51 protein-coding genes and 3 pseudogenes (1 of these 54 only partly in view) are annotated in these 55542 nt (G+C 72.2%); 23 read left to right on the top strand and 31 right to left on the bottom strand.

Going from position 1 to position 55542, the window contains the following annotated elements; genetic code table 11:
- The 10 genes and pseudogenes from IEZ04_RS21015 to uvrC form a co-directional block, all read right to left on the bottom strand.
- Positions 1 to 226, bottom strand: a pseudogene (locus tag IEZ04_RS21015) (glucose-6-phosphate isomerase); the annotation flags it as partial.
- Between the two features lie 141 nt (positions 227 to 367).
- Positions 368 to 703 (bottom strand): RNA polymerase-binding protein RbpA, encoded by a 336-nt coding sequence (locus IEZ04_RS21010; protein ID WP_003957010.1) that lies wholly within the window; start codon positions 701 to 703, stop codon positions 368 to 370.
- Positions 704 to 934: 231 nt separating this feature from the next.
- Positions 935 to 1165 carry a preprotein translocase subunit SecG gene (gene secG / locus IEZ04_RS21005; RefSeq protein WP_189218465.1) on the bottom strand — a complete coding sequence of 77 codons (231 nt, stop codon included), beginning with the start codon at positions 1163 to 1165 and terminating at the stop codon, positions 935 to 937.
- A gap of 127 nt (positions 1166 to 1292) precedes the next feature.
- Complete coding sequence (gene tpiA / locus IEZ04_RS21000) at positions 1293 to 2048, bottom strand: triose-phosphate isomerase (RefSeq protein ID WP_373296340.1); 756 nt, start codon at positions 2046 to 2048, stop codon at positions 1293 to 1295.
- A 39-nt stretch (positions 2049 to 2087) separates the two neighbouring features.
- The gene (locus IEZ04_RS20995) at positions 2088 to 3299 is read right to left on the bottom strand and encodes a phosphoglycerate kinase (protein WP_189218463.1); all 1212 of its coding nucleotides are present in this window, start codon (positions 3297 to 3299) and stop codon (positions 2088 to 2090) included.
- A 210-nt stretch (positions 3300 to 3509) separates the two neighbouring features.
- A complete protein-coding gene (gap, locus tag IEZ04_RS20990; protein ID WP_189218462.1) occupies positions 3510 to 4514 on the bottom strand; it encodes a type I glyceraldehyde-3-phosphate dehydrogenase in 1005 nt (334 codons plus the stop codon).
- 246 nt (positions 4515 to 4760) lie between these two features.
- On the bottom strand, positions 4761 to 5750 hold the full coding sequence (gene whiA, locus IEZ04_RS20985; RefSeq protein WP_189218461.1) for a DNA-binding protein WhiA: 990 nt from the start codon (positions 5748 to 5750) through the stop codon (positions 4761 to 4763).
- Positions 5741 to 6835: a gluconeogenesis factor YvcK family protein gene (locus IEZ04_RS20980; protein WP_189218460.1), complete on the bottom strand. Its 1095-nt coding sequence runs from the start codon at positions 6833 to 6835 to the stop codon at positions 5741 to 5743. Before IEZ04_RS20980 ends, whiA begins: the two co-directional genes overlap by 10 nt.
- Positions 6832 to 7848 carry an RNase adapter RapZ gene (gene rapZ, locus IEZ04_RS20975; RefSeq protein WP_189218459.1) on the bottom strand — a complete coding sequence of 339 codons (1017 nt, stop codon included), beginning with the start codon at positions 7846 to 7848 and terminating at the stop codon, positions 6832 to 6834. Before rapZ ends, IEZ04_RS20980 begins: the two co-directional genes overlap by 4 nt.
- A 362-nt stretch (positions 7849 to 8210) precedes the next feature.
- A pseudogene (uvrC, locus tag IEZ04_RS20970) lies at positions 8211 to 10262 on the bottom strand (excinuclease ABC subunit UvrC); the annotation flags it as partial.
- A gap of 474 nt (positions 10263 to 10736) precedes the next feature.
- On the opposite strand from uvrC, the gene IEZ04_RS20965 reads away from it, so the two are divergent.
- The 3 genes from IEZ04_RS20965 (at position 10737) to IEZ04_RS20955 (ending at position 13900) form a co-directional block, all read left to right on the top strand.
- Positions 10737 to 11702, top strand: a complete 966-nt coding sequence (locus tag IEZ04_RS20965; protein ID WP_189218458.1) for a hypothetical protein — start codon at positions 10737 to 10739, stop codon at positions 11700 to 11702.
- A 105-nt stretch (positions 11703 to 11807) separates the two neighbouring features.
- Positions 11808 to 12968, top strand: a complete 1161-nt coding sequence (locus tag IEZ04_RS20960) for a LacI family DNA-binding transcriptional regulator (RefSeq protein ID WP_189218457.1) — start codon at positions 11808 to 11810, stop codon at positions 12966 to 12968.
- Complete coding sequence (locus tag IEZ04_RS20955; protein ID WP_189218456.1) at positions 12965 to 13900, top strand: carbohydrate kinase family protein; 936 nt, start codon at positions 12965 to 12967, stop codon at positions 13898 to 13900. Before IEZ04_RS20960 ends, IEZ04_RS20955 begins: the two co-directional genes overlap by 4 nt.
- A gap of 296 nt (positions 13901 to 14196) precedes the next feature.
- Here IEZ04_RS20955 and uvrA read toward each other — a convergent pair whose 3' ends face one another.
- On the bottom strand, positions 14197 to 17205 hold the full coding sequence (gene uvrA / locus IEZ04_RS20950) for an excinuclease ABC subunit UvrA (protein WP_189218455.1): 3009 nt from the start codon (positions 17203 to 17205) through the stop codon (positions 14197 to 14199).
- 234 nt (positions 17206 to 17439) lie between these two features.
- Between uvrA and IEZ04_RS20945 the strand changes: the two genes are divergently transcribed.
- The 5 genes from IEZ04_RS20945 to IEZ04_RS20925 all read left to right on the top strand — a co-directional run bounded on the left by IEZ04_RS20945 (position 17440) and on the right by IEZ04_RS20925 (position 21600).
- Positions 17440 to 18132 (top strand): maleylpyruvate isomerase family mycothiol-dependent enzyme, encoded by a 693-nt coding sequence (locus IEZ04_RS20945; RefSeq protein WP_189218454.1) that lies wholly within the window; start codon positions 17440 to 17442, stop codon positions 18130 to 18132.
- A gap of 80 nt (positions 18133 to 18212) precedes the next feature.
- Positions 18213 to 18869 (top strand): MBL fold metallo-hydrolase, encoded by a 657-nt coding sequence (locus tag IEZ04_RS20940; RefSeq protein WP_189218453.1) that lies wholly within the window; start codon positions 18213 to 18215, stop codon positions 18867 to 18869.
- A gap of 192 nt (positions 18870 to 19061) precedes the next feature.
- Positions 19062 to 19949, top strand: coding sequence for an ABC transporter substrate-binding protein (locus IEZ04_RS20935; protein ID WP_189218452.1), 888 nt, complete (start codon positions 19062 to 19064; stop codon positions 19947 to 19949).
- On the top strand, positions 19946 to 20836 hold the full coding sequence (locus IEZ04_RS20930; RefSeq protein WP_189218451.1) for an amino acid ABC transporter permease: 891 nt from the start codon (positions 19946 to 19948) through the stop codon (positions 20834 to 20836). The genes IEZ04_RS20935 and IEZ04_RS20930 overlap by 4 nt, the downstream gene beginning before the upstream one ends.
- Before the next feature lie 29 nt (positions 20837 to 20865).
- Positions 20866 to 21600, top strand: a complete 735-nt coding sequence (locus IEZ04_RS20925; RefSeq protein ID WP_189218484.1) for an amino acid ABC transporter ATP-binding protein — start codon at positions 20866 to 20868, stop codon at positions 21598 to 21600.
- Positions 21601 to 21644: 44 nt separating this feature from the next.
- Here IEZ04_RS20925 and aroQ read toward each other — a convergent pair whose 3' ends face one another.
- Positions 21645 to 22118 (bottom strand): type II 3-dehydroquinate dehydratase, encoded by a 474-nt coding sequence (gene aroQ, locus IEZ04_RS20920; protein ID WP_189218450.1) that lies wholly within the window; start codon positions 22116 to 22118, stop codon positions 21645 to 21647.
- Between the two features lie 167 nt (positions 22119 to 22285).
- Between aroQ and IEZ04_RS20915 the strand changes: the two genes are divergently transcribed.
- Positions 22286 to 23560: an MFS transporter gene (locus tag IEZ04_RS20915; protein WP_189218483.1), complete on the top strand. Its 1275-nt coding sequence runs from the start codon at positions 22286 to 22288 to the stop codon at positions 23558 to 23560.
- A gap of 54 nt (positions 23561 to 23614) precedes the next feature.
- Here IEZ04_RS20915 and IEZ04_RS20910 read toward each other — a convergent pair whose 3' ends face one another.
- From IEZ04_RS20910 to IEZ04_RS20890, 5 genes are all read right to left on the bottom strand, one after another.
- Positions 23615 to 24715 carry a calcium:cation antiporter gene (locus IEZ04_RS20910; protein WP_189218449.1) on the bottom strand — a complete coding sequence of 367 codons (1101 nt, stop codon included), beginning with the start codon at positions 24713 to 24715 and terminating at the stop codon, positions 23615 to 23617.
- 151 nt (positions 24716 to 24866) lie between these two features.
- On the bottom strand, positions 24867 to 25868 hold the full coding sequence (locus tag IEZ04_RS20905; RefSeq protein WP_189218448.1) for a TerC/Alx family metal homeostasis membrane protein: 1002 nt from the start codon (positions 25866 to 25868) through the stop codon (positions 24867 to 24869).
- Positions 25869 to 26258: 390 nt separating this feature from the next.
- Complete coding sequence (locus IEZ04_RS20900; RefSeq protein WP_189218447.1) at positions 26259 to 26837, bottom strand: TerD family protein; 579 nt, start codon at positions 26835 to 26837, stop codon at positions 26259 to 26261.
- A 166-nt stretch (positions 26838 to 27003) separates the two neighbouring features.
- Complete coding sequence (gene uvrB / locus IEZ04_RS20895; RefSeq protein ID WP_189218446.1) at positions 27004 to 29139, bottom strand: excinuclease ABC subunit UvrB; 2136 nt, start codon at positions 29137 to 29139, stop codon at positions 27004 to 27006.
- A gap of 40 nt (positions 29140 to 29179) precedes the next feature.
- Positions 29180 to 30055: an MHYT domain-containing protein gene (locus tag IEZ04_RS20890; protein WP_189218445.1), complete on the bottom strand. Its 876-nt coding sequence runs from the start codon at positions 30053 to 30055 to the stop codon at positions 29180 to 29182.
- 281 nt (positions 30056 to 30336) lie between these two features.
- Here IEZ04_RS20890 and IEZ04_RS20885 point away from each other — a divergent pair, with 281 nt between their 5' ends.
- The 4 genes from IEZ04_RS20885 to IEZ04_RS20870 are packed head-to-tail and all read left to right on the top strand — an operon-like array spanning position 30337 to position 33705.
- Positions 30337 to 31215, top strand: a complete 879-nt coding sequence (locus tag IEZ04_RS20885; protein WP_189218444.1) for a glycerophosphodiester phosphodiesterase — start codon at positions 30337 to 30339, stop codon at positions 31213 to 31215.
- Between the two features lie 37 nt (positions 31216 to 31252).
- Positions 31253 to 31807, top strand: a complete 555-nt coding sequence (locus tag IEZ04_RS20880) for a methylated-DNA--[protein]-cysteine S-methyltransferase (RefSeq protein ID WP_189218443.1) — start codon at positions 31253 to 31255, stop codon at positions 31805 to 31807.
- 60 nt (positions 31808 to 31867) lie between these two features.
- On the top strand, positions 31868 to 32776 hold the full coding sequence (locus IEZ04_RS20875) for a pseudouridine-5'-phosphate glycosidase (protein ID WP_189218442.1): 909 nt from the start codon (positions 31868 to 31870) through the stop codon (positions 32774 to 32776).
- A complete protein-coding gene (locus IEZ04_RS20870; protein ID WP_189218441.1) occupies positions 32773 to 33705 on the top strand; it encodes a carbohydrate kinase family protein in 933 nt (310 codons plus the stop codon). The genes IEZ04_RS20875 and IEZ04_RS20870 overlap by 4 nt, the downstream gene beginning before the upstream one ends.
- A gap of 88 nt (positions 33706 to 33793) precedes the next feature.
- Here the strand turns inward: IEZ04_RS20870 and IEZ04_RS20865 are convergent, their stop codons facing one another.
- From IEZ04_RS20865 to IEZ04_RS20855, 3 genes are all read right to left on the bottom strand, one after another.
- Positions 33794 to 34600, bottom strand: a complete 807-nt coding sequence (locus IEZ04_RS20865) for a class I SAM-dependent methyltransferase (protein WP_189218440.1) — start codon at positions 34598 to 34600, stop codon at positions 33794 to 33796.
- 116 nt (positions 34601 to 34716) lie between these two features.
- Positions 34717 to 35145, bottom strand: a complete 429-nt coding sequence (locus tag IEZ04_RS20860) for a CBS domain-containing protein (RefSeq protein WP_189218439.1) — start codon at positions 35143 to 35145, stop codon at positions 34717 to 34719.
- A gap of 112 nt (positions 35146 to 35257) precedes the next feature.
- The gene (locus tag IEZ04_RS20855) at positions 35258 to 35941 is read right to left on the bottom strand and encodes a nucleoside/nucleotide kinase family protein (RefSeq protein WP_189218438.1); all 684 of its coding nucleotides are present in this window, start codon (positions 35939 to 35941) and stop codon (positions 35258 to 35260) included.
- Between the two features lie 70 nt (positions 35942 to 36011).
- On the opposite strand from IEZ04_RS20855, the gene IEZ04_RS20850 reads away from it, so the two are divergent.
- Both IEZ04_RS20850 and IEZ04_RS20845 read left to right on the top strand, forming a co-directional pair.
- The gene (locus IEZ04_RS20850) at positions 36012 to 36695 is read left to right on the top strand and encodes a DUF2293 domain-containing protein (protein ID WP_189218437.1); all 684 of its coding nucleotides are present in this window, start codon (positions 36012 to 36014) and stop codon (positions 36693 to 36695) included.
- Positions 36696 to 36809: 114 nt separating this feature from the next.
- Positions 36810 to 37289 carry an anthrone oxygenase family protein gene (locus IEZ04_RS20845; RefSeq protein WP_189218436.1) on the top strand — a complete coding sequence of 160 codons (480 nt, stop codon included), beginning with the start codon at positions 36810 to 36812 and terminating at the stop codon, positions 37287 to 37289.
- Between the two features lie 77 nt (positions 37290 to 37366).
- Here the strand turns inward: IEZ04_RS20845 and IEZ04_RS20840 are convergent, their stop codons facing one another.
- From IEZ04_RS20840 to IEZ04_RS20830, 3 genes are all read right to left on the bottom strand, one after another.
- On the bottom strand, positions 37367 to 38170 hold the full coding sequence (locus IEZ04_RS20840) for an SAM-dependent methyltransferase (protein WP_189218435.1): 804 nt from the start codon (positions 38168 to 38170) through the stop codon (positions 37367 to 37369).
- Between the two features lie 139 nt (positions 38171 to 38309).
- Positions 38310 to 38579 carry a DUF397 domain-containing protein gene (locus IEZ04_RS20835; protein WP_189218434.1) on the bottom strand — a complete coding sequence of 90 codons (270 nt, stop codon included), beginning with the start codon at positions 38577 to 38579 and terminating at the stop codon, positions 38310 to 38312.
- A complete protein-coding gene (locus IEZ04_RS20830) occupies positions 38579 to 39439 on the bottom strand; it encodes a Sco1979 family transcriptional regulator (protein WP_189218433.1) in 861 nt (286 codons plus the stop codon). The genes IEZ04_RS20835 and IEZ04_RS20830 overlap by 1 nt, the downstream gene beginning before the upstream one ends.
- A 378-nt stretch (positions 39440 to 39817) precedes the next feature.
- Here IEZ04_RS20830 and IEZ04_RS20825 point away from each other — a divergent pair, with 378 nt between their 5' ends.
- From IEZ04_RS20825 to IEZ04_RS20815, 3 genes are all read left to right on the top strand, one after another.
- Positions 39818 to 40507 (top strand): ATP-binding protein, encoded by a 690-nt coding sequence (locus IEZ04_RS20825; RefSeq protein WP_373296338.1) that lies wholly within the window; start codon positions 39818 to 39820, stop codon positions 40505 to 40507.
- Complete coding sequence (locus tag IEZ04_RS20820; protein ID WP_229821143.1) at positions 40504 to 40959, top strand: hypothetical protein; 456 nt, start codon at positions 40504 to 40506, stop codon at positions 40957 to 40959. Before IEZ04_RS20825 ends, IEZ04_RS20820 begins: the two co-directional genes overlap by 4 nt.
- A gap of 208 nt (positions 40960 to 41167) precedes the next feature.
- On the top strand, positions 41168 to 43336 hold the full coding sequence (locus IEZ04_RS20815; RefSeq protein WP_189218431.1) for an ABC transporter ATP-binding protein: 2169 nt from the start codon (positions 41168 to 41170) through the stop codon (positions 43334 to 43336).
- 24 nt (positions 43337 to 43360) lie between these two features.
- On the opposite strand, the gene IEZ04_RS20810 is transcribed toward IEZ04_RS20815, so the two are convergent.
- The 4 genes from IEZ04_RS20810 to IEZ04_RS20795 form a co-directional block, all read right to left on the bottom strand.
- Positions 43361 to 43534, bottom strand: a complete 174-nt coding sequence (locus tag IEZ04_RS20810) for a DUF8839 family protein (protein ID WP_189218430.1) — start codon at positions 43532 to 43534, stop codon at positions 43361 to 43363.
- A gap of 134 nt (positions 43535 to 43668) precedes the next feature.
- Positions 43669 to 44361 carry a DUF899 domain-containing protein gene (locus tag IEZ04_RS20805; protein WP_189218429.1) on the bottom strand — a complete coding sequence of 231 codons (693 nt, stop codon included), beginning with the start codon at positions 44359 to 44361 and terminating at the stop codon, positions 43669 to 43671.
- A gap of 167 nt (positions 44362 to 44528) precedes the next feature.
- The gene (locus IEZ04_RS20800) at positions 44529 to 45938 is read right to left on the bottom strand and encodes an amidohydrolase (protein WP_189218428.1); all 1410 of its coding nucleotides are present in this window, start codon (positions 45936 to 45938) and stop codon (positions 44529 to 44531) included.
- A 99-nt stretch (positions 45939 to 46037) separates the two neighbouring features.
- Positions 46038 to 48017, bottom strand: coding sequence for an FUSC family protein (locus tag IEZ04_RS20795; protein WP_189218427.1), 1980 nt, complete (start codon positions 48015 to 48017; stop codon positions 46038 to 46040).
- Positions 48018 to 48301: 284 nt separating this feature from the next.
- Here IEZ04_RS20795 and IEZ04_RS20790 point away from each other — a divergent pair, with 284 nt between their 5' ends.
- Both IEZ04_RS20790 and IEZ04_RS20785 read left to right on the top strand, forming a co-directional pair.
- A complete protein-coding gene (locus IEZ04_RS20790; protein WP_189218426.1) occupies positions 48302 to 49273 on the top strand; it encodes an expansin EXLX1 family cellulose-binding protein in 972 nt (323 codons plus the stop codon).
- Positions 49274 to 49387: 114 nt separating this feature from the next.
- Entirely contained in the window at positions 49388 to 49906 is a 519-nt protein-coding gene (locus IEZ04_RS20785) for an SMI1/KNR4 family protein (protein WP_189218425.1), read from the top strand.
- Between the two features lie 119 nt (positions 49907 to 50025).
- Here IEZ04_RS20785 and IEZ04_RS20780 read toward each other — a convergent pair whose 3' ends face one another.
- Both IEZ04_RS20780 and IEZ04_RS20775 read right to left on the bottom strand, forming a co-directional pair.
- Positions 50026 to 50706 (bottom strand): aspartate/glutamate racemase family protein, encoded by a 681-nt coding sequence (locus tag IEZ04_RS20780; protein ID WP_189218481.1) that lies wholly within the window; start codon positions 50704 to 50706, stop codon positions 50026 to 50028.
- A gap of 53 nt (positions 50707 to 50759) precedes the next feature.
- On the bottom strand, positions 50760 to 52226 hold the full coding sequence (locus IEZ04_RS20775) for an NCS1 family nucleobase:cation symporter-1 (protein WP_189218424.1): 1467 nt from the start codon (positions 52224 to 52226) through the stop codon (positions 50760 to 50762).
- Positions 52227 to 52483: 257 nt separating this feature from the next.
- Between IEZ04_RS20775 and IEZ04_RS20770 the strand changes: the two genes are divergently transcribed.
- The gene (locus IEZ04_RS20770; RefSeq protein ID WP_189218423.1) at positions 52484 to 53140 is read left to right on the top strand and encodes a GntR family transcriptional regulator; all 657 of its coding nucleotides are present in this window, start codon (positions 52484 to 52486) and stop codon (positions 53138 to 53140) included.
- On the opposite strand, the gene IEZ04_RS20765 is transcribed toward IEZ04_RS20770, so the two are convergent.
- Positions 53110 to 53634, bottom strand: a complete 525-nt coding sequence (locus tag IEZ04_RS20765) for a hypothetical protein (protein ID WP_189218422.1) — start codon at positions 53632 to 53634, stop codon at positions 53110 to 53112. The two genes, IEZ04_RS20770 and IEZ04_RS20765, sit on opposite strands and share 31 nt — an antisense overlap.
- Before the next feature lie 183 nt (positions 53635 to 53817).
- Between IEZ04_RS20765 and IEZ04_RS20760 the strand changes: the two genes are divergently transcribed.
- Positions 53818 to 54219, top strand: coding sequence for a RidA family protein (locus IEZ04_RS20760; RefSeq protein WP_189218421.1), 402 nt, complete (start codon positions 53818 to 53820; stop codon positions 54217 to 54219).
- Positions 54220 to 54358: 139 nt separating this feature from the next.
- Here the strand turns inward: IEZ04_RS20760 and IEZ04_RS20755 are convergent.
- A pseudogene (locus tag IEZ04_RS20755) lies at positions 54359 to 55099 on the bottom strand (uracil-DNA glycosylase); the annotation flags it as partial.
- 93 nt (positions 55100 to 55192) lie between these two features.
- Here IEZ04_RS20755 and IEZ04_RS20750 point away from each other — a divergent pair.
- Positions 55193 to 55542 carry the 5' portion of an RNA-binding S4 domain-containing protein gene (locus tag IEZ04_RS20750; protein WP_189218419.1) on the top strand. 109 nt of this gene lie beyond the right edge of the window, so only the first 350 of its 459 coding nucleotides appear in the window; the start codon lies at positions 55193 to 55195; its stop codon lies off the right edge, out of view.

Genomic DNA, 55542 nt, shown 5'->3' with positions numbered 1-55542 from the left:
CCGTCGCCGCCGCCAGTTCCCGCAGCAGCGCCAGCGTCTCGTCGGTGACCAGATGCTTGGAGTAGTCCAGGTGCAGATCACCGACCCGCAGCGTGTATCCGGTACCGCGTCCGGGGTCGGCCGCGAACAGGTCGCGCAGCTGGACCTCGCCCAGCTCCTCCCGGTGCTTGGCGAGCGCCGCCCACTCGGGCGTCTGGTGCAACCCGGCACGGCTTCCTGCGTTCATATCCGGTCTTCCGCCTTCTTTCGTTCCGTCCTGCGTGCGTATCCCGACGATACGTCCGCCGTCGGCGCCGCTCGCGCTGCGGCACGGACAGTACGAAGAACGCGGCCGGGCACCGTTCCATGCCCGGCCGGATCACAACTTCTAGATCTCGCCCCTCAGTTTGGCGAGCGCCTCGGCGAGGATCGCCTCGCCGTCCGCGTCGCTGCGTCGCTCCCGCACGTACGCGAGGTGCGTCTTGTACGGTTCGGTGCGCGGCGGGTCCGGAGGATTGTCCCGGTCCTGCCCCGCCGGAAAGCCGCAGCGCGGGCAGTCCCAGGTATCGGGAACCTGCGCGTCGCTGGCGAAACTCGGCTGGGTCTCGTGCCCGTTGGAGCACCAGAAGGAGATGCGCAGCCGGGGAGCGGACTCGCCGCGCTCGGCTTCGCCCATCGGCCCCGCCCCGACCCGGCTTCCTCGGATCGCGTTGCCACTTGCCACGGTCGTAACTCCCTGCGTGATGGTGCCGCGAAGCGAGTCGGCGTGACGCTTCGCCGCGAGCGCCTCAGTCTACGTAAGGCCCAACGCGCGTCCAGTGATTGGAGTTACACCCCGCCTGCCAGACGCAAGCCCCATGATAGGCCGCGCCGTTGGGCGCGTACCGACCATGGGGCTTTACGTGCGGAATGCTGCGTCTGTGACGTACTGATGTACTGGCGTGCCGCGTTTCGGTCAGTTGTTGACCTTCATCAGCAGGGCGAGAACGATAATGCACGCGAACCACAGCAGACCGACCACCACGGTGATCCGGTCGAGGTTCCGCTCGGCGACCGAGGAGCCTCCGACGGACGACTGCATGCCGCCGCCGAACATGTCGGAGAGGCCGCCGCCCTTCCCCTTGTGCATCAGCACCAGCAGCATCAGCAACAGGCTGAAGACGATCAGGGCGATCGAGAACCCCATAACCACGGCTGGACCAACTTCCTCGGACTGTTAGGGACGACGGGGGCCGGGTGACTCGCCACCGGGCCCCCGCAAGGGTACGACGAATCGCCTCTAGCGCATACTCACTGGTCGCGTGACCGTGGCATCACTGATCGCGGAAGCGCACGATCCTGACGAACTCGTCGGCGTCCAGCGAGGCGCCGCCGACCAGGGCGCCGTCGATGTCGGGCTGCGCCATGATCTCGGCGACGTTCCCGGACTTCACGGAGCCGCCGTACTGGATGCGGATCTTGTCGGCCACGTCCTGCGAGTACAGCTCGGCGAGCTTGCCGCGGATGGCCCCGCAGACCTCCTGGGCGTCCTCGGCGCCGCAGACCTTGCCGGTGCCGATCGCCCAGACGGGCTCGTACGCGATCACGACGGTCTCGGCCTGCTCGGCCGGGACGTCCTTCAGGCCGCCCTCGACCTGGGCGAGCGTGTGCGTGACGTGGTTGCCTGCGTCACGGACCTCCAGCTCCTCGCCGACGCACAGGATCGGGGTGAGGCCGTGCTTGTAGGCGGCCTTGACCTTGGCGTTGCAGATCTCGTCGGTCTCGGCGTGGTACTGCCGGCGCTCGGAGTGCCCGACCGCCACGTACGTGCACTTCAGCTTGGCGAGCATCGAGCCGGAGATCTCGCCGGTGTAGGCGCCGGAGTCGTGGGCCGAGAGGTCCTGGGCGCCGTACTTGATCTTCAGTTTGTCGCCGTCGACCAGGGTCTGCACCGAGCGCAGATCGGTGAACGGCGGCAGGACGGCGACCTCGGTGGCCTCGTAGTCCTTGTCCGCGAGGGCGAAGGCGAGCTTCTGGACGTGGGCGATGGCCTCGAGGTGGTTGAGGTTCATCTTCCAGTTGCCCGCCATGATCGGCGTGCGGCCCTGTTCGGGAGTGGTCATCGAGGGTCAGTCCTCCAGTGCGGCGAGGCCGGGGAGCGTCTTGCCCTCGAGGTATTCGAGGGAGGCGCCGCCGCCGGTCGAGATGTGGCCGAACGCGTTCTCGTCGAAGCCCAGGATGCGCACGGCCGCGGCGGAGTCTCCGCCGCCGACGACCGAGAAGGCCGGGGAGTCGACGAGGGCCTGGGCGACCGCCCGGGTGCCCTCGGCGTAGTCGGGGTGCTCGAAGACGCCCATGGGGCCGTTCCAGAAGACGGTGGCCGCGTCGGCGATCCTCGAGGCGTACAGCTTGCGGGTCTCGGGGCCGATGTCCAGGCCCATCTGGTCGGCGGGGATGGCGTCCGCGGCGACGGTGCGGGGGTCCGAGGGGGCCTTGGTCTTCAGGTCCGGGAACTCGGCGGAGGTCACCACGTCGACGGGGAGGACCAGCTCGACGCCGTTCTTCTCCGCCCGCTCGATGTACTCCCGGACGGCCGGGAGCTGGTCCTGCTGGAGGAGGGAGGCGCCGACCTCGTGGCCCTTGGCCGCGAGGAAGGTGAAGACCATGCCGCCGCCGACGAGGATGCGGTCCGCCTTGCCGAGCAGCTGGTCGATGACGGCCAGCTTGTCGGAGACCTTGGAACCGCCGAGGACCACGGCGTAGGGCCGCTCGACGTCCTCGGTGAGCTTCTTCAGCACGCCGACCTCGGTGGTGATGAGGTACCCGGCGTAGTGCGGCAGCCGGGCCGGGAGGTCGAACACCGAGGCGTGCTTGCGGTGCACGGCGCCGAAGCCGTCGCCCACGTACACGTCGGCGAGGGCGGCGAGCCGCTCCGCGAAGGCGGCGCGCTCGGCGTCCTCCTTGGCGGTCTCGCCGGCGTTGAAGCGCAGGTTCTCGATGACCGCGACCTGTCCGTCGGTCAGAGAGGCGACGGTGGACGTGGCGGACTCGCCGACGGTGTCGGTCGCGAACGCGACGTCGGTGCCGAGCAGTTCGCCGAGCCGCGCGGCGGCCGGGGCGAGCGAGAAGGCCGGGTCCGGGGCGCCCTTGGGGCGGCCCAGGTGGGAGGCGACGACCACGCGCGCGCCCGCCTCGGCCAGCGCCTTGACGGTGGGCACGACCGCGCGGATGCGGCCGTCGTCGGTGATGGTGGTGCCGTCGAGCGGCACGTTGAGGTCGGCGCGGACGAAGACCCGCTTGCCCGCCACTCCGTCGGCGAGGAGTTCGTCGATCGTCTTCATAGGGGTTCTCCTGGAAGGGCTCTGAGTATGTCCGCGGACACCGGGACCGTCGGGACCATCACATGGACATCGCACACGGGGAACGACGACGGCGACCGACCGGGTACGCGGGGCTGCGGCGGTGGGCCGCACGCCAGGCGGCGCAGGGCCCGGGGGCGCTTCTCACGCCACCCGAGCCCTGCGCTCACCTCGAGGTGCCTGCCTGGCTGCTCAGAGCTGGCCGCCGACGAAGACCGTGAGGTCGACGAGGCGGTTGGAGTAGCCCCACTCGTTGTCGTACCAGCCGACGATCTTGACCTGCTTGCCCTGGGTCATCGTCAGGGACGAGTCGAAGGTGCAGGAGGCCGGCCAGTTGACGATGTCCGAGGAGACGATCGGGTCCTCGGTGTACTCGAGGATGCCCTTGAGCTGCCCCTCGGCGGCCTTCTGGAACGCGGCGTTGATCTCGTCCTTGGTGACCTCGCGGTCGAGCTCGACGACGAGGTCGGTGACCGAGCCGGTCGGGACCGGGACGCGCATCGCGATGCCGTCCAGCTTGCCCTCGAGCTGCGGGAGGACCAGGGCGGTGGCCTTGGCGGCACCGGTGGTCGTCGGAATGATGTTCTCGGCGGCGGCACGGGCGCGGCGCAGGTCCTTGTGCGGGAAGTCAAGGATGCGCTGGTCGTTCGTGTACGCGTGCACCGTGGTCATCATGCCCTTGACGATGCCGAAGTTCTCGTCGAGGACCTTCGCCATCGGCGCCACACAGTTGGTGGTGCAGGAGGCGTTGGAGATGACGTGGTGGTTGGCCGCGTCGTACTTGTCCTGGTTGACGCCCATCACGATGGTGATGTCCTCGTCCTTGGCCGGAGCCGAGATGAGGACCTTCTTGGCGCCGCCCGCGATGTGCTTCTCGGCGTCGGCCTTCTTGGTGAAGATGCCGGTGGACTCGATCACGATGTCGACGCCCAGCTCGCCCCACGGGATGTCGGCGGGGTTGCGCTCGGACAGCACCTTGATGGTGTGGCCGTCGACGGTGATGGTGTCCTCGGTGTGCGACACCTCGGCCTTGAGGCGGCCCAGGATGGTGTCGTACTTCAGCAGGTGCGCCGTGGTCGCGGTGTCACCCAGGTCGTTGACAGCCACGACCTCGATGTCCGCACCCTGCTCCAGCAGCGCGCGGAAGTAGTTACGCCCGATGCGGCCGAAGCCGTTGATGCCTACGCGGATCGTCACGAACCGATCTCCTCGTTGGTACGCCGACCGTCGATGCCGGCGAGCTGTATGGGATGTCCCCGACCGCATACGACCCTACCTCCCTGGGCCCCCGGTGGTGACATTGAGATGGCCCATACCCGGCGGGGCGATTCATACCCGTCGGTAGGGGTACGGGCCGCCCCGTCCACGGTGCACCGATGACAGGGAGTGATCGCCCCGGGGACGGTTGACGACGACCGCCGGCGCCCGCGGGCGCCGGGGCGGTCAGCCTGCCAGGTTGTCGGCCAGTTCCTCGGAGAGGTTGGCCTCCGTGCCGGGGATGCCGAGGTCGGCGGCCCGCTTGTCGGCCATGGCCAGGAGCCGGCGGATACGGCCCGCGACGGCGTCCTTGGTCAGTGGCGGGTCGGCGAGCGCGCCCAGCTCCTCCAGGGAGGCCTGCTTGTGCTCCATGCGCAGCCGTCCGGCCGCCGCGAGGTGCTCGGGAACCTCGTCGGCGAGGATCTCCAGGGCGCGCTGCACCCGGGCACCGGCGGCGACGGCCGCGCGCGCGGAGCGGCGCAGGTTCGCGTCGTCGAAGTTGGCGAGCCGGTTGGCGGTGGCGCGGACCTCGCGGCGCATCCGCCGCTCCTCCCAGGCCAGCACGGAGTCGTGGGCGCCGAGCCGGGTGAGCAGGGCGCCGATGGCGTCCCCGTCCCGGACGACGACCCGGTCCACGCCGCGCACCTCGCGGGCCTTCGCGGCGATCGACAGCCGGCGGGCGGCGCCGACCAGCGCGAGCGCGGCCTCGGGACCGGGGCAGGTCACCTCCAGGGAGGAGGAGCGGCCCGGTTCGGTGAGCGAGCCGTGCGCCAGGAAGGCGCCGCGCCAGGCCGCCTCCGCGTCGCAGGTGGCCCCGGAGACCACCTGCGGGGGCAGGCCGCGGATCGGGCGGCCCCGGCCGTCGACGAGCCCGGTCTGGCGGGCCAGCTGGTCACCGCCGGCGACCACGCGCACGACGTAGCGGGAGCCGCGGCGCAGTCCTCCGGGCGCCATGACGATCAGTTCGGAGCTGTGGCCGAAGATCTCCAGGATGTCCCGCTTGAGCCGGCGGGCCGCCGACGCCGTGTCCAGCTCCGCCTCGATCACGATGCGGCCGCTCACCAGGTGCAGCCCGCCCGCGAACCGAAGGATCGCCGAGACCTCCGCCTTTCTGCAGCAGGTCCGGGTGACGGGTAGCCGGGAGATCTCGTCCTTCACCGCTGCCGTCATCGCCATGGGCCGATCCTTCCATGCATCCGAAAAATACGGTCGTACGCGGCGGCCAACAGCTCCGGGTCGTGCCGCGGGGTTCCGTCGGTCCTGGCCACCGGCGCCAGCTCGACCGCCGCTCCGAACCTCTTGGCGGCCTCGGTGAGCGACTCGCGGTCGGGCACGGCGGCCGTGTCGGCCAGCACCACGTCCAGGGCGAGTTTAGGGGCGTGTCGTGCCAAAACCTCCAAATGACGCTGCGGGGAGAACCCTTCGGTTTCTCCGGGCTGCGGGGCGAGGTTCAGGGACAGCACGCGGCGCGCCTTGGTGGCCGTGAGGGCGTCCAGCAGCTCGGGCACGAGCAGGTGGGGCATGACCGAGGAGAACCAGGAGCCGGGACCGATGACCACCCAGTCCGCGTCGAGGACCGCCGCGACGGCCTCGGGGACGGCGGGCGGGTCGTGCGGCACCAGGTGCACGGACTGCACCTCGCCGGGCGTGAGGGCGACGGTCGCCTGTCCCCGTACGGTGTCGATGTCGTCCGGGCGGTCCGGGTCGTGTCCCCTGACCAGCGCCTGCAGCTCCAGGGGTACGGCGGACATGGGGAGCACCCGGCCGTGCGCGCCGAGCAGCCTGCCGACCAGGTCGAGTGCCTGGACGTGGTCGCCGAGCTGTTCCCACAGGGCGACGATCAGCACGTTGCCCACCGCGTGGCCGTGCAGGTCGCCCTCGCTCTGGAAGCGGTGCTGGATGACCCGCGCCCAGGTCTGGCCCCAGTCGTCGTCGCCGCACAGCGCGGCCAGCGCCTTGCGCAGGTCGCCGGGCGGCAGCACGCCCAGCTCGTCGCGGAGGCGCCCGCTGGAGCCGCCGTCGTCGGCCACGGTGACGACGGCGGTGAGGTCGCCGGTGATCCGGCGCAGGGCGGCCAGCGAGGCGGACAGGCCCATGCCGCCGCCGAGCGCGACGACCTTGGGCTGGGCGCCGCGGCGGCGCGGGCGGCCGCCCCGTGTCTCGCGCGGCTCACGTGCCTCCGCTGGTCTGCCGCCGCGGCCCCCGCGGCCTTCTGGGGCGGCCCTGCGCAGCCGGCTCAGCCGCAACGTGCGTCCGGTCATTCGCGGCCCAGGTCCCGGTGCACGACCACGGTCTCCACGCCCTGGGAGGACAGCCGGGCGGCGAGCTTCTCGGCGGTGGCGACGGAGCGGTGCTTGCCGCCGGTGCAGCCGACCGCGACGGTCACGTAGCGCTTGCCCTCGCGGCGGTACCCGGCGGCGATGAGCTGGAGCAGCTCGGAGTAGCGGTCGAGGAACTCCTTGGCGCCGGGCTGGTTGTAGACGTACGACGACACCTCCTCGTTGAGGCCGGTGTACGGGCGCAGCTCGGGGACCCAGTGCGGGTTGGGCAGGAACCGCATGTCCACGACCAGGTCGGCGTCGACCGGGAGGCCGTACTTGAAGCCGAAGGACATGACGGTGGCCCGCAGCTCGGGCTCCTCCTCGCCGGCGAACTGGGCGTCCATCTTGGCGCGCAGCTCGTGCACGTTGAGGCTGGAGGTGTCGATCACCAGGTCGGCGTCGCCGCGCAGCTCGCGCAGCAGTTCCCGCTCGGCGGCGATGCCGTCGACGATGCGGCCGTCGCCCTGGAGGGGGTGCGGGCGGCGCACGGACTCGAAACGGCGCACCAGGGCGTCGTCGGAGGACTCCAGGAAGACGATCCGCCGGGTGACGTGCCGGGCCTCCAGGTCGGCGAGGGACTCGCGGAGGTTGTCGAAGAAGCGGCGGCCGCGGACGTCGACGACGACCGCGATCCGCGCCACGTTGCCCTGGGAGCGGGCGCCGAGCTCCACCATGGTGGGGATCAGCGCGGGCGGCAGGTTGTCGACGACGAACCAGCCGAGGTCCTCCAGGCACTTGGCCGCGGTGGACCGGCCGGCGCCGGACATGCCGGAGATGATCACCAGCTCGGGGATGGCCGTGTCGGGGACCCCGGCCGTTTCGATGCCCGTACTCACCTGTGCCCCGTCTTCCTGTGCCGCCGGATGCGGCGGACCGTGACCATCCGCCTCCTCGCGCGTGGTCTCGTGCCGCCCTACCGTGCGCTCGTCGTCGCGCTCGTCGTGTCCGGTCATCTCTCCTGCCCCCGTCGTTCGTCCGACAGCCCCGCGGATACGGGGTGCTCAGTGGGACGCGTCTCTGCCCTCGTCCCCTCGCCGCCGCCCGAGAGGCCCACCGCCCCACCGGGCTCCTCGCCGCCCGAGGCGCGAGCCACCGGCCGGGGCCCCTCGCCGCCCGGGACACTCCCAGCCGCACCGGCACCCTCGCCGCCCGGGAGACCGGTCGGCGATCCTGCTCCCTCGCCGTCCGCAGGACCCGAAGTTGCCGTCCCGGGCTCGTCCTCCGCCCCACCGGGCTCCTCGCCGCCCGAGGCGCGAGCCACCGGCCGGGGCCCCTCGCCGCCGTCCGCCGCGGAGTCCTCCGCCGTTGTGAAGCCCTCGCCGCCCGGGAGACCGGTCGGCGATCCTGCTCCCTCGCCGTCCGCAGGACCCGAAGTTGCCGTCCAGGGCTCGTCCTCGTCGTCGAGGATCTCTCCGGTCGCCGTGTTCACGGCGGGTGCCGGCGGGGTCGCCCGGGCCAGGGCCACGGCGATGGTTTCCGCCGTCTTCCGGCCTATGCCGGGGACCTCGCAGATCTGTTCGATCGTCGCCGTGCGCAGTCTCTTCACCGAGCCGAAGTGCTTGAGCAGCGCCTGCTTGCGGGTCTCGCCGAGGCCCGGCACGTCGTCCAGGGGCCCCGAGCGGATGCGCTTGGAGCGCTTGGTGCGCTGGTAGGTGATCGCGAAGCGGTGGGCCTCGTCGCGGACGCGCTGCAGCAGGTACAGGCCCTCACTGGACCGGGGCAGGACCACCGGGTCGTCCTCATCCGGGACCCACACCTCCTCCAGGCGCTTGGCCAGTCCGCACACCGCGATGTCGTCGATGCCCAGCTCGTCGAGGGCCCGGCGGGCGGCGGCGACCTGGGGCTGCCCGCCGTCCACGACGACGAGCTGCGGCGGGTAGGCGAAACGCCTGGGACGGCCGTCCTCGTCCTTGAGCCGTCCCTCGGTGTCGTCCGGCTCCGCGCCCTCCGTCCACTCGCCCGTCCTCTCCTTCTCCACGAGGTACCGCTTGAAGCGGCGGGTGATCACCTCGTGCATGGAGCGGACGTCGTCCTGGCCCTCGAAGCCCTTGATCTGGAAGCGCCGGTACTCGCTCTTGCGGGCCAGCCCGTCCTCGAAAACGACCATGGACGCCACCACGTCCTCGCCCTGGAGGTGCGAGATGTCGTAGCACTCGATCCGCAGGGGCGCGCCGTCCAGGCCGAGCGCGTCGGCGATCTCCTCCAGGGCGCGCGAGCGGGTGGTCAGGTCGGAGGCACGCTTGGTCTTGTGCAGCACGAGCGCCTGCTGGGCGTTCCGCTGCACGGTCTCCATCAGGGCCCTCTTGTCACCGCGCTGCGGGATGCGCAGCGACACGCCGGCGCCGCGGCGGCCCGTCAGCCACTCCTGAACGGGCTCCACGGGGTCGGGCAGCGCCGGGACGAGGACCTCCTTGGGGACGGAGTCGCCGGTCTCCTCCCCGTACAGCTGCTGGAGGGCGTGTTCGACGAGGCCGCTCATGGTGACCGCCTCCACCTTGTCGGTCACCCAGCCCCGCTGGCCGCGCACGCGCCCGCCGCGGACGTGGAAGATCTGCACGGCCGCCTCGAGCTCGTCCTCGGCCACCGCGATCAGGTCGGCGTCGGTCGCGTCGGCGAGCACGACCGCGTTCTTCTCCATGGCCTTCTTCAGGGCGCCGATGTCGTCGCGCAGGCGGGCCGCCCGCTCGTACTCCATCTCCTCGGCCGCCTCCGCCATCCGCCGCTCCAGGCGGCGGAGGTAGGTGCCGGTGCGGCCGGCCATGAAGTCGCAGAACTCCTCGGCCAGTTCCCAGTGGTCGTCGGCGGAGATCCGCTCGACGCAGGGGGCGGAGCACTTGCCGATGTAGCCCAGCAGGCAGGGGCGGCCGGTGCGGGCGGCGTTCTTGAAGACGCCGGCCGAGCAGGTGCGCACGGGGAAGACGCGCAGCAGCAGGTCGACGGTGTCGCGGATCGCCCACGCGTGCGCGTACGGGCCGAAGTAGCGCACGCCCTTCTTCTTGTGGCCCCGCATGACCTGCACGCGCGGGTACTGCTCGTTCATGGTGACCGCGAGGTAGGGGTAGCTCTTGTCGTCGCGGTACTTGACGTTGAACCGGGGGTCGAATTCCTTGATCCAGGAGTACTCCAGCTGGAGCGCCTCCACCTCCGTGGACACCACCGTCCACTCCACGGACGCGGCCGTGGTGACCATGGAACGGGTGCGCGGGTGGAGGTTCGCCAGGTCCTGGAAGTAGTTCGCCAGGCGCTGGCGCAGGCTCTTCGCCTTTCCGACGTAGATCACCCGGCGGTGCTCGTCACGGAACTTGTACACCCCGGGCGAGTCCGGGATCTCTCCCGGCTTGGGGCGGTAGCTGGAGGGGTCGGCCATGTCAGACACCCTACTGGCGGTGACCGACATCGCGGCGGCCCTGTGGACAGTGGCCCGGCACCCTCACGGAGCGTACTGATCCGCGCACCCGGGCGCCCCCGTGCACGGGCGGACGACACGCCGTGTTTTGGCCGTCATCATCCGCCTCTCCGGACCGCTGACGGAGGCTCCCGGGGAGCCCGCCGCCGCCGGCCCGGACCGCGGCTTCCTGCACAAGTAAGTGTTGTCGGCCCACGCGGCACACCCTTCCCCGCAGTGCGGAGCACGGCGGCCGGCCCCGTGCGGAGTGAGGCCGGTGTTGCGCTGCCGGTGTTGTCGGCTCCTGGTCAACACGCTTCAATGCGGGATGACTTGGGGCCGCCCACCGCCCCCCGCGAGGGGCGTGCCCGGGCTCGCGGACGCTGTGGCGGCACCCCGGTCGACCCGCGCGAACGGTCTGACCAGCCATCGCACTCCACACAGAGAGGCCTCTGCATGCGGCACGGCACGGAGCACGCGGACGTCGGTACGGCGGGCACGGCAGGTACGGCGGAGTTGGCGACGGCCCTGCGAGGCGGCCCCTTCCATGTCGCGCTGCGGGCCGCGATCGCCGCCCGGGGGCTACCGCTGCAGCGCGTCCAGCACCATCTGTCGCGCTACGGGGTCAGGGTCGGCGTGACCAGCCTGAGCTACTGGCAGCAGGGCGCCCGGCGCCCGCAGCGCCCCGAGTCGCTGCGGGCGGTCCGCGCCCTGGAGGAGATCCTCCACCTGCCCGACGAGTCGCTGATCCGCCTGCTCGCCGGGCACGGGGAGCGCTCCTCGCCGGAACGTTCCGCCGGTCGCTCGTACCGCTCCGTGGTGGCGGCCACAGGCGTACTGGAGCGGCTCCTGGGGGAGCTGGACGCGTCGCCGGACGGCGGGCTGCAGACCATCGGCCACCACGAGCGGGTGCGTATCGGCAGCCGCCGCGAACTGCTGGCGCGTGAGTCGCACCACATCGTGCGCGCCCACCGGGACGGCGTGGACCGCTACGTGGCCGTGCACCACGGCGATCCCGGGTGCGCGCCCGAGCGCATGGCGGTGCGCGCCCTGGAGAACTGCCGCACCGGGCGGGTGCTCCGGCACCACGACACCGGGGTGCTCGTCGCCGAGCTGCTCTTCGACGTGCGGCTGCGCATCGGCGACACGTTCCTCTTCCGGTACGCCGTCGAGGACGGAACGGCCGGCGCGTCACGCGAGTACGTCCGCGGGTTCGGCTGCACGGGCGGGCAGTACGCGCTCCAGATCCGCTTCGACGAGCACGCCCTGCCGGCCCGCTGCCACCGGTTCACCCAGCACACGGCGGCGGCCCCGCGCAGCGGCCACCGGGAGCTCACGCTGAGCGCCCGGCACCGTTCGGTGCACCTCGTCGAGCCACGTGTGCGCTCGGGGATCCTGGGCATCGGGTGGGACTGGGAGTGACTCGGGCGCGTCCCGGGACGTAAACGCTTGCGCAAACGTTTACCCGGACGGTCCGCATGCGGTACGTTCCGCCCGGACAGCTGATCGTTCACGAAGAGGAGCGCCGTGCCCACCATGGTCGACGTCGCACGGCACGCGGGCGTGTCCGTGGCGACCGTCTCCCATGTCCTGAACAACACGCGCGCGGTGCGCCCCGAGACCCGGCGGCTGGTCGAGGACGCCATCGAGAAGCTCGGCTACACGCACAACACGCTGGCCCGTTCCCTGGTGACCTCGCGGACCCGGTCCATCGGGCTCGCGGTGTCGGCGGTCGGCAACCCGTACTTCACGGAGATCCTCCAGGGAGTCGAGGCGGGTGCCCTGGAGCACGGTTACGGCCTGCTGATCGCCGACCCGCACGACGACCCGGAGCACGAGCGGAAGGCCGTCCGGCTGCTGCACGAGCGCCGCGTGGACGGTGTGATCGCCGCGCCCTCCGCGCAGCCGGCCGGGCTGCTGCGCTATCTGGCCCGGCACCGGGTGCCGGCCGTGTTCCTGGACCGGCTGGTCCCGGCGCCGCCGGATGGTGATCCATTTCCCTTCGACCAGGTGTCGAGCGAGAACACCGGTCCCACCGCCCGGCTGGTCACCCACCTCGCCGGACTCGGCCACCGGCGCATCGCCATGGTCGCGGGCCTGCCGGGGCTGAGCACCACCGAGGAACGGATCGCGGGCTACCGCCTCGGGCTGGCGGAGGCGGGGCTGCCCTCCCCCGGCGACTCCTCCGACGGTTCCCCCGGCGGTCTCCTCGTGCACGGCGACTCCGACGCGGAGACGGCCCGGCGGGCCACCCTCGGGCTGTTCGACGGCCCGGCGCCCCCGACCGCGCTCGTCACCGGCAACAACGCCATGACGATCGGCGCCCTGCGCGCCCTCGGCGAGCTGGGCCTGTCCGTACCGGACGACGTGGCGCTGTGCTGTTTCGACGACTTCGCCTGGGCCGACCTGTTCCGGCCGCGGCTCACCGCGATCGCCCAGCCCAGCAAGGAGATCGGCGCACAGGCCGTACGGCTGCTCCTGGACCGGCTGGACGCTCCCGGGCGTGCCGCCCGTACCGTGCGGCTGCCCTGCGCGTTCGTCCACCGCACCTCGTGCGGTTGCCCGGAGGATCCCGCCGGGACCGGCGGCGGATCCGCCCGGATCGCACAGCCCCAGCACACCCAGCACACCCAGCACAGCCAGCACAGCCAGCACAGCCAGCAGCACACCGAAAGGACCGTCCCGTGATCGTCGTCGCCGGTGAGGCACTGATCGACCTGGTACCGCGAGAGGCGGGCGCGCTCGCGGACCTGCGCCCGGCACGGGGCGGCGGCCCCTACAACACGGCCGTCGCGCTGGGCCGGCTCGGCTCGCCCACGGCCTTCTTCTCCCGTGTCTCGCGCGACGCGTTCGGCGAGGCGCTGCTGGAGGGCCTGGGCGCGGCCGGCGTCGACGTGTCCTCCGTGCAGCGCGGCCCCGAGCCGACGACCCTCGCCGCGGCCTCGATCGGCGAGGGCGGCTCGGCCGCGTACTCCTTCTACGTCGAGGGCACGGCGGACCGGCTCTTCGAGGTGCCCGCCCGGCTGCCGGAGGGCACCCGGGCGGTCTCCTTCGGCACCTGCTCGCTCGTGCTGGAACCCGGTGCGAGCGCGTACGAGGAGCTGATGCGGAGCGCTGCCGCGCAGGGCGTCTTCACCGCCCTCGACCCGAACATCCGGGCCGGCCTGATCCCGGACGCGGACGCCTACCGGGCCCGGTTCAGGAGCTGGCTGCCGTCGGTGTCGCTGCTGAAGCTCTCCGAGGAGGACGCGGAGTGGCTGGGCGGGACGCCGCGCGAGTGGCTGGCGGCGGGGCCCTCGGCCGTCGTGATCACGCAGGGCGGCGACGGGCTGACCGCCTTCACCCGTGACGGCTCCGTCCATCCGGTGCCCGGGGAGAAGGTGGAGGTGGTGGACACCATCGGCGCCGGGGACACGGTCAACGCGGCCCTCCTGCACGGTCTGGCCGTACGCGACGCCCTCTCCCCCGCGGCCCTGTCCGCCCTGACTCCCGAGGACTGGACCGGCCTCCTGCGCTTCGCCGCCCGCGCGGCCGCGATCACCTGCTCACGGGCGGGCGCGGAACCGCCGTACGCGGCGGAACTGGCGGACGGGGACGAGCCGGAGCACCGGGCGGGCTGAGGACTGCTTCGGCCGCTTCCCGCATCCGGCCGCTTCCCGCACACCGCCGTCCCTCGCACTCGGCGTGCACCACGCGGGCGCGCCCCGGCCGTCGGCCGTCCGGCCGGGTCGAGCGGCGTCCCGTACACGAGGCGCGGCCGGTCGGCCCAGGGTGGGCGAGCAGGCGGGGCCGCCGCCGGAGGGGCGGCCGACGAGAGCGGCCGGCCGACGAACGCGAGAACGAACGTGCGGCGCCCCGCGGGATCTCCCGCGGGGCGCCGCACGTTCACCGGTCTCTCCTCGTTTCGGTCGTCGCGTCAGGCCTTGGACGCGCGTGCCGTCTTCTTCGCCGGGGCCTTCTTGCCGGCCGCGGCGCCGGCGGCGGTGGTCCTGGCCGTCGCCGTCCGCTTCGCCGTCGACCTGGCGGCGACCGTCTTCCGGGCCGCCTTGCCCGGGGCCTTCACCGGGCCGGCGTCGCTGACGCGGTCGGCGCCCAGGATCTCCCGCAGGAACTTGCCGGTGTGGCTGGTGGGAACCCCGGCGACCTGCTCCGGCGTGCCCTCGGCGACGACGAGACCGCCACCGCTGCCGCCCTCGGGACCCATGTCGACGATCCAGTCCGCGGTCTTGATCACGTCGAGGTTGTGCTCGATGACGATGACCGTGTTGCCCTTGTCGACCAGGCCGGACAGCACCTGGATGAGCTTGCTGATGTCCTCGAAGTGCAGACCGGTGGTCGGCTCGTCGAGCACGTACACCGTGCGCCCGGTGGAGCGCTTCTGCAGCTCGCTCGCCAGCTTGACGCGCTGCGCCTCGCCGCCGGACAGCGTCGTGGCGGGCTGGCCGAGCCGGACGTAGCCGAGGCCGACGTCGGTGAGCGTCTTCAGGTGGCGGGAGATGCCGGGCACGGCCTCGAAGAAGTCGAGGGCCTGCTCGATGGGCATGTCCAGGACCTCGGCGATGGACTTGCCCTTGTAGTGGACCTCCAGCGTCTCCCGGTTGTAGCGCGCCCCGTGGCAGACCTCGCAGGGGACGTACACGTCCGGCAGGAAGTTCATCTCGATCTTGATGGTGCCGTCGCCGGAGCAGTTCTCGCAGCGGCCGCCCTTGACGTTGAAGGAGAAGCGGCCGGGCTGGTAGCCCCGCACCTTCGCCTCGGTGGTCTCCGCGAACAGCTTGCGGACGTGGTCGAAGACGCCGGTGTACGTCGCCGGGTTGGACCGCGGGGTGCGCCCGATGGGCGACTGGTCGACGTGGACGACCTTGTCCACGAGGTCGTCGCCGTCCACGCGCGTGTGCCGGCCGGGCACGCTGCGGGCGCCGTTCAGCTCGCGGGCCAGGTGGGTGTACAGGATGTCGTTGACCAGCGTCGACTTGCCGGAGCCCGACACGCCGGTGACGGCCGTGAGCACGCCCAGCGGGAACGACACGTCGACGTTCTGCAGGTTGTTCTCGCGGGCGCCGTGCACGGTGAGGGCGCGGCCGGGCTCGACCGGGCGGCGGACGTCCGGGATGCCGATCGCCTTCTTGCCGGCCAGGTACTGACCGGTCATCGAGTCGTCGTTGTCCAGCAGCTCCTTGTAGGTGCCGCTGTGCACGACCTCGCCGCCGTGCTCACCGGCGCCGGGGCCGATGTCCACGACCCAGTCGGCGACCTTGATCGTGTCCTCGTCGTGCTCGACGACGATGAGCGTGTTGCCCATGTCGCGGAGCCGGACCAGGGTCTCGATCAGCCGGTGGTTGTCGCGCTGGTGCAGGCCGATGGACGGCTCGTCGAGCACGTAGAGCACGCCGACCAGGCCGGAGCCGATCTGGGTGGCCAGCCGGATGCGCTGGGCCTCGCCGCCGGAGAGGGTGCCGGCCGCGCGGTTCAGCGACAGGTAGTCCAGGCCGACGTCGACCAGGAAGCGCAGCCGCTCGTTGACCTCCTTGAGCACCCGCTCGGCGATCTTCTTGTCACGCGCGTCGAGCGTCAGCTCGCCCAGGAAGTCCGCGCAGTCGCTGATGGACATCGCGGAGACCTCGGCGATGGACTTCCCCATGACCGTGACCGCGAGGACGATCGGCTTCAGGCGCGTGCCCTCACAGGTGGGGCAGGGCACCTCGCGCATGTAGCCCTCGAAGCGCTCACGGCTGGTGTCGCTCTCGGCCTCGCTGTGCCGCCGCTTCACGAACGGGACGGCGCCCTCGAAGGCCGTGGTGTACGCGCGCTCGCGCCCGTAGCGGTTGCGGTAGCGGACCTCGACCTGCGTCTTGTGGCCGTACAGCAGCGCCTTCTTGGCGCGCTGCGGGAGACCGGCCCAGGGGATGTCGGTCCGGAAGCCCAGCGCCTCGGCGAGGGCCCCGATCAGACGGGCGAAGTAGTCCTTGGTGTGCCCGTGCGACCAGGGGTGGATCGCGCCCTCGTCGAGCGACTTCTCCTCGTCGGGGACGATCAGCTCCGGGTCGACCTCCATGCGCGTGCCGATGCCGGAGCAGTCGGGGCAGGCGCCGAAGGGCGAGTTGAAGGAGAAGGAGCGGGGCTCCAGCTCTTCGAAGGACAGGTCGTCGTACGGGCAGTACAGGTGCTCCGAGAACATGCGCTCGCGCTCGGGGTCGTCCTCGGGGAGGTCGACGAAGTCGAGCACGACCATGCCCCCGGACAGACCGAGCGCGGTCTCCACGGAGTCGGTGAGGCGGCGCTTGGCGGAGTCCTTGACCGTGAGGCGGTCGACGACCACCTCGATGGTGTGCTTCTCCTGCTTCTTCAGCGTCGGCGGCTCGGTGAGCTGGACCGTCCGCCCGTCCACCCGCGCGCGGGAGTAGCCCTTGGTCTGCAGGTCGGCGAAGAGTTCGACGAACTCGCCCTTGCGCTCGCGCACCAGCGGCGACAGCACCTGGAAGCGGCTGCCCTCCGGCAGCTCCAGCACCCGGTCGACGATGGCCTGCGGCGACTGCCGCGAGATCGGACGGCGGCACTCGGGGCAGTGCGGCTTGCCGATGCGCGCGAACAGCAGGCGCAGGTAGTCGTAGACCTCGGTGATCGTGCCGACCGTCGAGCGCGGGTTGCGGGAGGTCGACTTCTGGTCTATCGAGACGGCCGGGGAGAGGCCCTCGATGAAGTCGACGTCCGGCTTGTCCATCTGCCCGAGGAACTGCCGGGCGTACGAGGACAGCGACTCCACGTACCTGCGCTGGCCCTCGGCGAAGATGGTGTCGAAGGCCAGCGAGGACTTGCCCGACCCGGACAGACCCGTGAAGACGATGAGCGAGTCGCGTGGCAGGTCGAGCGAGACGTTCTTCAGATTGTGCTCGCGCGCGCCACGGACGATGAGACGGTCGGCCACGCCGGTCCGCACCTTTCTTGAGTGAAGTGACAGGGGCGGGGCCCCCGTCGATCCCAGACTAGGGGGAGCCACTGACAGCGCCGGTCCTGTTCCCCCGTTCACAACAAACCCGGGCCTTCCAGCATGCCCGACGCCGCACCCGAGCTTATAGCACGTACATTCGATTTACGGGTGTTCCACGCCGCCTGCCGGCCTTCTTCACCTGTTCGAGTGACGAGGCTAGGGTCGGGCCCCATGATGGATCACGCGCGTGACCTGGCATCTGTACATGACGCCACCGAGCGGCTCCTCACCGCAGCCGCCGCACTGGACGACGCCGCTGTGACGCAGGAGTCACGTCTGCCCGGCTGGACCCGCGGCCATGTCCTCGCCCACCTCGCCCGCAACGCGGACGCCCTCGTGAACGTCTTCGAGGGGCGCCCCATGTACGCCTCCGCGGACGTCCGCGACAGCGACATCGAGCGGGACGCGCCACGCCCCCTGGACGTCCAGCTCGCCGACGTACGCGACAGCGCGGCCCGCTTCCAGGACGCGGCGGCCGCGGTCCAGGACTGGTCGCGCACCTTGGAACTGCGCAACGGGGTGAAGGACGCCGCGTCCCGGGTGCCCTTCCGGCGGTGGATCGAGGTGGAGCTGCACCACGTGGACCTCGGGATCGGCTACGCGCTGGAGGACCTGCCCGAGGAGTTCACGGTACGGGAGATCGGCTTCCTCGCCGACCGCTTCGCCGGGCACCCGGAGGTGCCGGGCACCCGTGTGACCGACGGCACGCGCGCGTGGATCACGGGAACGACGGGGACGGCCGACGCGCCCCGGGTCACGGTGACCGGCCCGGCGCCCGAGCTGCTCGGCTGGCTCTCGGGACGCCGCGACGGCACCGGGCTCGGCGTCTCGGGCGGCCCGCTGCCGTCGCTGCCCCCGCTGTAGGACACCGCGCGCCGGTCCGGTGCGGTGCCGGCCCGCTCCCCGCCCCCTCCGCCCCCGGACCGCGCCCTAGACTGACCGTCATGACGTACAGCGGAGCGGTGAAGGTCGGCGGCCCGGCGGACGTGCACGAACTGCAGGACCTGATGATCTCCAAGGTCGCGGTCGGCCCGATGGACAACAACGCGTACCTCCTGCGCTGCCGGGCCACGGACGAGCAACTGCTGATCGACGCGGCGAACGACGCGGACACGCTGCTCACGCTGATCGGTGACGACGGCATCACGTCCGTCGTCACCACCCACCAGCACGGTGACCACTGGCAGGCGCTGGCCGAGGTCGTGGCGGCCACGGGCGCGCGGACGTACGCGGGACGCGACGACGCCGGCGGCATCCCGGTGCCGACCGACGTCCTGGTCGACGACGGCGACACCATCAGCGTGGGGCACGTCCGGCTGACCGCGCGCCACCTGGTGGGTCACACGCCCGGCTCCATCGTCCTCGTCTACGACGACCCGCACGGGCACCCGCACGTGTTCACGGGCGACTGCCTCTTCCCGGGCGGGGTGGGCAACACCCGCAAGGACCCGAAGGCCTTCGCCAGTCTGATCCACGACGTCGAGACGAAGATCTTCGACGCGCTCCCGGACGAGACCTGGGTCTACCCTGGCCACGGCAACGACACGACGCTGGGCGTGGAGCGCCCGCAGCTGCCGGAGTGGCGCGCACGGGGCTGGTGAACCCCCGCGCGCGGGACCTGTCCGGGAGTTCACGGACCGGGAGTTCGCGGACCTGGAGTTCACGGGACGGGAGTTCACGGACCGGGAGTTCACGGACCGGGAGTTCACGAAAATGCAACGCCCGTTCCCATCATGCGGACGATTGCCTAATTGACCTCGACAGACCGGTCACCGCGCTGCCACTCTCCCGCCATGCCTCTCGCCGCTGGAGCACTCCGCACCCCGCGCGCGCCGCGCCGCGCCCTGTCCGCCGCCGTCGCGCTGTTCGCCGTCACCGCCGGCTGCGCCCCGCAGCCGGAGGAGAGCGCCTCCGGCTCCCCGCAGGAGACGTGCGCCGAGGGGCGGTTGGCGACGGAGACCACCGGCAAGCTGACCGTCGCCACCGACGAGCCCGCCTACGAGCCCTGGTTCAAGGACGGTGACCCGGCGGGCGGCGAGGGCTTCGAGTCGGCCGTCGCGTACGCCGTGGCCGAGGAGCTCGGCTACGGCAGGGACGACGTCGTCTGGCGAACCGTGCCCTTCAACAAGGCCTTCGCACCCGGCGAGAAGTCCTTCGACTTCGACATCAACCAGGTGTCGATCAGCGAGGAACGCAAGAAGGCGGTGGACTTCTCCTCCGGCTACTACGACGTCCGCCAGGCCGTCGTCGCGCTGAAGGACTCCCCGGCGGCGAAGGCGACGGGCGTCGACGGACTGAAGGGCCTGAAGCTGGGCGCCCAGGTCGGCACCACCAGCCTCGACTACATCGACGACCTGGTGCGGCCGGACCAGGAGGCCGCCGCCTTCGCCAAGAACGACCAGGCGAAGTCGGCGCTGCGGAACGGCCAGGTGGACGCCATCGTGGTCGACCTGCCGACCGCCTTCTACATCACCTCGGCGGAAGTGACGGACGCGAGGATCGTCGGGCAGTTCGAGAACCGCGGCGGCGCGGTCGAGCAGTTCGGTCTCGTCCTCGACAAGGGCAGCCCCCTCACCCCGTGCGTGACGGACGCCGTGGACGCCCTGCGCGAGGACGGCACCCTGGCGGCGATCGAGAAGCAGTGGCTGTCCGACGCCGTCGACGCCCCGGTGCTGCGGTGACGGTCACCAAGGGGGAGCCCGCGCGGGACGACACGGAGGACCCGTACGTCCCCTCCGCGCGGCGGACCGAGCGGGAGGCGTACAAGCGTGCCCGCGCCCGCCGGGCGACCGCCGTGGCCGCGCTGTCGACCCTCGTCACGGGCGTCGTCCTGTACCTCCTCGTCGTCAACGCGCCGGGCTGGCCGCGCACCAAGGAGACGTTCTTCGACCGGGGATACGCGCGCGAGGCGTTCCCGGTGGTCCTCCGGGGGCTGTGGCTCAACCTCCGGCTGCTGCTGGTGTGCGGCGCCGCGGTGCTCGTCCTCGGCATGCTGCTGGCGGTCGCGCGCACGCTGCGCGGCCCCGTCTTCTTCCCGCTGCGCGCACTGGCCGCCGCGTACACGGACTTCTTCCGCGGGCTGCCCCTGATCATCAACCTGATGATCGTCGTCCTGGGTGTCCCCGCGCTGCGGCTGACGGGCGTCACGGTCGACCCGGTGCTGCTGGGCGGCGCGGCGCTGACGCTGACGTACTCGGCGTACGTGGCGGAGGTGTTCCGCGCGGGAATCGAGTCCGTGCACCCCTCGCAGCGGGCGGCGGCGCGCTCGCTGGGGCTGACCAACCGGCAGGCGCTGCGGCACGTGGTGCTGCCGCAGGCGGTGCGCCGCCAGGTGCCGCCCCTGCTGAACGACCTGGTGTCGCTGCAGAAGGACACCGGGCTGGTGTCGATCGGCGGCGCGGTGGACGCGGTCCGCGCGGCGGACATCATCGTGGGCCGCAGCCTCAACTACACGCCGTACATCGTCGCCGGACTGGTCTTCGTGGCGCTGACCATTCCGATGACCCGTTTCACGGACTGGGTGACGGCCCGGACGGCCCGTCGGCGCGCCCAGGGAGGAGCCCTGTGAGCCGTGTGAGCGACGCGCCCGTGCTGCGCATGGAGTCCGTCCGCAAGACGTTCGGCTCCACGGTCGTGCTGCGCGACGTCGGCCTGGAGGTCGCCCCGCACACCGTGACGGCGCTGATCGGTGCCTCCGGCTCCGGCAAGTCGACGCTGCTGCGGTGCGCCAACCTGCTGGAGGAGATCGACGACGGGGCGATCTGGCTGGACGGAGAGGAGATCACCGATCCGCGGGTCGACCAGGACGCGGTGCGCCGCCGGATCGGCGTGGTCTTCCAGGCGTACAACCTCTTCCCGCACATGACCGTGCTGGAGAACGTCACGCTCGCCCCGCGCCGCGTGCACGGGGTGCCCCGCGCGGAGGCCGAGGAGCGCGCGCGGGAACTGCTCGGCCGGCTGGGCCTCGGCGGCAAGGCGGAGGAGTACCCGGACCGGCTCAGCGGCGGTCAGCAGCAACGGGCCGCGATCGTCCGCGCGTTGGCCGTGCGGCCCCGGCTGCTGCTCCTGGACGAGATCACCGCCGCCCTCGACCCGGAACTGGTGGGCGAGGTCCTCGCCGTCGTCCGGGGCCTGAAGGACGAGGGCATGACCATGGTGCTGGCCACGCACGAGATGGGGTTCGCGCGCGAGATCGCGGACCAGGTGTGCTTCCTCGACGCGGGTGCGGTCGTGGAACGCGGCACCGCCGAGGAGGTGTTCGGCAACCCCCGGCAGGAGCGCACCCGGCGCTTCCTGCGGCGCGTCGTCGGCACCGACGCGGGGCGGCCGTAGTCCCGGGACGGGAGTTGTCCGGGGCCCGGGGCCCCCGGACCGCCTCAGGCCTCGGCCTGCCCCGTTCCCGCCAGGGCCGCGACGCGTTCCACGGCGAACACGTACCCCTGCACCCCGCACCCCGCGATGACCCCGTCGGCGCGGAGCGAGACGTACGAGTGGTGCCGGAACTGCTCGCGCCGGTGGATGTTGGAGATGTGCACCTCCAGCACGGGCAGGCCGTCGCAGGCGTTGAGCGCGTCGAGGATCGCCACGGACGTGTGCGAGTAGGCGCCGGGGTTGATCACGATGCCGGCGTGGCTCAGCCGCGCCTCCTGGATCCAGTCGACCAGTTCGCCCTCGTGGTTGGACTGCCGGAAGTCGATCGTGCCCCCGTGCGCGGCGGCCGCCCCGACGCACAGCGCCTCGACGTCGGCGAGCGTGTCCGAGCCGTAGATCTCGGGCTGGCGTTGGCCCAGGAGGTTCAGGTTGGGCCCGTTGAGGACCATGATCGGGGCGTTGGCGAGGGTGCGGGGCACGATTCCTCCGGTCCGGTCGGTCGGCTGGTCCGCACGGGTACGGCCCGGCGGCTCGAACTCGGTTTATCACGATGCGCCGACGTCACTACCGTGCGCCCCCGTAACCAGTGGTTACTCAGGGTAGTTTTCGCGGCATGCAGCCAGCACACTCCGTGAGAACACCGTCCATGCTGCGGCTCGCGTGCGCCTCGCTCGCCGGGACGGCCATCGAGTTCTACGACTTCTTCGTGTACGGCACCGCCGCCGCGCTGGTCCTCGGGCCGCTGTTCTTCCCCACGGTCTCGCCGACGGCGGGCACGCTCGCGGCCTTCGCGACCTTCGGCGCCGGGTTCGTGGCCCGCCCCCTGGGCTCGGTGCTCTTCGGGCACATCGGGGACCGGCACGGGCGGCGGCCGGTGCTCGTCGCCTCCCTGCTGCTCACGGGCGGGGCGACGGTCGCCGTGGGCTGCGTGCCGACGTACGACACGATCGGTCTCGCCGCTCCGGCGCTCCTGCTGGGTCTGCGCTTCCTGCAGGGGCTGGGCCTCGGCGGGGAGTGGGGCGGTGCCGTGCTGCTGACGGCCGAGCACGCGCCGGCCGAGCGGCGCGGACTGTGGTCGAGCTTTCCGCAGATCGGTCCGGCGGTGGGGTTCCTGCTGGCCAACGGCGTGATGCTGGTCCTGTCGGCGGTGCTGTCGGACGCGCAGTTCGCGTCCTGGGGCTGGCGGGTGCCCTTCTGGGCGGCCGGCGTGCTCGCCGTGGCCGGTCTGTGGCTGCGCTCCTCGCTCACCGAGAGCCCGCAGTTCCTGGGGATCGACGACCACGCGCGCGTGCCGCTCGCCGCGGTGGTGCGGGACCACTGGCGGCTGGTGCTGCTGACGGCCGGGGCGCTGTCGGTCGGGTACGCCGTGTTCTACACGGTGACGACATGGTCCCTCGCCTACGCGACCGAGCACCTGGGGGTGGGCCGTACCGTCATGCTGGCGTGCGTCATGGCCGCCGTGCTGGTGAAGGGGGCGCTGACGCCGGTGGTGGCCCATCTGGGCGACCGGTTCGGCCGGCGGCCGCTGTGCCTGATCGGCAGCGCGGCCTGCGCCCTGTGGATGTTCCCACTGATCGGCCTGCTGGCGACCGGTGAGCCGCTGCTGATGTTCCTCGGCTTCCTGGTGGCGGTGCTCGCGTTCATCACCATGTTCGCCGTCATCTCCGCGTACCTGCCGGAGCTGTACGAGCCCCGGGTGCGCTGCACGGGCGCCGCCGTGGGCTACAACCTGGGCGGGGTGCTCGGCGGGGCACTCACGCCGATCGTGGCGACGGCCCTGGCCCAGGGCGAACGGGTGCCCTGGGGGGTGGCCGCGTATCTGACGGGCGTCGCGCTGCTGAGTCTGGGCTGCTTCGCGCTGCTGCCGGAGACCCGGCCGGTCCGGCCGGTGACGGCGGGGGCGGAGGCCACGGTGGGGTGAGCGAGGCGGCGGAGCCGGTGGCGCAGCCGGGGCGACGGGCCCCCGGAAGGCGCGTCACGGATTGGCGGCCAGTTCCAGGAACGCCAGGAACAGCACCAGGTGCACACCGCCCTGGAGCGGTGTCGCCCGCCCGGGAGCCACCGTGAGGACACCCACCACGACGGTCAGCGCGAGCAGCACCATATGGGTGGCGCCGAGACCGAGGACGAGCGGTCCGGAGAGCCAGACGGACGCGAGGGCGACCGCCGGAATGGTCAGGCCGATGCTGGCCATCGCGGAGCCGAGCGCGAGGTTCAGACTGGTCTGCACCCGGTCGCGGCGGGCCGCGCGCAGCGCCGCGATGGTCTCCGGGAGCAGCACGAGCAGAGCGATGACCACACCGACGACGGCGTGCGGCAGCCCGGCCGCCGAGACGCCCGACTCGATGGTCGGCGAGACGCCCTTGGCGAGACCCACCACGCCCACGAGCGCCAGTCCGAGCAGGCCGAGGCTGACCATGGCGGTGCGGGTGGTCGGCGCTTCGGCGTGCTCGTCCTCGGTGATCACCTCGCCGTGCTGGGTGAGCGGCAGGAAGTAGTCGCGGTGGCGCACGGTCTGGGTGGTCACGAAGAGCCCGTACAGGAGCAGCGAGGCCAGCGCGGCGAAGATGAGCTGGAAGGTGGTGAACTCGGGACCCGGCGCGCTGGTGGTGAAGGTGGGGACCACTAGGCAGAGCGTGGCGAGTGTGGCGACCGTTCCGAGGGCGGCGCCGGTGCCCTCGGCGTTGAACACCGCGACTCGGTGGCGGAGCGAGGCCACGAGGAGGCTCAGACCCACGATGCCGTTGCAGGTGATCATCACGGCCGCGAAGACCGTGTCACGGGCGAGGGTCGCGCTCTTGTCCCCGCCGTCGATCATCAGCGTGACGATCAGAGCGACCTCGATGATCGTGACGGCGACGGCCAGGACCAGCGAGCCGAAGGGTTCGCCCACGCGGTGCGCGACGACCTCGGCGTGGTGGACGGCGGCCAGGACGGCCCCGGCGAGCACCAGCGTGACCAGGGCCACCACCAGGCCCGGCAGGTCTCGCCCCCAGGTGAGGACCAGCAGGATGACTGCGGCCACCGGGGTGACCGTCGTCCATTGCAGCACACGCGATCCAAGGCGAACGACCATGCGATGATCTTCGCACATACGGCCGTACTCCCGCATTCCGGTCCTCGTGGGACGTTCTCCGCATTCGGGAAGGAACGGGCGAGCACCGGGAGCGGTGGACGGCGCGTGCCGTTCACCGCTCCCGGTGCCGGGATCGGTCAGCGAGGAGGCGTCAGGCCTCGATGCTGTCCTTGTCCTTCGAGCCGGCGTCGGTCTTCCGCTGCTCGGCCTCCGCCTGCTTCTTGGAGGCGATCAGGCTGGTGATCGTGGTGATGACCAGGACACCGCAGATCACGCCGAGCGAGACCGGAATGGTGATCTCGGGAACGTGGACGCCGGACTCGTGCAGCGCGTGCAGCACCAGCTTGACGCCGATGAAGCCGAGGATCACGGACAGGCCGTAGGAGAGGTGGACCAGCTTCTTCAGCAGACCACCGATGAGGAAGTACAGCTGGCGCAGACCCATCAGGGCGAACGCGTTGGCCGTGAAGACGATGTACGGGTCCTGGGTCAGGCCGAAGATCGCCGGGATGGAGTCGAGCGCGAAGAGGATGTCGGTCGAGCCGATCGCGAGCATCACGACCAGCATCGGCGTCATGACGCGCTTGCCGTTCTGCTCGATCCACAGCTTGGTTCCGTGGTACCGGTCGGCCACACCGAAGCGGCGCTCGATCGTCTTGAGGAGCTTGTTCTCCTCCCACTCCTCCTCGTCCTCGTCGGCACGGGCCTCCTGGATGAGCTTCCACGCGGTGTAGATGAGGAAGGCACCGAAGATGTAGAAGACCCAGGAGAAGCTGGAGATGATCGCGGCGCCCGCGGCGATGAATATCGCGCGGAGCACCAGGGCCACCAGTACGCCGACGAGCAGCACGCGCTGCTGGTACTGCGTGGGCACGGCGAACTTCGCCATGATCAGGACGAAGACGAAGAGGTTGTCGACACTCAGCGACTTCTCGGTGATGTAACCGGCGAAGAACTCTCCGGAGGCCTGGCCGTCACCGAAGACGGCGAGACCGAGTCCGAAGATCGCGGCGAGGACGATCCAGACGATCGTCCAGATACCGGCTTCCTTGATGGATACGTCATGGGGCTTGCGGCCGATGAAGAAATCGACCGAGATCAGGGCGATGAGGCCCGCGATCGTCAGGACCCACAGGGTCGTGGAAACTTCCACTGCTGCGCCTCCGGCAGTACTAAACGGCAATGTCAGCGTCGTCGCTACCGGAGGTCTCTTCCACCCGGGGCACCGGTGACGCGGACGCGCCTGGAGCCGCCGGGCCGACGCCCCGGGACCCGGCTCGATCACTCGCGCCTGATCCGTATTGACGGGGTCGCCGCAGGGCAGGGAGTACTCCCCTCCGTGCGGTAGAGAGTACCCGAATTACCAAGGAAAGGTAAAGGAGTCAGTAAAGGGGATACCAAGTGCGCTGCTCACAGCCGCACCCGAGCCGGGCAGGCGTCGCTCCGACACTCGCCCCACGAGTCGGAGCGAGTCCGGGAGCGGCAGGTTCCGCCCCGGCCCCCGGACCGGCTCGGCCACCCTCGCCTTCGTCCCCGAGCCCTGCTACAGCACCGGCAGGATCGCCGGCATCAGGTCCTGGAAGGTGCGGCCGTCGGCCGGGACGCCGAGGGCGGTCATCTGCCAGCCGCTGCCCGTGCGGTGCACCTTGGCCATGAGCTGGGCGGTGTACGCGCCGCCGCCCGCGAGCGTGTACCGGGCGAGCTCCTGGCCGTTGGTCTCGTCGACCAGGCGGCAGAACGCGTTCTCCACCTCCTGGAAGGTCTGGCCGGTGAAGGAGTTCACGGTGAACACGATCTGGTCGATGTGGACCGGGACGCGCTCGAGGTCGACGAGGACGGCCTCGTCGTCGCCGCCCCGGCCGACCCCGCCGACGAGGTTGTCACCGGTGTGCCGGACGGAACCGTCGTCGCTGACGAGGTGGCGGAAGAAGACGACGTCGACGGGCTGCTTGTCCGCGAACAGCACGGCGGAGGCGTCGAGGTCGATCTGCCGGGTGCGGGAGCCGAACAGTCCGCGCCGGGGAGCGGCCTGCCAGCCCAGCCCCATGCGCACCGCGGTCAGCGTGCCCCCGTCGTTCTTCCGCAGGCTGATCGCCTGCCCCTTGGTCATGTTGACCGTCACGCCGTTCCCCTCTCGGGCTTCTCCCCTGTTGCCGCGGAACCCGCGGTTGCCCGCACCCTACGGTTCCGCGTCGGCAGCGCCGAAGCCCGGACCGCGCATTGTGCCGGTCCTGCAACACGGCGCGTCCGTCCCCCGCCGGGCCGACCGGGCCCGGCGGGCGGGGGCGTCAGGCCAGGCCCGCCTCCTTCATCTGGCGCAGTTCCTTCTTCATCTCGGAGACCTCGTCGCGCAGCCGGGCGGCGACCTCGAACTGGAGCTCGGCGGCTGCCGCGCGCATGCGCTCCGTCATCTGCTCGATCTGCTCGGCGAGCGCCGCGGCCGGGCGGTCGGTCGGCACGGTCCGGGCGGCCTTGCCCTTGGCCGCCTTGGTGCCCTTGTCCGCCTTGCCCAGGGAGGGCACCGGGGCCTTGGCGCCCTTGCCGTCCTTGAGGTTGCGGTAGCCGGTGCCGAGCAGCTGCTCGGTGTCCACGTCCTCGCGGGCGATCTGCGCCACGATGTCGTTGATCTTCTTGCGCAGCGGCTGCGGGTCGATGCCGTTCGCCGTGTTGTACGCGATCTGCTTCTCCCGGCGGCGGTTGGTCTCGTCGATGGCCCGCTCCATCGCCGGAGTGATCTTGTCGGCGTACATGTGGACCTGGCCGGAGACGTTGCGCGCGGCGCGGCCGATGGTCTGGATGAGGGAGGTCCCGGAGCGCAGGAAGCCCTCCTTGTCGGCGTCGAGGATCGCCACCAGGGACACCTCGGGCAGGTCGAGCCCCTCCCTGAGCAGGTTGATGCCGACCAGGACGTCGTACTCACCGGCGCGCAGTTCGCGCAGCAGCTCGACGCGGCGCAGGGTGTCGACGTCGCTGTGCAGGTAGCGGACCTGGATGCCGAGCTCGACGAAGTAGTCCGTGAGGTCCTCGGCCATCTTCTTGGTGAGCGTGGTGACGAGGACGCGTTCGTCCTTCTCGGTGCGCTTGCGGATCTCGTGCACCAGGTCGTCGATCTGGCCCTCGGTGGGCTTGACCACGACCTCGGGGTCGACCAGGCCGGTGGGGCGGATGATCTGCTCGACGTGGCCGTCCGCGCGCGAGAGCTCGTACTGCCCTGGGGTCGCGGACAGGTACACGGTCTGGCCGATGCGCTCCGAGAACTCCTCCCACTTCAGCGGGCGGTTGTCCAGCGCGGAGGGCAGCCGGAAGCCGTGGTCGACGAGGGTGCGCTTGCGGGAGGCGTCGCCCTCGTACATCGCGCCGATCTGCGGGACGGTGACGTGCGACTCGTCGATGACGAGGAGGAAGTCCTCGGGGAAGTAGTCCAGCAGCGTGTTCGGCGGCGAGCCGGGCGAGCGGCCGTCGAAGTGCATCGAGTAGTTCTCCACGCCGGAGCAGGTGCCGATCTGGCGGAGCATCTCGATGTCGTACGTGGTGCGCATGCGCAGCCGCTGGGCCTCCAGCAGCTTGCCCTGGCGTTCCAGCTCGGCCAGGCGCTCGGTGAGCTCCTTCTCGATGTCGTTCACCGCGCGCTCCAGGCGCTCGGGGCCCGCGACGTAGTGGGACGCCGGGAAGACGTAGAGCTGCCGGTCGTCGCTGATGACCTCGCCGGTGAGCGGGTGCAGGGTGGAGAGGGCCTCGATCTCGTCGCCGAACATCTCGATGCGGACGGCGAGCTCCTCGTACACCGGGAAGATCTCGATGGTGTCGCCGCGGACGCGGAAGGTGCCGCGGGTGAACGCCATGTCGTTGCGCGTGTACTGGATGTCGACGAAGCGGCGCAGCAGGTCGTCGCGGTCGATCTCGTCACCGACCCGGAGGGGGACCATCCGGTCCACGTACTCCTGCGGCGTACCGAGGCCGTAGATGCAGGAGACGGAGGCGACCACGACGACGTCGCGACGGGTGAGCAGCGAGTTGGTCGCGGAGTGGCGCAGCCGCTCCACCTCCTCGTTGATCGAGGAGTCCTTCTCGATGTACGTGTCCGACTGGGGGACGTACGCCTCGGGCTGGTAGTAGTCGTAGTACGAGACGAAGTATTCGACGGCGTTGTTCGGCAACAGCTCGCGGAACTCGTTCGCCAGCTGGGCGGCCAGTGTCTTGTTCGGCGCCATCACGAGGGTGGGGCGCTGAAGCTTCTCGATCATCCACGCGGTGGTGGCGGACTTGCCGGTGCCGGTCGCGCCCAGCAGGACGACGTCCTTCTCACCTGCTTCGACGCGCCGGGCGAGCTCGGCGATGGCCGTCGGCTGGTCACCGCTCGGCTGGTAGGGGCTGACGACCTCGAAGGGCGCCCCCGTGCGTTCGATCTCTGTTACGGGCCGCATGGCATCAACCGTACGACCCCGCACTGACAACGGGCCGCGTTCACCAGTTCTGCGGGGTGCGGGAGCCCGGGTGCCGGGGCTGGCGGTGGTACCGGCGGGCCCGGACGACCTCGCGTCCGCCCGGGTGCGAGGAGGTGGCGTGGGCCGGGATGCCGGGGCGGGGGGCCTCGGCGTCCCAGTCGATCCGGCCCGTGACCATCCGCGGGTCGAACATCACGACGGCGCCGGCGAGGCAGAGGAGCAGGAGCGGGCCGATCAGCATCGGCCCGAGCAGGGCTCCGGCCGACTCGCCGGCCGGGGTGCCGTCCGTGTCGTGGAGGTGGACGGTGAGGGCCGCCATGCCCGTGTAGTGCATACCGGTGACCGCGAGCCCCATGACGACACTGGCGCCGACGCTCCACAGGAAGCCGCGGACCTGTCCGGCCGCCCAGAGGGCGGCGATCGCGGCCACGACGGCTATGACGACCGAGGCGCCGACGGTGAGGGTGTTGTACCTCAGCTCGCCGTTGAGCCGCATTCCGGCCATTCCCAGGTAGTGCATCGAGGCCACGCCCAGCCCCGTGATCGTGCCCCCGGTGAACAGGGCCGTGCCCTTCGCGCCCCGGTGACCGACGATGAAGATCCCGATGCCGACCATGACGACGGCGACGGCGAGGCTCGCGAACGTCGTCGGCGCGTCGTAGTGGACGGGCGTCTCCCTGACCTGGAAACCCGTCATCGCGATGAAGTGCATGGTCCATATGCCCGAGCCGATCGCCGCGGAGCCCATGGCGAGCCAGCCGGCCCGCCGGGAGCGGGTCCCGAGCATCGATCTCATCGTGCAGCGCAGACCGAGCGCGCCGCCGAGGCAGGCCATGAGAAAGGCCACCACTGGTGTGACGAGTCCGTAACTGAGGCCGTCGACCGTGCCCTGCATTCGCGGCTGCCCTTCCCGCCTGTCGTATCCGTTGATCCGGTGAAATGTCCCGCACCAGACCGCGGCAACGGTCGTGGCTGAAGCAGAGAGTATGACCCTGCCGGAATGGTCGAACGATATTCCGGCAAAGAAACACGGAGCTGCCCCACTTGTGCGGTGGCCGTGAGCACGCTCGGGCAGCACCATCGGACCGTGGCCGTCCTGCACCCTTCCTGCCCCTGCCCCCTGACACTCCGCTGTCACTCTTGAGCAGTCCGCGAGTACCTATGCGAGGAGTACGCATGCACGTGCGTTCCGTTGCCGCCCTGGCCTCCGCGTGTGCGGGAGTGATCACCGCCCTCCTGCTGCCCCCTGCCGCCGCCCACGCGGTCCCCGAGACCGACCGCCCGGTCGTCGTGGCGCACCGCGGGGCCTCCGCCTACGCGCCCGAGAACACTCTGGCAGCCGTCGACAAGGCCGCCGGCATGGGCTTCGACTGGGTCGAGAACGACGTCCAGCGCACCAGGGACGGCGAGCTCGTCGTGGTCCACGACGCGTCCCTCGCGCGGACCACGGACGTGGAGGAGCTCTACCCCGGCCGGTCGCCGTGGAACGTGCGGGACTTCACCGCCGCGGAGATCGCGCGCCTGGACGCGGGCAGCTGGTTCGACTCCCGGTACGCGGGCGCGCGCGTGCCGACCCTGGAGCAGTACGTGCGGCGTGTGACGCGCAACCACCAGAAGCTCGTGCTGGAGATCAAGAATCCCGAGCTCTACCCGGGCATCGAGCGGCAGACGCTCAAGGTGCTGTCCAACGAGGGCTGGCTCAGCCCCTGGCGCCTGCGGTCCGGGCTCGTCGTGCAGAGCTTCAGCGCGGACAGCGTGCGCACGGTGCACGAGCTGCGCCCGGGCGTGCGGACCGGTTTCCTGGGCGCCCCCGCGGTCGCCGACCTGCCGGAGTACGCGACGTTCGCCGACCAGATCAACGCGCCGTACAAGACGCTCTCCCGCGCCTACGTCGCCGCCGTCCACGCGCACGACGGACCCCACGACGATCCGCTGCGCACACTCACCTGGACCGTGGACGACGCGGCGAGCGCCCGTCGGGTCGCCGGGTACGGCGTGGACGGCATCATCACGAACGTCCCCGACGTCGTCCGCGAGGCGACGGGCGGCCGGTGAGGCGGCGTTGTCAGTGGCCCGCCGTACGGTGGGGCGCATGAACAGCCATGGGCAGGACGGGCGGCGGCTCGTGTGGGCCGTCGTCGGCACGGACATCGGTCCGCTGCTGCTGGCCGCGACGGGCGACGGCCTGGTGAGCGTGGCGTTCCACGCCACGGACGCGGTCCGCGCGAAGACCCTGGACCGGCTCGCCGCCCGGCTCGGCACCGAGCCGGCCGAGGCCCCGGACGCACCGCTGCTGGCCGAGGCGATACGTCAGGTCGCGGCGTACCTCGCGGGCGGGCGCCGTGACTTCGAGCTGCCGCTGGACTGGTCGCTGAGCTCCGGCTTCAACCGCCGGGTGCTGCGCGAGCTGGCGACCGGCGTCCCGTACGGCACGGTCGTGCACTACGGCGAGCTGGCCGGCCGGGTGGGGCAGCCGGGCGCGGCCCAGGCGGTGGGCATCGCCATGGGGTCCAATCCGCTGCCGGTCGTGGTGCCGTGCCACCGGGTCGTGGAGAGCGACGGCGGGATCGGCGGTTTCGGGGGAGGCCTGGAGACCAAGCGGAAGCTGCTGGCCCTGGAAGGGGTGCTTCCAGAACCTCTGTTCTAGAACCCGTTGAGATCCGGCGAGTACCGCTGGAGCTCCGGACGGACGACAGGAGGCAGGCACGTGGTGCTGGTGGTGTCCGAAGAGGTACGGGAGGCGCTCGACGCCCGCCGTCCCGTGGTGGCCCTGGAGTCCACGATCATCGCGCACGGGCTGCCCCGCCCGCGCAACCTGCGGGTGGCGCTGGAGCTGGAGGAGACCGTACGGCGGGAGGGCGCCGTACCGGCGACCGTCGCCGTGCTCGACGGAAGACCTCATGTCGGCCTGGACGGGGCCCGGTTGGAGCGGGTCGCGGACGAGGCCGGCATGCGCAAGCTGGGCCACCGGGACCTGCCGCTCGCGGTGGCGACCTGTGCGAGCGGCGCGACGACCGTGTCGGCGACCGCGCTGCTGGCGGCGCACGCGGGCGTACGGGTGTTCGCGACGGGCGGGCTCGGCGGGGTGCACCGCGCGTGGACGGAGACGCAGGACGAGTCGGCCGATCTGGGACTGCTGGCGCGCACGCGCGTCACGGTGGTCTGCGCGGGCGTGAAGTCGGTCTTGGACGTGCCGGCGACGCTGCAGCGGCTGGAGACGCTCGGGGTCGCGGTCGCCGGATACGACACCGAGCGCTTCCCCGGCTTCTACCTGTCCGACTCGGGGCACCCGGTGGACTGGACGCTCCGTTCGCCCCGGGAGGTCGCCGACGTCATGCGCGCGCAGGACGTGCTCGGCGGGCCGGGGTCGGCGCTGATCGTCGCCAATCCCGTGCCCGAGGAGGAGCAGCTCGCCCCGGAGCTGCACGCACGCGTGCTGGCGGACGCGCTGCGCGCCTGCGCGGCGGAGGGCGTCTCCGGTCAGGCGGTCACACCGTTCCTGCTGGACCACCTGGTGCGGCACACCGACGGCGCGTCGCTGGAGGCCAACCTGGCGGCGGTGCGCGGCAACGTGCGGCTGGCGGGGCGGATCGCCGCGGCCTGGGCCGAGGGATGAGCGCGCCCGGGAGTGCCCTGCTCGTCGTCGGGGACGTCGTGACGGACGTCGTGGCCCGGCACCGCGGGCCGCTCGCGCCGGGCACCGACACGGCCGCCGCGGTCCGGACGCTCCCGGGCGGCGCGGGCGCCAACGTGGCCTGCTGGGCGGCGTACCGGGGAGTCGCGGACGTACGGCTGCTCGGGCGGGTCGGCGCGGACGCTGCGGCGTGGCACGAGAGGGAGCTGCGGGCCGCGGGGGTGCGGCCCCGCCTGGTGGTCGACGCGCGGGCACCGACGGCGACGGTGATCTGCCTGGTGGACACGGGCGCCTCGGCCGAGCGCACGTTCCTCACCGACAGCGGCGCCGCGCTGCGGCTCGCCCCCGGTGACTGGTCGGACTCCCTGCTCGACGGGGCGGGACGGCTGCATCTGTCGGGCTACCTGTTCTTCTCCGAGCCGGGCCGGGCGCTCGTGGCGGTGGCCCTGGACGCGGCACGCGCGCGTGGGGTGCCGGTGACTGTGGACCCGGCGTCGGCGGGGTTCCTCGCCCTGCTGGGGGCCGACCGCTACCTGGGGCTCGTCCGGGGCGTCGACGTGCTGCTGCCGAGCCGTGCCGAGGCGCACCTGCTGACCGGACTGCCCGACCCGGCGGACGCGGCGGCCGAGTTGAGCCGCCACGTGCCCCTGGTGGTCGCCAAGCAGGGCGCCGACGGGGCGCTGGTCGCCCGCGCGGGCGCCGTCCGGACGCGCGTTCCCGCGGCCTCCGCCGAGCCGCTCGACACCACGGGCGCGGGTGACGCCTTCACCGGAGGGTTCCTCGCCGCGCTGCTCGCGGGCGCGGAGACGGAGGAGGCCGTGGCCGAGGGGTGCGCGGCGGGGGCGCTGGCGGTGGCGAGGGTGGGCGGACGGCCGCTCTCGCCGTCCGAGCCGTCCGAGCGATCCGCCTGACTCAGGGGGCGGCACGGACGGCGGCGGCGCAGACGGCGAGGAACAGCCGAGGCAGGTGGCCCCCACCGCCCCGCCCGTCTCACCCGTCTCACTCCTTCCTCCCCCAGGCGGAGATCATCGGCGCCGTGGCCACGTCCAGGCCGCCGGAGGCCACGGTCGCGAGATGGCGGTCGATGTCCTCCTCGGTGGCGAGACGCGACGCGACGAGTTCCGCCCGGACCTGACGGATCGTCGCCGACTCCAGGGCGGCGCACGCGGGCGCGGCGACCGGGAAGTACGCCTCGGCCCGCACACCGCGCAGGCCGCCCTCGCGGAGCAGGCGCGGAAGGCTGCGGCCGTACGCGAGGTCGACGCCGCGCCTGGTGAGCAGGGTGCGGAACGCCTGGCGCAGCCGGTTCGCCAGCTGCTGTTCGGGCCCGTGCTCGTCGGGACAGGCCAGCGGCTGGAGGGCCGGGTCGGCGTCCTCCACCAGCAGCCGTCCGCCGGGGCGCAGGGCCCTGATCATCGAGCGCACCGCCCGCTGCCGGTCCGTCACGTGCACGAGGGCGAGCCGGGCGTGCACCAGGTCGAAGCCCTCCCCCGGCGGATCGTCCGCGCCCACGTCGTGCACGTGCGCCTCGACGGGCGGGCGGGCGACCGGGGCCATCCACGAGGTGTCGGCGCCGGTCGCCAGGACCCTGCCCGTCGGGCCGACCTTCTTGGCCAGCCAGGAGATGACGGAGGTGCCGCCCGCGCCGACCTCCCAGCAGCGCCAGCCGGACCCGAGCCCGAAGCCCTCGATGTGCCGGAACGTCGTGGGATCGAAGAGAGGCGCGAAGGCGTCGAGGCGCGCGCCCGCCTCCGTCGCCGTGAGGCCCTGCCGGTGACCGAGAAGATGTCCATTTGTTCGCATCATGGAGCGATCATCCCATTAGACCGGCTTGCCCGGTTCGCGCGACGCTCCCACAGCCCCGGTCAGCGGGCCGGCCCCCACAGCCCCGGTCAGCGGGCCGGCCCCCGGCGGACAGCGGGTCAGCGCGTGGCGCTCTCCGCGTACACGCTCTCGGCCCAGTGCGCGATCTGGTCGTCCGGCAGGTGCCGGGCCAGGTCCGCCTCGCTGATCATGCCGACGAGACGCTTGTCCCGGATCACCGGCAGCCGGCGGATCTGGTGCCCCGTCATCTCCTCCAGCACCTCGCTGACGTCGGCGTCCGCGTCGATCCAGCGCGGCGTGCCCTTGGCCATCTGCCCGGCCGTGACCCGCGCCGGGTCGTGCCCCAGGGCCACGCACCCGACGACGATGTCCCGGTCGGTGAGGATGCCGCAGAGGCGTTCGTTCTCGTCGCTGATGGGCAGGGCGCCCACGCCCAGCTCGCGCATGAGCTGGGCGGCGCGGTCCAGGGTCTCGTGCGCGGGGATCCACTGCGCGCCCCGGTGCATGATCTCTCCGGCGGTGGTCATGGCGTACCTCCCGGTACCGGACGGCCGGCGCGGCGCGGGACGCACCGCGTGTCCCGGCCTCCCACATTCTCGCCGCATCGCCGGGACGGCGCACCCCCGGGCGACGCCGTCCTCATCGGTTCCGGGACGCGCCGCCGGAGGTGCCGGACCCGCCGGACCCGTTCCAGGCGGGGTGCCGCGGATCGTCGGCGCGTACGAGGACGTCCGCCGTGGCGGCCGGGTCGGTCTCGGCCTCGTAGCGCTCGTGGGCGGGCAGCGTCCAGTGCTCGGCCTGTGGGGTACGGCGGCGCAGGGCGCCCCGGGAGAGGCCGATGTGGACGGTCAGGTCGAAGGGGAACCAGTGCTTCAGCAGGAGCGGGCCGTGCAGCAGCAGCACCCCGCCGGGCGGCAGTTCGGCGTACGGACTGCGGGTGGCGCGGTCGGTGACGGGGTCCCACAGGTCGGGCAGGACCCGGCCGGTCCCGCCGGGTTCGAGCGGGCCGAAGACCTCGCGCCACAGGGCGGGGACGTCGAACCAGCCGTCGTAGTACGCCTCCACGTCCTCGTGCCCGTACTCGAACCGGAGGGACGCGGGCCGCAGGAAGCCCCCGGTGCCGACGACCAGCGAGGGGCGCCCGCGCAGCCGCAGCGCCTCGGACACGCGCCGGGCGAGGTCGCCGGGGCGGGCGGCCGGGGCTCCGTCGAACGCGACGCGCGGCCGGCTGCCGCCGTCGTCCGGTTCCAGGTCGAGCAGGCGGTCGGCGAGAACATCGCCGAGCCGTTCCCAGGTGATCGCTTCGAGTCGCACACGGCCCATGATGGATCACCGCCCATGATGGATCACCGCCCATGATGAACGACGGGCCGCTCCGGGGAATGAACCGCCCATGACAGCGTCCTCGGCTCCCCCGCCCGGTACCGGGCTCCTCGTCATCCAGGCGGTCAGGAAGAAGCACTGCGCCGAGTGCCGGAGCGGGCCGTTGCCGTTGCTGGTGCTGGAGGGCGGTGTGCCGCGCTGCCTGGACTGTGCCGACCTCGGGCACCTGGTCTTCCTGCCGCGGGGCGACACGGCGCTGACGCGCAGGTCGCGGGAGGAGAGCACGCTGTCCGCCGTGGTCGTGCGGTTCGACCGGCGCCGGAGCCGGTACGAGCGGCAGGGCGTCCTCGTCGAGGAGGCGGCGCTCGCCCGCGCCGAGCGGCGCTGCCTCCTCGACGAGGAGGCCCGGCGCCGGCGCCGGCTGCGGGACGCCGAGCGGCGGGCGGCGGAGGACGTGCGGTTCACGGACGCGTTCGCGGCCGAGATCCGGCGGCTGTTCCCCGGCTGCCCCGACGAGCGGGCGCGGGCGGTCGCCGCGCACGCCTCCCTGCGCGGCAGCGGCCGGGTGGGACGGAGCGCCGCGGGGCGGGCGCTGTCCGAGGCCGCGGTGGTCTCGGCGGTCGCCGCGTCCGTACGGCACGTGGACACGCCGTACGACCAGCTGCTGATGAGCGGAGTCCCCCGGCCCGAGGCGCGCCGGCGGATCGCGGGGCTGGTGGACGAGACGCTGGGCCGGTGGCGGGCGGCGGGGTGAGGACGGCCGCGCCGAGCACGCATGTACCCGCCCGCGCCTCGCGGCCATGGTGCACGCGCGCCTGAGGTACTTCACTGGTGCGCGGGGAACGACGGGAGGGATACGGGGGTGGACATGATCGACGGACCGTACTTCGTGCTGACGGTGCTGGGTGTCCTGGGGACGGGGCTGGTGGCGGGGGTGTTCTGCGGGTTCTCGACGTTCGTGATGAAGGGGCTGGCCGCGCTGCCGCCCGCGCAGGGCATGACCGCGATGCGGGCGGTCAACGTCGCCGCGCTGACGCCCGCCTTCATGACTCTGTTCATGGGGACGACGGTGCTGTGCGCCGTACTGACCGTGACGACGTTCGTGCGGTGGCCGGACGAGGGGGCGGTGGAGGTACTGCTGGGCAGCGCGCTCCACCTGTTCGGGAGCTTCGGGGTCACGGCCGCCGCGAACGTGCCGCGCAACGAGGCGCTGGCGAGGCTGGAGCCGGGCACCCCGGAGGCCGACGCGTACTGGCGGACGTACGTCGGCGAGTGGACGGCGTGGAACCACGTCCGCACCGTCGCCTCGGCCGCCGCGGCGCTCTTCTACGTGCTGGCCCTGACCTGACGGGCCTGCCGCGCCGCGGCAGGCCCGTCACGGCACGGGCGCGCGGTGGCCGCCCCGGCGGACCACCGCGCGACGTGTCAGGGCTTGCGTCCCACCGCCGCGTACCCGGGGACCACGTCGTCGTCCTGCCCGGGCACCGGATCGCCCAGTTCGGGGTGCCAGTCGACGACCAGCGACACACCGGGATCGACGAGTTCGAGGTTCTCGAAGAAGCGGCCGACCTCGTCCCGCGAACGCAGGGCGAGGGTGATGCCGCCGGCCTTGTACGTCTCGGTCGCCTCCTTCGACTTCTGCGGCGTGAAGTCCGCCGAGGCGTGGGACACCACCAGGTGGCTGCCGGAGGGCAGCTCGGACATCAGCCGGTCCACCAGCTCGTAGGCGCCGTCCTCGTCGGTGACGAAGTGCAGCAGCGCGACGAGCGAGAGGGCCACGGGCTCCCGGAAGTCCAGCACCTTCCGGGCCTGCTCGATGATGCTGTCCGGTTGCCGCACGTCGGCCTGCACGTACTCGGTCACACCCTCGGGGGTGCCCCGCAGCAGGGCGGCCGCGTGGGCCAGCACGATCGGATCGTTGTCGCAGTAGACCACGCGGGCGTCGGGCACGACCCGCTGGGCGATCTGGTGCAGGTTGGGCTCGGTCGGGATGCCCGTGCCGATGTCCAGGAACTGCCGCACCCCGTTCTCGGCCAGCCAGCGCGTGGCGCGGTGCATGAAGGCGCGGTTGACCTGGGCCAGCACCTTGGCGCGCGGCTCCAGGGCCATGATCTTGCGGCCCAGTTCCTCGTCGACCGGGTAGTTGTCCTTGCCGCCGAGGTACCAGTCGTACGTCCGCGCCGGATGCGGTCTGCTCGTGTCGAGGTTCAGGGGGCCCTGCCCGGTCATGAGGAACTCCGTAAGTCTGTGCGATACATGACGGTCGATTCGACCATTCCCACACTCAAGTCGGTGCTGATTCAACAAAGTTGACCGAAACGTCGGCGTGTCGGCCGACGGGACGAGGACCTCACGGCAACAGCGGTCCTCACGACAGCAGGAAGTCGGCCGCCCCCGCCTTCGCCCCCTGGATGAACGCGGTCATCTCGTCGGTGGTGTAGATCAGCGCGGGCCCGTCCGGGTCGGTGGACTGGCGCACGGCGATCCTGCCGTCGGCGAGCTTCATCGCTTCCAGGCAGTTGCCGCCGTTGCCGCCGCTCCACGGCTTGTGCCAGCCCTCGCTGCCCAGGTCACGGGCGGGCATGCCGTTGTAGACGAGGGAGCGGGGAGTGTGCGACTGCGGCTCGGGGTGGTTCATCAGTGCTCCTTGCGGAGATCCTGGAGGATCTCCTTCGTGCGTTGTGCTGTGGCGGCCTGTGCCGCCATGCGGTCCATGACCTCCAGGTGGGTGGCCACCTCGGTGCGCGCGTCGAGATAGACGGCGCCGGTCAGGTACTCGCTGTAGACCATGTCGGGGAGTTCCGGCACGGCGAATCGGAACAGCACGAAGGGGCCGTACGTACCGGGGTGCGGACCTCGGTCGAACGCCGCCAACTGGAGCGTCACGTTGGGCAGCTCGGTCGCCTCCAGCAACCTTTCGAGCTGGGCTCGCATGATCTCGGGGCCGCCCACCGGACGGCGCAGCGCGGTCTCGTCCATCACGAACCACAGCCGGGGCGCGTCCTCGCGGGTGAGCAGCTCCTGGCGCTGCATGCGCAGGTCGACGTAACGGTCGATGTCGTCGGGCCGGGTCTGGCCGATGGCGCCGGCCTTCAGGACACCCCGGGCGTAGTCCTCCGTCTGGAGCAGCCCGGGAACGAAGTGGGGGTCGTACGAGCGGACGAGGCTCGCCGCTCCCTCCAGGCTGACGTACATCGAGAACCAGCCCGGCAGGATGTCGTGGTAACGCTGCCACCAGCCGGGTCTGTTGGCCTCCTCGGCCAGCCGGACGAAGGACTCGGCCTCCTCGTCGGCGACGCCGTAGGCCTTCAGCAGGAGCTGGAGGTACGGAATCTTGAGGGCCACCTCGGCCGTCTCCATACGGCGCACGGTGGCGGCCGTGACGCGCAGGACGCGGGCGGCGTCCTCGCGTTTGAGCCCCGCCCGTTCCCGCAGGTCCAGCAGGCGCCGGCCGAGCACGACCTGGCCGACCGTCGGCGCGGACCGTGGTTCGCTCATCCCGTCCCTCCTCCTGGCCCCGCCGGTACGGGCGCTCCCGTCCCCGGCACCACGCCGTCAGCGCTCCCGACACAGCCCTGCGGCGCCCGTCCGAAGCCCTGGCCGCTTCCCGTACGTGTTCGCTCGATCACGCACGGAACCGGTGGCGAGGGCTCAACTGGCGCCGCAGGACGTGCTGTTGACAGCAGTGTGCCATGGCCGTTCAGAGAGTCATACAGCACTCTGCAATTTTCAGAGTGACACTTGCCAAGTGTTCTCGGCGGGGAGATAGTGGCAAGCGTGATTCCGCCCGCGTCCTTAGGAACAGAAGCCGTCCCGGACCGGTTCGCGCCCGGCACGGAAGCCGGAGTGCGCCCCGACCGCGGCAGGAGAAGCGGCGTGCGCGCCGAGGCGGCCGACGAGCGTCGGTTCCGCTTCGAACTGGCCGCGCACCCGAGCTCCGTCGCCCGGGCCCGGCGGCTGACGCGGGCACGGCTGTCCGGCTGGGCGCTGTGCGAGGACACCTGCGACACGGCCACCCTGGTCGTCTCGGAACTGGTCACCAACGCGATCGTGCACGCCGCCGGTGAGCGGGTCGTGTGCGAGCTGCACGACGGTGACGACCGCGTCCGGATCGCCGTGCGCGACGAAGGCTGCGCCCCCGGCACCGCGCTCCCCTCACCCCGGCGGCCCGAGGAGGAGCACGGCAGAGGTCTGCTCCTCGTCGAGGCCGTGTGCCGCGCGTGGGGCACCCAGGAGGCGGGACCGGGCCTGCTGGTCTGGGTGGACCTGCCCCGGGGCACCCGGGACACCCGCGCCCACACGGTCCAGGACACCCGGGCACTCGTCCCGGCGCAGACGTCCCGGTCCGCACACGCGGCCCGGCCCGCGCAGGCTCCTTTGCATGAGAAGCCCTCCCGGACCGCGGAGCACGCATGGCCCGACGGCGCCCGGCCGCATCCGGCGGACGGCACCGCCACGCACACCGCGGTCCGGTCCGACCTGGGCTGGAGCGCGAAGAAGCCGCCGACGGAGGACCGGGGCAACGGGACGCGCACGCCGCGCGAGACGGGGGCGGAGTGGAAGTGAGGCCATCGGCCGGGGCGTACCCGGCGAGCCGTACGGCCCCGGTGGTGTGCCTGGACACCCTGATCCGCCTGCGCCGCGGCCAGCGCGCGCCCGAGCCGCCCCGGCGGCTGCCGCTGCCCGCCGGCATGACGGCGCCCATGGGCTGCGACGCCGTCGCGATCCCCGCGGACCTGGGCCCGGAGCTCATGGCGCGGCTGCCGCGCGTGGGGTGTGTGTACGCCGACGACACGCACTGGTGGTGGCTGCTGCCCGCCGACTCCGACTACGCCCTGCGGTGGCCCGCGTCCGCCCGTTACAGCGCGGGTGCGTTCCTGCCGGGCGCGCCGGCTGTTCCGGCCCTCGTCCACCGGCCGGCCGGGACGATCCCCTACACCCCGCCGATTCCGCTCTACCTGGCGCTGTGCCGGGTGACGGGGACGACGCCCGTCTGGTCCGAGCCGCTCAGCGCGTGACTCGGGGCGGCTGCGACCGGACGGTCGTCGCACCACCGGTCGCCCCCCGCCCCCTCACCCCCCACCGCTTCGCACAGCCGTACGAGATTACGCGCCCGGCGCACTCCCGGCCGTCCCGCGCGAGACGGACACGCGCCCTGGCCGCCCGGTGTCCGCCCCGCAATAGTGGCCTCCTCCATGACCAGGGAACCTGACCAGGGAGAGGCCGATGGCGGGCAAGGGGCAGGACGCGGACCGATCCGGCACGGGCGCACCACGCCGGAAGCGCGCGCGACGGGACCGCACACCGGAGCCCTCCGACTCGGAAGTGCTGCTCTTCGGCGGCCCGCTGCGGTACGACATGGGCTGGTCCCAGCACCAGGGCGCGTTCCTGGAACTGAACTTCCGCGCGATGCTGCGGCGGCTGCCGTCGATGCTGGCGGTCTGCTTCCGGCTCGCCTGGCAGGCCGACCGGCGGGCCGCCCGCACCGTGCTGGCCGCCGAGATCGGACAGGGCCTGGCCCAGGCGGTGAGCCTGCTGGCCGTCAACGCCGTACTGGCCCGGCTGATCGCCGACGGCCCGATCGAGGACCGGCTGCGGGACGCGGTGCCCGCGCTCGTCGCGGTCGCCGTCGTGATGACGCTCGCCGCACTGCTGCGCGCCGCCTCCACGTACGCCACCGGACGGCTGGAGCCGCGCGTGGAGCGGGTGGCGACCGAGCGGTACCTGGAGTGCGCGGCGGCCGTGGAGCTGGCGGCGATCGAGGACCACACCTTCCACAAGCTGCTCGACACCGCGAAGTGGGGCGCCCAGTCCGCCCGCCGCATGATCACGTACTCCGCGCGCGTGGTGAACGCGTTGATCTCGCTCGTCGCCGCGGCCGGCGTGCTGACGGTGCTGCACCCGGCGCTGCTCCCGCTGCTGATCACCATGACCCTGCCCAGCGCCTGGAGTGCGCTGACGATCGCCCGGCGCCGTTACACGTCCTTCCACGCCTGGGTGCAGCACTCGCGCGCGGGACAGCTGATCGCCAGGTTGCTCACCCAGCCGGAGTCCGCGCCCGAGATCCGGGTGCACGGGGTCGGTCCGTTCCTGCTGCGCCACTTCCGCGCGATGTCGGAGACGGCGGAGGCCGAGCAGGCCCGGCTGGCCGACCTCGCGGCCCGTACCGGACTGATCGCGGCCGCCTGGACGGGGCTGGCCACGGTGGCGACGTACGCGACCCTCGGTGGTCTGCTGCTGGCCGGCACCATGGCGCTCTCCGTGGCGGCCACGGCGGTGCTCGCGATCCGCACGGGGTCGGCGAGCCTCAACACCCTCGTCCTGGAGGTCAACTCCCTGCACGAGGAGGCCCTCTTCGTCGGCGACATGCAGCGCCTGTACGCGGAGGCGGACGAGCGTGCGATCCCAGTGGGCGGTGACCCGCTGCCCGCGGAACCGGACGAGATCCGGCTGGAGAACGTCACGTTCACCTACCCGGGGAACTCCCCGGGCAAGGCGGCCCGCCCCGCGCTCTCCGACGTCACCCTGAGCGTGCCCCTCGGCAGGATCGTCGCGCTCGTCGGGGAGAACGGATCGGGCAAGACGACGCTGGTCAAACTGCTCGCCGGACTGTACCGGCCGGACAGCGGCCGCATCCTGTGGGACGGCGTGGACGCGGCGGACGTGGACCGGCGGGAACTCGCCGAGCGGATCGCGATGGTGGCCCAGGACTTCAAGCGGTGGCCGTTCACCGCCCGCGTCAACGTGGCGGTCGGCCGCCCCTCGGCGCCCCTGACCGACGAACGGATCGCCGCCGCGGTCGCCGAGGCCGGGGCCCAGGACATGCTGGCCGACCTGCCGAACGGCCTGGACACGCTGCTGGCCCGCGAGTTCAGCGGCGGGCACCAGCTGTCGGGCGGCCAGTGGCAGCGGCTGGGGATCGCCCGGGCCGCGTACCGGCGGGGGCAGATCCTGATCGTGGACGAGCCTACGGCCGCGCTCGACGCCCGGGCGGAGCTGGAGGTGTTCGAGAGGATCCGCGCGCTGGCGGGCACCGGTCAGACGGTCATCCTCATCACGCACCGGCTGGCGTCGGTCCGCCACGCCGACCTGGTGCACGTCCTGGACCGGGGCCGCCTGGTGGAGTCGGGCACGCCGGAGGAGCTCCTCGCCAAGGGCGGCGTCTACGCGGAGCTGTACGCGCTGCAGGCGGAGCAGTTCACGGCGAAGGTACCGGCCAGGCCGAGGGAACCGGCCGGAGCGAGGGGACCGGCCGAAGCGAAGAAACCGACCGGAGCGAAGGAACCGGCCGAATTGAAGGAACCGACCGGAGCGAAAGAACCGGCCGGAGCAGAGGAACCGGCCGAATCGAAGGAACCGACCGGAGCGAAGGTGTCGGCCGGGGAGGCCGGCTGAGCCGCCGAGCGCGCCCCGACGGACTCACTCGGCGGCCTCCGCCCCGCGGACGATCACCAGGAACGTGTCCGAGGCGATGTCCATGACGACCTCCGCGGCCTGACCCTCCAGGCGGCGCGCCTGCGCGAACTCCTCCGCCGGCCAGGACCCCCGCGGTCCACCGGCGGGGAACCGCTCCAACACCGTTCTCCCGTTCACCCTCCACCTCCCTGTCGTGGTGCGTCGACGACGTGCGTTCATAGAGTTAAACGCCCACGACGGGGTGAACGGCTCGCGAAGTGACGGTACTGAGACCTAGCCGACACGCGGCCACCACCATGTGTCACACAGCGTCAGTCCTCGTACTCGTCGTGGTAACGGATCCGGGGGCTGCCGGCCGGAGCGCCCAGCTCCGACGCGCGCCCCCTGGGTTCCTCCCACTCCTCCTGCCGCCCCAGTGCGGTGAGGTCGAGCAGGCTCGTCGTGGAACCCAGCCCGTCCAGGCCGCGCCCGAACGTCGAGTACGTGTGGAAGACCCGGTCGCGGTCCCGCAGGAAACAGCTCAGCCCCGGCCGTTCGACGGGCTCGCCCCCGGCCCCCTCGGACGACACCTGGAAGTCCTGGTTGAAGTCGCTGTCGTACGACGAGTACCAGGGCATCGTCCACCCCATCCGGGCCTTGAACGGCAGGATGCGGGTGTACGGGGCGCGGGAGATCGCCGCGAACTCGGTGCCCCGCGCGCGCAGATGGGCGAGATGGCCGACCTGGTCGAGGAACGCCGAGCAGCTGCGGCAGCCCGCCTCCCACTCCGGCGCGAACATGAAGTGGTACACCACGAGCTGGTACCGCCCACGGAAGAGGTCGAGCAGGGTCGCCTTGCCGTCGCCGCCCTCGAAGACGTACTCCTTGTCGATCTCGACCATGGGCAGCCGCCGCCGCTCGGCGTTCAGCGCGTCACGCGCGCGCGTGGCGGCTTTCTCCTTCACCAGCAGCTCCTCGCGCGCGGCGCGCCACTCGTCGCGTGGGACGATCCGCGGAAGTGTCATCGGTCCTCCGGTCTCCCGGTCCTTCTGGGACACGGTCTTCTTCGGGGTGGACCGGGCTCGGGAGCGGAACTCATCGGTGGGCGCGACTTTTTTTCCGGGTCCGGTTCCCCGGCGTCGATCGCCCGACGCGCTCGACGCCGATTGCTCGACGCGTGCGGCGGGGCTTCTCACTCCGGTGCCCTGTCGTACGACTGGATGCGCCCGCCGTGGCCGCGGTCGACCAGTGCGGGCAGGCGTTCACCCAGTTCCCGCACGGTCGCGGGCACGTCGACGGTGAGCAGCTCACGGTCGCGCATGAGGACGCGGCCGTCGACGACCGTCGTGCGGACGTCCCCCGCGCGGACGCTGTGCACGAGGGTGGCGGCGAGGTCGTGGACGGGCTGGGTGTGCGGTCCGGTGAGGTCCACGAGGGCGATGTCGGCGCGCCGGCCGGGAGCGAGGCCACCGATGCGGTCGCCCAGTCCGACGGCCCGTGCGCTCTGCGACGTCGCGTGGTGCAGCGCCTGCCGGGAGGTCAGCCATCGGGGGTCGCCCTCGGCCGCCTTCTGCACCAGCGAGGTGAGCGCCATCGCCTCCCACACGTCGAGGGAGTTGTTCGAGGCGGCCCCGTCCGTGGCGAGCCCGACCGGGACTCCGATGCCGCGCAGGGCCCGTACGGGAGTGGTCGGCCAGGCGAACTTCAGGTACGTGCGGGGCGCGGTCGCGACGGCGACGGGTCCACCGGCCCGCTCCAGCGCGGGCAGATCGCGCTCCAGGACGCCCGTCCCGTGCGCGATCAGTGTTCCCTCCGGAACGTCGAGGAGCCCGGTGCGCTCCAGCACCCCGACGGGTGTGGCACCGTGCCGGGCGAGGCTGTTGTCGGTCTGGGCGCGGCTCTCCGCGGCGTGCAGGTGGACGGGCAGTCCGTGCTCGCGGGCGAGAGCGGCGGTGGCGGCGAGATCGGCCTCGTCGACGGTGTACGGGGCGTGCGGGGCGAGCGCGGTGGTGATACGGCCGCCCGCCGCGCCCCGGTAGCGCAGGGCGAACTCCACCGACCTCGCCCGTCCCTCCTCCCCCTGCGAGGAGAAGAACGCCTCCCCCAGATGCGCCCGCAGACCGCTCTCGGCGACGACGGCGGCGACCCGGTCCATCGCGAAGTAGTGGTCGGCGAAGCACGTCACCCCACCGCGGATCATCTCGGCGCAGGCGAGCCGCGCGCCCAGCTCCACGTCCCGCGGTGTGAGACCCGCCTCGATCGGCCACACCACGTCGTCGAACCACTCCTCGGCCGGCAGGTCCTCCGCGACACCGCGCAGGGCCACCATCGCCGCGTGCGTATGGCAGTTGATCAGCCCGGGCACGGCGACCTGCCCGCGGGCGTCGATGCGCTCGGCGGCGGCGGACGGGACGCGGACGTCCCCGGCCGGGCCGACGAAGTCGATCACTCCGTCCCGTACGACGAGGGCGGCGTTCTCGACGAATTCGATCCGCTCCTCGTCGTCCCGCACGGCTTCGTGCACGAGGACGGTGCAACCGGTGATGACGAGATCGGCGGGCCGCTGCGGCTGCCGCGTCGTCCCGGGGCCGGGGAGCGTCATGCGGTCACGGTACGACGGGGCCGGGTCCCCGGGAAGGCGAACCAGGGAGCGAGCAGGAGCAGTAACGATCCTCGGCCCGCCCGGCCCCCAACCGGTCACTCACACGGCCGGACGCAGGCCCGCGGTGTTCCCCGGCTCCTCCCGGCCGCCGCCCGGGCCGATCCGCCGGCACCGCTCCGCGAGCTCCTCCAGCAGGGCGTCGATCCGCCGGGTGTACGCGGGCACGAGCCGCCCCTCGTCATCGAGGTGGACGGCGCACGCGGTGGTGGTGTCGACGAGGTGTTCGAGTGTCGTGGCGACGTCGGCCGCGCCCTCCGCCCGCCGGGCCAGGGCGGGCAGCTCGGCGGCGGCGAGGTCGATCGCCGCGCGGGCCCCGGCCAGCGCACGGTAAGCCTCGCGGCGCAGCCGCCACCGCCGCGCGCGGTCGTCGAGCACGCTCGACGGGCTCGACGGGCTCGACGGGGAGAACGGAGGCATTGGGCCCAGCCGGCCCGACGCGCCCGACGCGCCCGACGCGCCGAGGACATGGTCGAGGTAGGCGTACGCGGCGTCCGTCGCCCGCTCCAGCCGGGAGCGCACGCCCCCGCCGCGCTGCCCGGGCACCGGCAGATGGCCGACGAGCAGCACGATCGCGCAGGCCAGCAGCGTCTCGCCGATACGGCTCCAGGCGGCCTCCGGGGCGCCGCCCAGTTCCACCAGGGCGAGCACGAGCACGGTGGCGACCGCGGTGATGGCGGCGAAGTGCCGCAGCGCGACGGGGATCAGCGCGCCGCTGACGGCGACGAGCGCGACAAGTCCGGCGGGCTGCGGCAGCGCGGCGGCCAGCGTCGCGAAGAGGGCTGCGCCGAACACGGTGCCGGCGGCCCGGCACAGCACCCGCGAGACGAGCGGCCCGAGGTCGGGCTTGACCAGGAACACGGCCGTGACGGGCATCCAGTACCAGTGCGCGTGATGCAGCGCGTGCGCCGCCGCGGCACTCGCCCCGTACGACAGGGCGACCCGTATCCCGTACTCCCGTCCACCGGGGCCGAGGGAGACGCGCACGAAGTCCCCGGCGGTCCGGTACCGGCGGTGCAGCCCGTGCGGTGCCCCGTGGTGCGGTCCGTCACCCGGCCGGTCGAACACCTCGGCGGCCCGCAGCAGGGCGTCGTCCAGGGCCCGCAGCCCGGGCGCGTGGCGGGACGGCGCGGGCAGGGGGCCGGTGTGACCGCCCGCCCGTACGGCGGCGGCGAGACGCCGCGGCCCCTCCGCCGCCCGTCCCGGCAGGGCGTCCCCGGCCCAGGCGAGCGCGGTCGCCGCCTCGGCCAGCGGAAGTACGGCGGCGTACTGGGCGTGCAGCCGCCGCTCGGCCGCGGACCGCGCGTACCGCCGCAGCCGTGGCCCGGCGAGCGCGTCCTGCGCCTGGTCGAGCGCGGCGGTCAGCGCGGCCCGCCGGGCGGGGGCCCGCGGCGTACCGGTGGCGTCGAGCAGCGCGGCGACCGCGTCGTACACGGCGGCGACGGCGACCCGCTCCCCGTCGAACCGGTAGTCGGCCCGCAGGGCGGACCTGAGCTTCCCGGCACCGACCTGGGGCGCGGGCAGCACCAGCGCCAGCAACAGCAGCCACGCACCACCGCAGGCGAACGCGAGCGCCCGTGCCCACCCGGGGTCGTCCGCCGGCATCCCGGCCCCGAGGGCGACGGCGACGAGCACCTGCGTCCCGGCCGCGGAGGCCACGCGCCCGGCGGCACTGACGCTCCCGGCGACCAGCCCGACCAGGGTGAGCAGCACGGTGAGCCCGAGGGCGCCGACGTACTCCTCCGCGTAGGTACCGACGGCGATGCCCGCCCCGCCCACGAGAACCGGCACCCCGATCCGCACGACCGCCGACCGCCGGCTGCCCGGCCGGTCACTGAGCCCGGCCAGCATGGCCCCGATCGCGGCCATGGCCCCGAGGGACACCTGGCCGAGCAGGAGGGCCACGAGCACGAGCGGCCCGGCGGTCAGCGCTCCGCGCACGACCGCGCTCCAGGGGACCGGGCCGCGCTGGGCACGCAGGGCGTGGGTGAGCCAGGAAGGAAGGGAGGCGCTTCGGGACACAGGGCTCCTGTCGACCGATCGAGGGCGGGTGAGCTCTCGGGCGACGGTGGCCGGGCTGTGTGTTCTGGCGTCAACGGTAGTTCGGACAGGTACGGGAACGCGAACGGAGGTGTTTCGTGGGTGTGACGACTCGTGTCGCGGGTGTGGCGACTCGTGTCGCGGACGTCTGCTGCTGCAGCCGCTCGGGACTTCCACGCGTGAACGCGACGCACGGCAACCTTGCGCTCCCCGGCGACCACTACGAGCCGAAAGGCGTGTTCCCGAACATCCTGAGGAATTGATCCGTGGCATCCCGCTCCCACCGCAGTGCGCCCCGCGCAGGGCGACGCACCGCCCTCGTCCCCACGATCGTCGTGGCGGCCGCGGTGCTCGTCGTATCGCTGGTCGTGGCCTTCCGTCCCGGCCAGGAGGCCGACACCGTGCAGGCGAAGGACGCACCCGTGGCCGGCAGCCGGGTGAGCGCCTCCCCGACGGCCACCGAGCCGGAACCCGAGGCGGGACCGACGCGATCCACGACGGCCTCCCCCACGGCGTCCCCGGCCGGGACGCCCGCCACCGCCACTCCCTCGGCACGGCCGCCGTCCGAGGGCGCCCCCGGACCCACCCGCCACCGAGCGGCGGCATCCGCCTCCGCACCGCTCGCCGGCCGGATCGAGCCAGGCGTCACCTACGACGGAGTCGCCACCCACTACGACGCCGCGGACGGCGACGGCGCCTGCTCGTACGGCCCGAGCCCGGACCTCATGATCGCGGCGATGAACACCACCGACTACGAGATGTCCAAGGCGTGCGGGGCGTACGTCCTCGTCCGTGCCGCGAGCGGCGCCTCAGTCACCGTGCGGATCACCAACGAGTGCCCTGCCCCCTGCGCCCCCGGGCAGATCGACCTCAGCCGGCAGGCGTTCGCCGAGCTGGCCGCCCTCTCCGCCGGAGAGATCGACATCACCTGGAGCCTGCTGAGCCCCGGCACCTCCGACACGATCTCGATTCGCTACAAGACCGGCTCCACCCAGTACTGGTGCGGCGTCCAGGCCCTCGGCCACCGCAACCCGCTGGCCCGCCTGGAGGTCGGCACCGGCAGCGGCTGGCGGCAGCTCACCCGTACCGAGTACAACTACTTCCTCTCCCCCGACGGCACCGGCTGCGGCGGTCCGCTCCGGCTCACCGACATCCACGGCGAGCAGCTGACCGTCGAGGGCATCGCCGTACGCCCGGACACCGTCCAGCCGACCGGTGTCCAGTTCGGCCGGCAGTGACGCGAGCAGGACCGATCACCCGCGCCGGGAACGCATCGGGGCCGCGGACCGCGCATCACGTGGAACACCACGCCGGTTCAAGGCGAGGCTGTCGGGTCGAGAGAGGAACGAGCGGTGAACGAGGACGTCGTCCAGGCATGGGACCGCATCACTGGCTGGCTCCGTACGCACGCACCGGTCTCCTACGCCGGCATCAGGCCGCCGGTCGACCCGGCCGCCCTCGATGCCGCCGGGGCCGAGTCGGGCGTCAGGCTGCCTCCCGCCCTCGCCACGCTGCTGACGCGGTGCGACGGGACGGTGGAGCCCTCGGCCCCGGACCGCGATCCCGACGAGTACGACCCCGGTCTGTTCCTCGCCCAGCGTCATCTGCTGCCGCTCGAGGCGATCGCGGTGGTACGGGGCAGCGGGAGGCAGGCCGAGGGGTATTGGGGCCCGTGGGTCCCCTTCGCTGTCGCGGACTATTCCCTCGCTCCGTGGGACGGCCTGGCAGTGGATGCCGACGGCCGCCTCGCCGTGTTCGGCCAGGGCGGTGGTGAGCCGCCGTGCGGCCGCTCACCACCCCGGGGTACGGATCCCTCGCCGAGTTCCTGCACTCGGTGGCCGAAGCCCTCATCCGGGGCACCGGCCCGCTGACGTCCGAGGCCGTTCCCGGGTTCCACCGGGGTGCGCTGGTGTGGGGCCCGCTGCCCGGGAACGGTGCGCCCTGGACGTCGGCGCACCCGGGGAACGGCTGACCGCCGTGGCCCGGTCACCTACGGCTCCGGCGGCCCCCACACCCGCCCCTTCACCACCGGCCGCGCATAACTCCCCGCCCGGCTCGTCCGCAGTCCCAGCGCGACCAGCGACTCGGCGAGCCGTACGGCCGCGCCCACCCCGTCGACGACCGGGAGTCCCAGTTCCTCCCCCAGCGTCCGCTGCAGTCCCGTCATGCCTGCGCAGCCCAGCACCAGCACCTCCGCACCCGCCCGCCGGGCCCGCTCGGCGGCCGCCAGGAACGCCGCCTCCGTGCGGTCCGTGTCGCCGAGGTCGAGGACGCCGAGGCCCGTGCCCACCACGGCCGCGCAGTTGCGGGCCACCCCCGCCGTCTCCAGGCTGTCCTCGATCTGGCCGCACGACCGCTCCAGGGTGGTGACGACGCCGTAGCGGCGGCCCAGCAGGCAGGCCAGGTGGGCCGCCGCCTCCGTGATGTCGACGACCGGCACGTCCACCAGTTCCCGTACGCCCTCGCGGCCGTGCTCGCCGAAGCCGGCCAGGACGACCGCGTCGTAGGGCGGGCCGTCGTACGTCCGCAGCGTGTCGAGCACCGCCGCGGCCGACAGGTAGCTGTCGAGCCAGCCCTCCGCGGACTCGACGCCCCACGCGGGCGTCAGCCCGGTCACGGTGGTGCCCGGGCTCGCGGCGGACCGGGCGCCTCGTACGATCTCCTCCGTCATCGTCCGCGTGGTGTTGCAGTTGGTGACGAGTATGCGTACGGTCCGCACGGCTCTCAGGCCTCCCTCCCCGTCGTCGCCGTGCGTTCGGCGCGGCACAGCACCGCGTACAGTCCGGCCGCCAGGGCGGTTCCGATGAACCACGAGTACGGCGCCACGGCGCTGAAGGCCGGCACCAGGGCGAGCACGGCCGCGATCGCCGCCGAGGGGAGGAAGGCCCACAGGGCCCTGGGATTCACGCCTCGGCGGTAGTGGTAGCGGGACCCGGGCTCGGCGCTGAAGAGCCGGTCGACGTCGGCGTGGCCGCGCTTGACCCAGTAGTAGTCGACCATGATCACGCCGAACAGGGGGCCGAGGAAGGCGCCGAGGCCGCCGAGGAAGTAGTTGACGACGGTGGGATTGGAGAAGAGGTTCCAGGGGGTGACCAGCAGCGCCGCCACCGTGCTGATCATGCCGCCGACCTTGAAGGTGATCCGCTGCGGCCAGACGTTGGCCAGGTCGTACGCCGGCGAGACGAAGTTGGCGACGATGTTGACGCCCATGGTGGCGACGGCGAACGTCAGCGCGCCCACCACCAGCACCCAGGTGGTGCCGATCTCGGCGACCAGGTGGGCGGGCTCGGTGATCTCCTTGCCGAACACCTCGTAGGCGCCCGCGGTGACGACGACCGACAGGACCACGAAGGCCGTGGAGTTGACCGGCAGTCCCCAGAAGTTGCCGCGGCGGACGGTGCGGTAGTCGGGCGCGAAGCGGGAGAAGTCGCAGAAGTTGAGCATCAGCGTGCCGTAGGTGGCGAGGATGAGACCGACCGCGCCGAACCACTGGCGCCACTGCTCGCCCACGGAGACGGGGTGCGGCGTACTGGTGAGGGAGATCGTCCAGTCGGCCTCGGCGAGGATCCAGACCGCCAGCGCGATCATCACGATCCAGATCGCCGGGCCGCAGAAGTCCTGGAACTTCCGCACCGACTCCATGCCCCGGCTGATGATCGCGGCCTGTACCAGCCAGAGCGCGACGAAGGAGAGCCAGCCGAGCGGGTCGAGTCCGAGGAAGGACCCGTGTGTCCAGGACGTGAGACCCGGCCAGGCAGCCAGCAGCATCACGTTGACGGCGACGGAGGCCAGGTAGGTCTGGATGCCGTACCACATGATGGCGATGACGGCCCTGATCAGCGCCGGGATGTTGGCGCCCCAGACACCGAAGGCGATCCGGCTGACGACCGGGAAGGGCACGCCGGTGCGCTGACCGATCCGCCCCATCATGTTCATGCCAATGTAGATGATCACGAACCCGGCGAGCAGGGACGTGAAGACCTGCCACACGTTCATGCCGAGGAAGAGCAGTCCGGCGGCGAAGGTGTAGTTGCCGAGGTTGTGGACGTCGGACATCCACAGCGCGAAGAGGTCGAAGACCTTCCAGGTGCGCTTGCCCGCGGGCGCGGGCGCGAGGTCCTCGTTGGTGAGGCGGGGGTCGGGGACGAACGCTGCTGCGCCGGCGACCTCGGCACGGTCGGCGAGGGACACGGGACCTCCAGAGCCAGTCGATCCGCTATGGCATGGCTGCGGTACGGGTTTGGTATACCAAACTGTCGCCATGCTCCTCCGGTCGATCGTCCGGAGCGATGTCGCCGCTGTTACCGCTCCGTAAATCGCCGTCGGCGTCGGGGAACCCCTGTCGGAGACCACTGTCGGCAGAAGGCCGTCGGCAGACCGCTGTCGGCAGACCGCTGTCGGCACACGGCCGTCGGCAGAAGGCTGTCGGAGTCGGCGAAGATGGGACCATGGCGAAGATGGAACCCCTGGGCGCCGTGCGCGAGCACGTCCTCGCGAGCCTGCGGCGGGACATCATCGCGGGCCGGCTCCGCCCCGGCGACCGGCTCGTCGAGCGCGAACTCGCCGAGCGCTTCGGCGTGTCGCGCGTTCCGGTCCGGGAGGCGATCCGCGCCCTGGTGACCGAGGGCTTCGTCCTGTTCGAGACACCGCGCCGCACGGTCGTACGCCGGCTGACCCCGGCCGACGTCAAGGAGCTGTTCGAACTGCGCGAGGCGCTGGAGGTGTACGCGGCGGGCCTGGCCGCGTCACGGGCGACGGCGCGGGACCTGACGGAACTGCGGGACCTGCTGCGGGACGCGGCGCGTGCCACCGAGGCCGGGGACGCCGAAGCGATCACCGACGCCAACACCCGTTTCCACGACCGCATCCTGTCTCTCGCGGGCAACAGCCTGCTGATCTCGGTGATGGACCCCGTGGACGGCCGCCTGCGCTGGCTGACCCGGCAGAACGAGGAGTGGCCACAGCTCCTCGTGGAGCACCGGGAGCTGTACGAGGCGATCGCCTCCGGCGACCCGGACCGGGCACGCGCGCACGCGCTCGACCATGTACGGGCCAACTACCGGTCGACGGTACGTCACCTGTTCGGGGAGCCCGGGTCCCCCTGAGCGCGCCCGTGCCCTCCGATGGACAGGTCACCGACCGTGTGGGCCTGGATCACGGTGCCGTGCTGCACGCCGCCGCTGATGACGTTGTGGACGGCCTCCCGGGCCGTCCCGTCGGCCGGGGGCACCAGCTCGTCCAGCAGGGCGCGGAGCTCGGCCGCCGCCTGCGGATCGGCGCGCAACGCGCGGCGCAGCCGGATCCGCCACTCGTCGTGGACGTCCGCAGCGGTCTCCTCGTCGTCGGCGTCCCGCGCGGCGACGAGCTCGGCGCGGGAGGTGTCGAGTTCCGCCCGGACGGCTTCTTCCCTGCCTTCCCCGCCTTCCCCGCTTTCCCCGCCTTGTCCGCCTTGTTCGCCTTGTTCGACTTCCTCACCGTTCCGGCGCCGGGCGAAGAAGGTGACGACACGGTCGCGCGCCTGCTCCCACCCGTCCGTCACCATCTGCGTCACCAGCGCGGTCGCCCCCGCCACGGCCAGGTTCGTCAACTCTGGTTCCATGCAGCCCCCTTGGTCTCGCGCGGTCCGACCACCACACCACGGTAGCGCCGGGTCACGAAATTCGGATGCGCCCGAGTGACCGAGTACGCAGGATCGGTTCGGTGTCCCGGCAGTCGTTCCCGGACCCCGGATCCAGACCCACACCCAGTCCCAGACCGAGTTCCAGCCCCAGGAGCAGCACGAATGATCCAGCGCGTCACCTCCCCCGCCCTCTTCCCGCCCCCCACCTACTCCCACGCCTCCGTCGTCGAGGCGGGCACGAAGCTGGCCTTCCTGGCCGGTTCCGTTCCGCTCGACGCCGACGGGAAGCTCGTCGGCGAGGGCGATCCCGTACGTCAGGCCGAGCAGGCGCTCGGGAACCTCGGGGAGCAACTGCGCGCGGTGGGCAGCGGCTTCGAGCACGTGGTGTCGACCGACGTGTACGTGGTGTCCGGCGACCCCGCGGTCCTCGCCCGCGTCTGGGAGGTCGTGGAGGCCAGCGGGCTGAGCCTCGGTCCGCACTCCTCGACCCTGCTCGGCGTGGCCTGTCTCGGCTACCCGGGCCAGCTCGTGGAGGTCACGGCGACCGCGGTGGTTCCGGAGTAGCCGCGGGGCCGTCGGCACGGGGTGAGGCCGGACCCGACTCCGGTCCCGGGTCCGACTCCGGTCCCGGCTCCGGTCCCGGTCCCGGGTCCGACTCCGGTCCCGGTCCCGGGTCCGGCTTTGGCTCCGGTTCCGGCTCCGGCCTGGTGGCCAGCCCCGCCGCCCCGGCCGCCGTGCGCAGCACGTCCCGCAGCATCGCGGGGGTGAGCCGCCCGGTGAAGGTGTTGCGCTGGCTGACGTGGAAGCAGCCGAACAGCTCCAGCAGGCGCGGCTCGCCGTCCAGCGTGACGTGCGCCCCGTGCGCGAAGGCGGGCCGGGGCCGCGGCACCTGCCATCCCGCACCGGCCAGGGCGGGCAGCGCGGCCTGCCATCCGAACGCCCCGAGCACGACGACGGCCCGTACCGTCGGCCGCAGCAGTCCCAACTCAGTGACCAGCCACGACCGGCAGGTGTCCCGCTCCTGCGGGGTCGGCTTGTTGGCGGGCGGCGCGCAGTGCACGGGCGAGGTGATCCGCACGCCGTACAGCTCCAGCCCGTCGTCGGCGCTCACCGCGGTTCCGCGCGACGCCAGGCCGATGTCGTGCAGCGCCGCGTACAGCACGTCCCCCGACCGGTCGCCGGTGAACATGCGGCCGGTGCGGTTCCCGCCGTGCGCGGCCGGTGCGAGCCCGAGGATCACCAGGGGCGCGTCGGCGGGACCGAAGCCCGGCACCGGCCGTCCCCAGTACGTCCAGTCGGCGAAGGCGGCGCGCTTCGTCCGGGCCACCTCCTCGCGCCACTCGACCAGCCGCGGGCACGCCCGGCATCCGGTGATCCGCTCGTCGAGTTCCGCCAGGCTGCCGGTCGGACTGCCGGCCAGACTGCCGGTCGGACTGCTGTCCATGTCGTCCACGGTACGACCCGGTGCGGCCCGGTGATCGCCGGACCGGCACACGGGTTGCCGGAACCCGCCCACCGTCGGGCTAAGGTCGGAGGCATGGCTCCTGCAGAAGACGACGCGGTGGCAGCCGCCGAAGCCGCCCGCCCGGGGAACGGCGAATCCGTGCGCATCGACAGCTGGATCTGGTCCGTGCGTCTCGTCAAGACCCGCTCGCTGGGCGCGACCGCCTGCCGGGGCGGCCACGTCCGGGTGAACGGTGAACGCGTCAAGCCCGCCTACGCGGTCCGCGTCGGCGACGAGGTACGGCTGCGCCACGCGGGACGGGAACGGATCGTCGTCGTCAAGCGGCTGATCCGCAAGCGGGTCGGCGCCCCGGTCGCGGTCCAGTGCTACGTCGACAACAGTCCGCCGCCCCCGCCCCGTGAGGCCGTCGCCCCCGCCGGCAT

The organism is Streptomyces ruber (assembly GCF_014648075.1).
Classification (GTDB): Bacteria; Actinomycetota; Actinomycetes; order Streptomycetales; family Streptomycetaceae; genus Streptomyces; species Streptomyces ruber.
Note: the sequence above shows the minus strand (reverse complement) of the source record. Positions and strands in the feature narration are given on the sequence as shown.

Coding starts and splice junctions, on each gene's coding strand:
- IEZ04_RS20760 (WP_189218421.1), top strand. CDS start 53,818: ATGATCCAGCGCGTCACCTCCCCCGCCCTCTTCCCGCCCCCCACCTAC.
- IEZ04_RS20850 (WP_189218437.1), top strand. CDS start 36,012: ATGACAGCGTCCTCGGCTCCCCCGCCCGGTACCGGGCTCCTCGTCATC.
- IEZ04_RS20805 (WP_189218429.1), bottom strand. CDS start 44,361: ATGACACTTCCGCGGATCGTCCCACGCGACGAGTGGCGCGCCGCGCGC.
- IEZ04_RS20890 (WP_189218445.1), bottom strand. CDS start 30,055: ATGCAGGGCACGGTCGACGGCCTCAGTTACGGACTCGTCACACCAGTG.
- whiA (WP_189218461.1), bottom strand. CDS start 5,750: ATGGCGATGACGGCAGCGGTGAAGGACGAGATCTCCCGGCTACCCGTC.
- IEZ04_RS20780 (WP_189218481.1), bottom strand. CDS start 50,706: ATGACGGAGGAGATCGTACGAGGCGCCCGGTCCGCCGCGAGCCCGGGC.
- IEZ04_RS20935 (WP_189218452.1), top strand. CDS start 19,062: ATGCCTCTCGCCGCTGGAGCACTCCGCACCCCGCGCGCGCCGCGCCGC.
- IEZ04_RS20915 (WP_189218483.1), top strand. CDS start 22,286: ATGCTGCGGCTCGCGTGCGCCTCGCTCGCCGGGACGGCCATCGAGTTC.
- IEZ04_RS20980 (WP_189218460.1), bottom strand. CDS start 6,835: ATGACCGGACGCACGTTGCGGCTGAGCCGGCTGCGCAGGGCCGCCCCA.
- IEZ04_RS20855 (WP_189218438.1), bottom strand. CDS start 35,941: ATGGGCCGTGTGCGACTCGAAGCGATCACCTGGGAACGGCTCGGCGAT.
- tpiA (WP_373296340.1), bottom strand. CDS start 2,048: ATGGCGGGCAACTGGAAGATGAACCTCAACCACCTCGAGGCCATCGCC.
- IEZ04_RS20770 (WP_189218423.1), top strand. CDS start 52,484: ATGGCGAAGATGGAACCCCTGGGCGCCGTGCGCGAGCACGTCCTCGCG.
- rapZ (WP_189218459.1), bottom strand. CDS start 7,848: ATGACCGGACACGACGAGCGCGACGACGAGCGCACGGTAGGGCGGCAC.
- IEZ04_RS20840 (WP_189218435.1), bottom strand. CDS start 38,170: ATGACCGGGCAGGGCCCCCTGAACCTCGACACGAGCAGACCGCATCCG.
- IEZ04_RS20830 (WP_189218433.1), bottom strand. CDS start 39,439: ATGAGCGAACCACGGTCCGCGCCGACGGTCGGCCAGGTCGTGCTCGGC.
- IEZ04_RS20870 (WP_189218441.1), top strand. CDS start 32,773: ATGAGCGCGCCCGGGAGTGCCCTGCTCGTCGTCGGGGACGTCGTGACG.
- IEZ04_RS20865 (WP_189218440.1), bottom strand. CDS start 34,600: ATGATGCGAACAAATGGACATCTTCTCGGTCACCGGCAGGGCCTCACG.
- IEZ04_RS20925 (WP_189218484.1), top strand. CDS start 20,866: ATGGAGTCCGTCCGCAAGACGTTCGGCTCCACGGTCGTGCTGCGCGAC.
- IEZ04_RS20995 (WP_189218463.1), bottom strand. CDS start 3,299: ATGAAGACGATCGACGAACTCCTCGCCGACGGAGTGGCGGGCAAGCGG.
- IEZ04_RS20885 (WP_189218444.1), top strand. CDS start 30,337: ATGCACGTGCGTTCCGTTGCCGCCCTGGCCTCCGCGTGTGCGGGAGTG.
- IEZ04_RS20965 (WP_189218458.1), top strand. CDS start 10,737: ATGCGGCACGGCACGGAGCACGCGGACGTCGGTACGGCGGGCACGGCA.
- uvrB (WP_189218446.1), bottom strand. CDS start 29,139: ATGCGGCCCGTAACAGAGATCGAACGCACGGGGGCGCCCTTCGAGGTC.
- IEZ04_RS20835 (WP_189218434.1), bottom strand. CDS start 38,579: ATGAACCACCCCGAGCCGCAGTCGCACACTCCCCGCTCCCTCGTCTAC.
- IEZ04_RS20845 (WP_189218436.1), top strand. CDS start 36,810: ATGATCGACGGACCGTACTTCGTGCTGACGGTGCTGGGTGTCCTGGGG.
- secG (WP_189218465.1), bottom strand. CDS start 1,165: ATGGGGTTCTCGATCGCCCTGATCGTCTTCAGCCTGTTGCTGATGCTG.
- IEZ04_RS20860 (WP_189218439.1), bottom strand. CDS start 35,145: ATGACCACCGCCGGAGAGATCATGCACCGGGGCGCGCAGTGGATCCCC.
- IEZ04_RS20880 (WP_189218443.1), top strand. CDS start 31,253: ATGAACAGCCATGGGCAGGACGGGCGGCGGCTCGTGTGGGCCGTCGTC.
- IEZ04_RS20765 (WP_189218422.1), bottom strand. CDS start 53,634: ATGGAACCAGAGTTGACGAACCTGGCCGTGGCGGGGGCGACCGCGCTG.
- IEZ04_RS20940 (WP_189218453.1), top strand. CDS start 18,213: ATGACGTACAGCGGAGCGGTGAAGGTCGGCGGCCCGGCGGACGTGCAC.
- IEZ04_RS20945 (WP_189218454.1), top strand. CDS start 17,440: ATGATGGATCACGCGCGTGACCTGGCATCTGTACATGACGCCACCGAG.
- IEZ04_RS20800 (WP_189218428.1), bottom strand. CDS start 45,938: ATGACGCTCCCCGGCCCCGGGACGACGCGGCAGCCGCAGCGGCCCGCC.
- IEZ04_RS20910 (WP_189218449.1), bottom strand. CDS start 24,715: ATGGTCGTTCGCCTTGGATCGCGTGTGCTGCAATGGACGACGGTCACC.
- IEZ04_RS20815 (WP_189218431.1), top strand. CDS start 41,168: ATGGCGGGCAAGGGGCAGGACGCGGACCGATCCGGCACGGGCGCACCA.